The 57671-nt window shown below is 44.6% G+C and carries 55 protein-coding genes (2 of these 55 running past the window's edge); 26 read left to right on the forward strand and 29 right to left on the reverse strand.

Annotated elements, in window-relative coordinates; genetic code table 11:
- Together AC3CID_RS22530 and AC3CID_RS22535 are read left to right on the forward strand one after the other, a co-directional pair.
- Positions 1–883, forward strand: the 3' portion of a protein-coding gene (locus tag AC3CID_RS22530; protein WP_488527510.1) for a sensor domain-containing diguanylate cyclase. 851 nt of this gene lie to the left of the window's left edge; only the last 883 of its 1734 coding nucleotides appear in the window; the start codon falls outside the window, past its left edge; the stop codon is at positions 881–883.
- Between the two features lie 137 nt (positions 884–1020).
- Positions 1021–1743 carry a tRNA (adenine(22)-N(1))-methyltransferase gene (locus AC3CID_RS22535; protein ID WP_237298953.1) on the forward strand — a complete coding sequence of 241 codons (723 nt, stop codon included), beginning with the start codon at positions 1021–1023 and terminating at the stop codon, positions 1741–1743.
- 154 nt (positions 1744–1897) lie between these two features.
- Here the strand turns inward: AC3CID_RS22535 and yihG are convergent, their stop codons facing one another.
- Positions 1898–2824 carry a 1-acylglycerol-3-phosphate O-acyltransferase, YihG family gene (gene yihG / locus AC3CID_RS22540; protein ID WP_474357078.1) on the reverse strand — a complete coding sequence of 309 codons (927 nt, stop codon included), beginning with the start codon at positions 2822–2824 and terminating at the stop codon, positions 1898–1900.
- A 355-nt stretch (positions 2825–3179) separates the two neighbouring features.
- Here yihG and AC3CID_RS22545 point away from each other — a divergent pair, with 355 nt between their 5' ends.
- The 3 genes from AC3CID_RS22545 to AC3CID_RS22555 all read left to right on the forward strand — a co-directional run bounded on the left by AC3CID_RS22545 (position 3180) and on the right by AC3CID_RS22555 (position 5598).
- The gene (locus AC3CID_RS22545; RefSeq protein WP_488527511.1) at positions 3180–3983 is read left to right on the forward strand and encodes a ferredoxin--NADP reductase; all 804 of its coding nucleotides are present in this window, start codon (positions 3180–3182) and stop codon (positions 3981–3983) included.
- Between the two features lie 66 nt (positions 3984–4049).
- On the forward strand, positions 4050–4382 hold the full coding sequence (locus AC3CID_RS22550) for a TehB family protein (protein ID WP_237289567.1): 333 nt from the start codon (positions 4050–4052) through the stop codon (positions 4380–4382).
- A 223-nt stretch (positions 4383–4605) separates the two neighbouring features.
- Positions 4606–5598, forward strand: coding sequence for a 2-hydroxyacid dehydrogenase (locus tag AC3CID_RS22555; RefSeq protein ID WP_237289570.1), 993 nt, complete (start codon positions 4606–4608; stop codon positions 5596–5598).
- 120 nt (positions 5599–5718) lie between these two features.
- Here the strand turns inward: AC3CID_RS22555 and AC3CID_RS22560 are convergent, their stop codons facing one another.
- From AC3CID_RS22560 to ltnD, 8 genes are all read right to left on the reverse strand, one after another.
- The gene (locus AC3CID_RS22560) at positions 5719–6591 is read right to left on the reverse strand and encodes a patatin-like phospholipase family protein (RefSeq protein ID WP_114634607.1); all 873 of its coding nucleotides are present in this window, start codon (positions 6589–6591) and stop codon (positions 5719–5721) included.
- A gap of 242 nt (positions 6592–6833) precedes the next feature.
- Positions 6834–8285, reverse strand: a complete 1452-nt coding sequence (katE2, locus tag AC3CID_RS22565) for a catalase KatE2 (RefSeq protein WP_237298453.1) — start codon at positions 8283–8285, stop codon at positions 6834–6836.
- A 199-nt stretch (positions 8286–8484) separates the two neighbouring features.
- A complete protein-coding gene (locus AC3CID_RS22570; RefSeq protein ID WP_372243405.1) occupies positions 8485–9651 on the reverse strand; it encodes a glycerate kinase in 1167 nt (388 codons plus the stop codon).
- Between the two features lie 112 nt (positions 9652–9763).
- Positions 9764–11218: a GntP family permease gene (locus tag AC3CID_RS22575; protein ID WP_146455010.1), complete on the reverse strand. Its 1455-nt coding sequence runs from the start codon at positions 11216–11218 to the stop codon at positions 9764–9766.
- A 163-nt stretch (positions 11219–11381) separates the two neighbouring features.
- On the reverse strand, positions 11382–12158 hold the full coding sequence (otnI, locus tag AC3CID_RS22580; RefSeq protein ID WP_054545885.1) for a 2-oxo-tetronate isomerase: 777 nt from the start codon (positions 12156–12158) through the stop codon (positions 11382–11384).
- A complete protein-coding gene (otnC, locus tag AC3CID_RS22585; RefSeq protein ID WP_488527512.1) occupies positions 12158–12823 on the reverse strand; it encodes a 3-oxo-tetronate 4-phosphate decarboxylase in 666 nt (221 codons plus the stop codon). The genes otnI and otnC overlap by 1 nt, the downstream gene beginning before the upstream one ends.
- An 11-nt stretch (positions 12824–12834) precedes the next feature.
- The gene (gene otnK, locus AC3CID_RS22590; RefSeq protein ID WP_488527513.1) at positions 12835–14091 is read right to left on the reverse strand and encodes a 3-oxo-tetronate kinase; all 1257 of its coding nucleotides are present in this window, start codon (positions 14089–14091) and stop codon (positions 12835–12837) included.
- A gap of 2 nt (positions 14092–14093) precedes the next feature.
- Positions 14094–15008 (reverse strand): L-threonate dehydrogenase, encoded by a 915-nt coding sequence (gene ltnD / locus AC3CID_RS22595; protein WP_488527514.1) that lies wholly within the window; start codon positions 15006–15008, stop codon positions 14094–14096.
- Positions 15009–15289: 281 nt separating this feature from the next.
- Between ltnD and AC3CID_RS22600 the strand changes: the two genes are divergently transcribed.
- Positions 15290–16054 (forward strand): DeoR/GlpR family DNA-binding transcription regulator, encoded by a 765-nt coding sequence (locus AC3CID_RS22600; protein WP_054545888.1) that lies wholly within the window; start codon positions 15290–15292, stop codon positions 16052–16054.
- A gap of 226 nt (positions 16055–16280) precedes the next feature.
- Positions 16281–17180 carry an AraC family transcriptional regulator gene (locus AC3CID_RS22605; RefSeq protein WP_102387921.1) on the forward strand — a complete coding sequence of 300 codons (900 nt, stop codon included), beginning with the start codon at positions 16281–16283 and terminating at the stop codon, positions 17178–17180.
- A gap of 292 nt (positions 17181–17472) precedes the next feature.
- On the opposite strand, the gene AC3CID_RS22610 is transcribed toward AC3CID_RS22605, so the two are convergent.
- From AC3CID_RS22610 to AC3CID_RS22625, 4 genes are all read right to left on the reverse strand, one after another.
- Positions 17473–17772 carry a hypothetical protein gene (locus AC3CID_RS22610; protein WP_261383211.1) on the reverse strand — a complete coding sequence of 100 codons (300 nt, stop codon included), beginning with the start codon at positions 17770–17772 and terminating at the stop codon, positions 17473–17475.
- 53 nt (positions 17773–17825) lie between these two features.
- Positions 17826–18164 (reverse strand): Fis family transcriptional regulator, encoded by a 339-nt coding sequence (locus AC3CID_RS22615; RefSeq protein WP_488527515.1) that lies wholly within the window; start codon positions 18162–18164, stop codon positions 17826–17828.
- 198 nt (positions 18165–18362) lie between these two features.
- On the reverse strand, positions 18363–19337 hold the full coding sequence (locus AC3CID_RS22620) for a Gfo/Idh/MocA family protein (protein WP_237298469.1): 975 nt from the start codon (positions 19335–19337) through the stop codon (positions 18363–18365).
- A gap of 3 nt (positions 19338–19340) precedes the next feature.
- Positions 19341–19664 (reverse strand): putative quinol monooxygenase, encoded by a 324-nt coding sequence (locus AC3CID_RS22625; RefSeq protein WP_237298471.1) that lies wholly within the window; start codon positions 19662–19664, stop codon positions 19341–19343.
- Positions 19665–19770: 106 nt separating this feature from the next.
- Between AC3CID_RS22625 and AC3CID_RS22630 the strand changes: the two genes are divergently transcribed.
- Positions 19771–20709, forward strand: coding sequence for a LysR family transcriptional regulator (locus tag AC3CID_RS22630; RefSeq protein WP_237298472.1), 939 nt, complete (start codon positions 19771–19773; stop codon positions 20707–20709).
- 65 nt (positions 20710–20774) lie between these two features.
- Here AC3CID_RS22630 and AC3CID_RS22635 read toward each other — a convergent pair whose 3' ends face one another.
- From AC3CID_RS22635 to AC3CID_RS22645, 3 genes are all read right to left on the reverse strand, one after another.
- Positions 20775–21983 carry a winged helix-turn-helix domain-containing protein gene (locus AC3CID_RS22635; protein WP_488527516.1) on the reverse strand — a complete coding sequence of 403 codons (1209 nt, stop codon included), beginning with the start codon at positions 21981–21983 and terminating at the stop codon, positions 20775–20777.
- 34 nt (positions 21984–22017) lie between these two features.
- Positions 22018–22665, reverse strand: a complete 648-nt coding sequence (locus AC3CID_RS22640) for a DsbA family oxidoreductase (protein WP_488527517.1) — start codon at positions 22663–22665, stop codon at positions 22018–22020.
- Between the two features lie 153 nt (positions 22666–22818).
- Positions 22819–23616 carry a Cof-type HAD-IIB family hydrolase gene (locus tag AC3CID_RS22645; RefSeq protein WP_488527518.1) on the reverse strand — a complete coding sequence of 266 codons (798 nt, stop codon included), beginning with the start codon at positions 23614–23616 and terminating at the stop codon, positions 22819–22821.
- A 296-nt stretch (positions 23617–23912) separates the two neighbouring features.
- Between AC3CID_RS22645 and AC3CID_RS22650 the strand changes: the two genes are divergently transcribed.
- Genes AC3CID_RS22650 through AC3CID_RS22660 form a run of 3 tightly spaced genes read left to right on the forward strand, consistent with a single transcriptional unit; the run spans position 23913 to position 27356 of the window.
- Complete coding sequence (locus tag AC3CID_RS22650; RefSeq protein ID WP_488527519.1) at positions 23913–25319, forward strand: CHASE2 domain-containing protein; 1407 nt, start codon at positions 23913–23915, stop codon at positions 25317–25319.
- 31 nt (positions 25320–25350) lie between these two features.
- Positions 25351–25728 (forward strand): hypothetical protein, encoded by a 378-nt coding sequence (locus AC3CID_RS22655; RefSeq protein ID WP_488527520.1) that lies wholly within the window; start codon positions 25351–25353, stop codon positions 25726–25728.
- Complete coding sequence (locus tag AC3CID_RS22660) at positions 25728–27356, forward strand: M48 family metallopeptidase (RefSeq protein ID WP_488527521.1); 1629 nt, start codon at positions 25728–25730, stop codon at positions 27354–27356. Before AC3CID_RS22655 ends, AC3CID_RS22660 begins: the two co-directional genes overlap by 1 nt.
- Before the next feature lie 51 nt (positions 27357–27407).
- Here AC3CID_RS22660 and AC3CID_RS22665 read toward each other — a convergent pair whose 3' ends face one another.
- Positions 27408–27959 carry a TetR/AcrR family transcriptional regulator gene (locus AC3CID_RS22665; RefSeq protein WP_488527522.1) on the reverse strand — a complete coding sequence of 184 codons (552 nt, stop codon included), beginning with the start codon at positions 27957–27959 and terminating at the stop codon, positions 27408–27410.
- Positions 27960–28114: 155 nt separating this feature from the next.
- Between AC3CID_RS22665 and AC3CID_RS22670 the strand changes: the two genes are divergently transcribed.
- The 3 genes from AC3CID_RS22670 (at position 28115) to arsB (ending at position 30249) form a co-directional block, all read left to right on the forward strand.
- Positions 28115–28633 (forward strand): HPP family protein, encoded by a 519-nt coding sequence (locus AC3CID_RS22670; RefSeq protein WP_488527523.1) that lies wholly within the window; start codon positions 28115–28117, stop codon positions 28631–28633.
- A gap of 116 nt (positions 28634–28749) precedes the next feature.
- Positions 28750–29091 carry an ArsR/SmtB family transcription factor gene (locus tag AC3CID_RS22675; RefSeq protein ID WP_488527524.1) on the forward strand — a complete coding sequence of 114 codons (342 nt, stop codon included), beginning with the start codon at positions 28750–28752 and terminating at the stop codon, positions 29089–29091.
- Between the two features lie 102 nt (positions 29092–29193).
- A complete protein-coding gene (gene arsB, locus AC3CID_RS22680) occupies positions 29194–30249 on the forward strand; it encodes an ACR3 family arsenite efflux transporter (RefSeq protein WP_488527525.1) in 1056 nt (351 codons plus the stop codon).
- Positions 30250–30325: 76 nt separating this feature from the next.
- Here arsB and AC3CID_RS22685 read toward each other — a convergent pair whose 3' ends face one another.
- The gene (locus AC3CID_RS22685) at positions 30326–31216 is read right to left on the reverse strand and encodes a LysR family transcriptional regulator (protein ID WP_237298481.1); all 891 of its coding nucleotides are present in this window, start codon (positions 31214–31216) and stop codon (positions 30326–30328) included.
- 131 nt (positions 31217–31347) lie between these two features.
- On the opposite strand from AC3CID_RS22685, the gene AC3CID_RS22690 reads away from it, so the two are divergent.
- The 5 genes from AC3CID_RS22690 to glpD all read left to right on the forward strand — a co-directional run bounded on the left by AC3CID_RS22690 (position 31348) and on the right by glpD (position 37572).
- Positions 31348–31779, forward strand: coding sequence for a PACE efflux transporter (locus AC3CID_RS22690; RefSeq protein WP_237298483.1), 432 nt, complete (start codon positions 31348–31350; stop codon positions 31777–31779).
- Between the two features lie 448 nt (positions 31780–32227).
- A complete protein-coding gene (locus AC3CID_RS22695; RefSeq protein ID WP_004732234.1) occupies positions 32228–33082 on the forward strand; it encodes an MIP/aquaporin family protein in 855 nt (284 codons plus the stop codon).
- A 59-nt stretch (positions 33083–33141) separates the two neighbouring features.
- Positions 33142–34665 carry a glycerol kinase GlpK gene (glpK, locus tag AC3CID_RS22700; RefSeq protein WP_171331211.1) on the forward strand — a complete coding sequence of 508 codons (1524 nt, stop codon included), beginning with the start codon at positions 33142–33144 and terminating at the stop codon, positions 34663–34665.
- A 292-nt stretch (positions 34666–34957) separates the two neighbouring features.
- Positions 34958–35743 carry a DeoR/GlpR family transcriptional regulator gene (locus AC3CID_RS22705; RefSeq protein WP_004732237.1) on the forward strand — a complete coding sequence of 262 codons (786 nt, stop codon included), beginning with the start codon at positions 34958–34960 and terminating at the stop codon, positions 35741–35743.
- A gap of 269 nt (positions 35744–36012) precedes the next feature.
- Complete coding sequence (gene glpD, locus AC3CID_RS22710) at positions 36013–37572, forward strand: glycerol-3-phosphate dehydrogenase (protein ID WP_488527526.1); 1560 nt, start codon at positions 36013–36015, stop codon at positions 37570–37572.
- Between the two features lie 272 nt (positions 37573–37844).
- Here glpD and AC3CID_RS22715 read toward each other — a convergent pair whose 3' ends face one another.
- The gene (locus tag AC3CID_RS22715) at positions 37845–38081 is read right to left on the reverse strand and encodes an HP1242/YdcH family protein (RefSeq protein ID WP_012600119.1); all 237 of its coding nucleotides are present in this window, start codon (positions 38079–38081) and stop codon (positions 37845–37847) included.
- Between the two features lie 702 nt (positions 38082–38783).
- Positions 38784–39221: a MarR family winged helix-turn-helix transcriptional regulator gene (locus AC3CID_RS22720; RefSeq protein ID WP_146455059.1), complete on the reverse strand. Its 438-nt coding sequence runs from the start codon at positions 39219–39221 to the stop codon at positions 38784–38786.
- A 230-nt stretch (positions 39222–39451) separates the two neighbouring features.
- On the opposite strand from AC3CID_RS22720, the gene AC3CID_RS22725 reads away from it, so the two are divergent.
- Entirely contained in the window at positions 39452–41161 is a 1710-nt protein-coding gene (locus AC3CID_RS22725) for an amidohydrolase (RefSeq protein WP_488527527.1), read from the forward strand.
- Positions 41162–41334: 173 nt separating this feature from the next.
- Here the strand turns inward: AC3CID_RS22725 and AC3CID_RS22730 are convergent, their stop codons facing one another.
- From AC3CID_RS22730 to AC3CID_RS22750, 5 genes are all read right to left on the reverse strand, one after another.
- Entirely contained in the window at positions 41335–42579 is a 1245-nt protein-coding gene (locus AC3CID_RS22730; protein ID WP_488527528.1) for an NADH:flavin oxidoreductase/NADH oxidase family protein, read from the reverse strand.
- Between the two features lie 177 nt (positions 42580–42756).
- Positions 42757–44259, reverse strand: a complete 1503-nt coding sequence (locus tag AC3CID_RS22735; RefSeq protein WP_488527529.1) for a DUF1254 domain-containing protein — start codon at positions 44257–44259, stop codon at positions 42757–42759.
- Positions 44260–44329: 70 nt separating this feature from the next.
- Positions 44330–45868 carry a sulfatase-like hydrolase/transferase gene (locus tag AC3CID_RS22740; protein WP_488527530.1) on the reverse strand — a complete coding sequence of 513 codons (1539 nt, stop codon included), beginning with the start codon at positions 45866–45868 and terminating at the stop codon, positions 44330–44332.
- A gap of 185 nt (positions 45869–46053) precedes the next feature.
- Complete coding sequence (locus tag AC3CID_RS22745; RefSeq protein ID WP_488527531.1) at positions 46054–46950, reverse strand: LysR family transcriptional regulator; 897 nt, start codon at positions 46948–46950, stop codon at positions 46054–46056.
- A gap of 17 nt (positions 46951–46967) precedes the next feature.
- Positions 46968–48119, reverse strand: coding sequence for an anaerobic sulfatase maturase (locus tag AC3CID_RS22750; RefSeq protein WP_488527532.1), 1152 nt, complete (start codon positions 48117–48119; stop codon positions 46968–46970).
- A 242-nt stretch (positions 48120–48361) separates the two neighbouring features.
- On the opposite strand from AC3CID_RS22750, the gene AC3CID_RS22755 reads away from it, so the two are divergent.
- The 3 genes from AC3CID_RS22755 to nfsA all read left to right on the forward strand — a co-directional run bounded on the left by AC3CID_RS22755 (position 48362) and on the right by nfsA (position 52020).
- A complete protein-coding gene (locus AC3CID_RS22755) occupies positions 48362–49762 on the forward strand; it encodes a DUF1254 domain-containing protein (protein ID WP_488527533.1) in 1401 nt (466 codons plus the stop codon).
- Between the two features lie 188 nt (positions 49763–49950).
- Positions 49951–51063: an OmpP1/FadL family transporter gene (locus tag AC3CID_RS22760; RefSeq protein ID WP_488527534.1), complete on the forward strand. Its 1113-nt coding sequence runs from the start codon at positions 49951–49953 to the stop codon at positions 51061–51063.
- 234 nt (positions 51064–51297) lie between these two features.
- Positions 51298–52020 carry an oxygen-insensitive NADPH nitroreductase gene (nfsA, locus tag AC3CID_RS22765; protein ID WP_012600115.1) on the forward strand — a complete coding sequence of 241 codons (723 nt, stop codon included), beginning with the start codon at positions 51298–51300 and terminating at the stop codon, positions 52018–52020.
- A 139-nt stretch (positions 52021–52159) separates the two neighbouring features.
- Here the strand turns inward: nfsA and AC3CID_RS22770 are convergent, their stop codons facing one another.
- Positions 52160–53692, reverse strand: coding sequence for a phospholipase D family protein (locus AC3CID_RS22770; protein ID WP_488527535.1), 1533 nt, complete (start codon positions 53690–53692; stop codon positions 52160–52162).
- A gap of 161 nt (positions 53693–53853) precedes the next feature.
- The gene (locus AC3CID_RS22775) at positions 53854–54417 is read right to left on the reverse strand and encodes a TetR/AcrR family transcriptional regulator (RefSeq protein ID WP_146455082.1); all 564 of its coding nucleotides are present in this window, start codon (positions 54415–54417) and stop codon (positions 53854–53856) included.
- A gap of 60 nt (positions 54418–54477) precedes the next feature.
- Here AC3CID_RS22775 and AC3CID_RS22780 point away from each other — a divergent pair, with 60 nt between their 5' ends.
- The 3 genes from AC3CID_RS22780 to AC3CID_RS22790 all read left to right on the forward strand — a co-directional run bounded on the left by AC3CID_RS22780 (position 54478) and on the right by AC3CID_RS22790 (position 56180).
- Positions 54478–55044, forward strand: a complete 567-nt coding sequence (locus AC3CID_RS22780; RefSeq protein ID WP_488527536.1) for a dihydrofolate reductase family protein — start codon at positions 54478–54480, stop codon at positions 55042–55044.
- A gap of 140 nt (positions 55045–55184) precedes the next feature.
- Positions 55185–55682 (forward strand): hypothetical protein, encoded by a 498-nt coding sequence (locus AC3CID_RS22785; RefSeq protein ID WP_488527537.1) that lies wholly within the window; start codon positions 55185–55187, stop codon positions 55680–55682.
- A 207-nt stretch (positions 55683–55889) separates the two neighbouring features.
- Positions 55890–56180: a putative quinol monooxygenase gene (locus AC3CID_RS22790; RefSeq protein ID WP_114634517.1), complete on the forward strand. Its 291-nt coding sequence runs from the start codon at positions 55890–55892 to the stop codon at positions 56178–56180.
- Positions 56181–56291: 111 nt separating this feature from the next.
- Here the strand turns inward: AC3CID_RS22790 and AC3CID_RS22795 are convergent, their stop codons facing one another.
- On the reverse strand, positions 56292–56852 hold the full coding sequence (locus AC3CID_RS22795; RefSeq protein ID WP_428782937.1) for a sugar O-acetyltransferase: 561 nt from the start codon (positions 56850–56852) through the stop codon (positions 56292–56294).
- A gap of 202 nt (positions 56853–57054) precedes the next feature.
- On the reverse strand, positions 57055–57671 hold the 3' portion of the coding sequence (locus tag AC3CID_RS22800) for a LacI family DNA-binding transcriptional regulator (protein WP_488527538.1). The gene runs 382 nt beyond the window's last position; only the last 617 of its 999 coding nucleotides appear in the window; its start codon lies off the right edge, out of view; it ends in the stop codon at positions 57055–57057.

The raw sequence follows: 57671 nt of genomic DNA on the forward strand, positions 1-57671 counted from the left end.
GGTCGATGACCTCGTAAGCTTTAAGCGAGAGTTGAAATCCATACTGGCTAGCTTTACCTACCAAAAAGGGATTCAATTCTGTCTCTATCAGCCTGAAAACGACGCATTCAGTACCATCGACTATCACGGAAACAAATCAACGGTACATTGTGACAAGGCCCTTGCAGAACGATTTACACCAGACACCATGGCTTATCGAAGTGGTAAGTACGCTGATCCGCTGGCATGTAAACTCAAAATACACCAACGTCACTACTGCATTCCTTTGCACTCTCGCAAACAGTTGGTCGCAGTGCTTTATGTGAACGCGAACTTACCGATCAACCAGAGTATTCTGCGTATGATCAGAGATTACACCGAGGTCTCGCTGTCTAACTTACTGCTCCACCATCAATTGAGCAGTAAAGATCTGATGACTCAGTTGGACAACAAAAGCAGTTTCAATATCGCACTGGAAAACTACGCCGACGAGCCAGATACCTATGTTGCTCTGCTCGACATCGATAACTTTGACCACGTTAATCGCGCCTATGGTGAAGCGGTCGGTGACAAGATGATCAAGCTGACTGCAGAAGCGATACGCTCATACTTCCCTAAACCTAAAGGGCTTTGTCTAGCACGTATTGGAGGCAAGGAGTTCGCTGTATTGTTCAAAGCAAATGATGTGAAGGATGCCAAATTCCAGCTGGACCAATGTCGAATTGGAGTTAGTGAGCAAGCCATTGCCACGCCAGATATCACGTTATCATTAGGTGTCAGCATCGGATTCTCGCAAATAGTAGGTGAAACAGATTCGGCTTTAGCGCTTGCAGAACAGGCGAAACTCATCGCTCAGCAGCTAGGAAAGAACCGAGTGGAAGGCCATATAAGAGCTGTCGCGTAAGCTTCATAACACGCCGTAGATTCGTATGTGCACACAAAGCACCTAGGATTCACACCCTAGGTGCTTTTGTTTTTATGGAAAGTCATTACAATGCGCCTTCGACACGACAATATTCCCTTTCTAACGACACGAACCTTATGAAGCTAAGTAACCGACTGCAAACTCTCCACTCCCTTGTCAACAATGACTACCAACATATTTGGGACTGCTGCTGCGATCATGGATTTTTGGGCGTTCAACTGTTGTCGGATAATAGAGCGCCTCAGATTCACTTTGTCGATATTGTCCCGTCTCTGATGAATGAACTGGAAGACAAGCTAACTCGTTACTTTCCCCAAGATAATTTAGACCAACAAACGGTTACCAGCCGATGGCAAGTTTACTGCATGGATGTCGCCGCTATTCCGCTCCAGAAACATACTGGTAAACACCTGGTTATTATCGCGGGCGTCGGTGGCGATCTCACGCAGAAGCTCGTCGATGATATTCATCGCCAACATCCAGACAAAGATATCGATTTTTTGCTTTGCCCAGTCCATCAGCAGTTCGAGCTAAGAAGTCATTTAAAAGCGCTCAAGCTCGGCCTGATTGACGAAGTGTTGATTGAAGAGAACCGTCGTTATTACGAAATTTTATTGATTAGTAATAACCAAGGTGATGCTGAAAAGAGCCAAAACGTTAACGAGATATCAAGCGTCGGCGACAAGATCTGGACACCAAGTTGTGATGAGCAAATGAAGATATCACAGCAATACAAAGCCAAAACATTGCAGCATTATCTGCGCATTCATCAAGGCCAAGAGCAGCAAGGTAAACCCAGCGAAGTGAAGCACATCATTGATGCGTACCAAGCCATTTAGCCCTCACCTGTTCTGCATATAGCATTGATTTTACTACCACTAGATTATAGTAAGTACTAACTTTATCGCTTACCGTTAGTAGAGCCGATTCAATAAAAAAGCCGACAGTTCAATGAACTATCGGCTTTTTTGATGCTATTTGTTTGGTTTGACCTTACTGCTCTTGCTTCTTATGACCCGCATCAATCGTATTAACCGTATCAAGAGCATAAACCGTATCGAGATACTCGTCTTTCTCTTTCCACGTGTTATTCAACCAACTGTGGAAACGGCGCTTAAACGCTTTGTCTTCAAAGTAATTGCCGTTCACGTTCTCATCCATCGGATGCAATTTAATACGCACGACCACCTTCTTCATCTTACCTTTCAGCATGTCTTCAAACGGAGAAGTCTGATTCTCTGGGTAAGCCAAAGTAACATCGACGATACCATCTAGGATTGGGCCCATTGCAGACAGAGCAAACGCCACACCGCCGGTTTTTGGCTTGAGTAGATGTCGATACGGTGTTTTCGCTGTCGCCAGTTTCTCGTGATTGGCACGTGTCCCTTCGACAAAGTTGACCAATGTTGTTGGTGCCCATTTGAACTTAGTGCATGCCTTGTTGATTGCGTCGAAGTCATCATTACGGCGCTCAGGGTTACGAATCAAAAACTCACGCGAGTGGCGTCTCATGAACGGCATATCCAAGCCCCAGCAGGCCAATCCAACAAAGGGAACATACAACAGTTCGTGCTTGAGGAAGAACTTAGTCATTGGCATCTTGTCTTTCAAGATTGAAGACAAAATCACGATATCCGCCCAGCTCAGGTGATTCGACATCATCAGGTACCACTGCTTAGTCGAGATATCTTCCCCTCCTTCGACTTGCCACTCGATATCGTTATTCACATTCAACATCCAAAGGTTAAGCGAAGCCCAACACCAAAACGTGAAATTCGCTAAACGAGTACATGACTTTTGAACAATAGAGATTGGAAGAATCAGTTTGATGAGGCCAAAGAAGCTCACGGTAAACGCAGTCATTGCGGTATTGATAGTCACGAACAATACGTTCAAGACCATACGAAGATTATCAAGCATAAAACACGGCTATATTGAGATCGAAAGCCGACATTATACTCATCTGTAAATTATTCTCTTCAGTTATTGGTGGAATCGTTCAAGGGTCAAACCACTCATTGAGATTGATCAAGCTCAATTCAAAAATTAGCCATAGCAAAGCCACCAAGATCCAACTCCCAATAAGAACAAAAAAGACCATAAGCAGTCATTAAGACTCAATTATAAGTGTGTACTTTTGACTCCATTAAAAGTCATCCCTCTCAACAACTCAGTATTGATAAGCATTCTCATTATTGGCATGGTACATGCAACTCCAAAGTGTAAATAGTTGAGTATCCTTAATGAGATAACTTCTCTAAATAAAGGTGATGATATGACAGATATTCCTCATGGTTTGGTAACTGGCAAAGTCTTACATAAAACACAATGGACAGATCAACTGTTCTCGCTGCAAGTCAGTGCTCCCGTCTCTCCCTATCAGGCAGGTCAATTCACGAAACTTGGCTTGCTTAACAGAGAGGATGAGTTCGTAAGGCGAGCCTATTCAATGGTGAACGCGCCAGAGCACGAACAAGGTCACCAACACCTGGAGTTTTTGATTATTAAGGATCAGAACGGTCAGCTTTCACCTCAACTTCATAAGTTGAAGGTAGGCGATGACATCTTTGTCGGCAAGGACCCAAGCGGCTTTATGACCTTAGATGAGATCCCAGAGATCGCCGACGATCTATGGATGCTTTCAACCGGGACTGCCGTTGGGCCTTTTATCTCAATGCTCGAAAGCATGCAGATACAGCAGCAAAATGGCTCAGATGTCGAAAAAGTAATGTCATTCAAGAACCTTGTACTGGTTCATGCCGTAAGAACAGAACAAGACCTAACTTATCGAGACCGTATCGCTCAACTCGTTAATCACTTCCAAGGGAAACTACAATATGTGCCAATTATTTCTAGAGAATCAGTCACCGGAACTTTGCGCGGACGAATCCCAAGCTTGTTACTTCGAGGCGACCTTGAGCAAACCACGTCTGTCGCTTTCAATCAAACCCGCAGTTTTTTCTACCTTTGTGGCAATCCGCAAATGGTTCGCGACACAAGTGAAGCACTAACCAGCTTAGGTTTCGAGAAGCACTTACGCCGAAAACCCGGCCAATTCAGCAGTGAAAACTACTGGTAATCACAGTCACCAATTCCATCAAAGCTAAAGCTTATATTCAAAATACAGACAGATAAGAGGTTTTATATGAGTCATTTACGTATTCCGTCACACTGGAAAATTCAACGTTCAACGCCATTTTTCACCAAAGACAACATACCGGCTGCATTGCTTAATCACCATAACACCGCAGAAGGCGTATTCGGCCAGATCTGCGTAATGGAAGGGACGGTCACCTTCTATGGTTTTGCCGATGCAGACGCGACAGAACCAGAAAGTGTTATCACGATCCAAGCAGGGCAATTTGCCACCAGCCCACCTCAATATTGGCATCAAGTAGAGCTTAGCGACGACGCACAATTCAACATTAATTTCTGGTCAGAAAAAGAGGCCAAGAAGATGTTCAACACCCGAAAGTAAGATCCATCCAATATTGATGAACTTATAAGCAAGCTACCTCGTAATGTGATTTTTAATGTTCAAGAAGTGAAGATACAAGACCAAGTAACCATAGTAATTACAATGACTAATGGTGATAGACAAGGTTATAAAACTCTAGCACACTGGACAAAGTTATTAGTTTTAATCCCGTTTCAGATAATGAATAAGTGGATTATTTATATTTTAGGTAAGAGAGGAAGCCATGCTCAACATTGCTTTTTTTAGCTCAAAATCATACGACGAAAAATCATTTGAACTTGCAAAAGGCGAACTCAACGCCGAGTTCCATTTTCACGATTTTCGACTCACTACAACAACAGCAAAAATGGCGCACGACAACGAAGTCGTTTGTGCGTTTGTAAACGATGACCTATCGCGAGATGTGCTAGAGATTCTAGCAAAAGGCGGCACTAAGCTGATTGCGATGCGCTGCGCGGGCTTTGATAAAGTCGACTTAGACGCAGCCAAAGAGTTTGGTCTGCAAGTCGTTCGTGTCCCTGCTTATTCTCCCGAGTCTGTAGCAGAACACACCGTCGGTATGATGATGTGTTTGAACCGCAAACTGCACAAGGCATACCAACGTACTCGCGATGCGAACTTCTCCCTTGAGGGTTTGGTTGGCTTTAACTTCCACGGAAAAACCGTCGGTGTGCTCGGCTCTGGAAAAATTGGCTTAGCGACGATGCGTATTCTGAAAGGTTTAGGCATGAACATCTTGTGCTACGACCCATACCCGAACCCATTGGCAAGAGAACTGGGCGCTAAATACGTAGAACTCGACGAGCTTTACCAAGAATCTGACGTGATTTCTCTGCATTGCCCAATGAGTAAAGAGAACTACCACCTGTTGGATGCAACGGCATTTGAGAAAATGAAAGATGGCGTGATGATCGTCAACACCAGCCGTGGTGAACTACTGGATTCAACCGCAGCAATCGAAGCGTTGAAACAGAGCAAGATTGGTGCGCTTGGCCTTGATGTTTACGACAACGAGAAAGAGCTGTTCTTCCAAGACAAATCTAACGATGTGATTGTGGATGACGTATTCCGTCGCCTATCCGCTTGTCACAACGTGTTGTTCACCGGTCATCAAGCCTTCTTAACTAAAGATGCTCTGTTCAACATTGCTAATACAACGCTAACCAGCGTCGATGCCTTCTTTACAGGCAACACCAGCGGCAATGAACTCGTTTAATAGAAGATTGAGTTAATAGCAGACTGAGTTAAAAACAAACGAGATCTACAAATACAAAGCCACGCTATTCTGAAGTGAACAGCGTGGCTTTTTCGTTTATCTAGTATTCAAAAATAGTTCTTAGACGCAGAAGTGACAATCTTCGGTGTCTAAACCATAAATGCCTTTTCGAATAGCAAGGTGCTCTTCCCCTGCTTTAACCCCCATCTCATAACCGGCATCAAGCGTTGATTGATCCATAGTTAAACGCTTCACCGCGAATGCTTCAGGTGGCGCAATCACCTTGATGGTCGCATCTTTTGGTGGATTACGAATGAACTCCAAAGATTGGTTGTAGTTTTCAGCACGCACTGCCATTGATTCTGCAATGTGAGGGAATTTCTTTAATAGTTTTTTCAGCATCCATTGGTGCTTTTGAGGCTTCATTCGGTAACTCAAAGGATGAGAAAGAATCACGGTAATGTCTCGTGCGCCGCGACGATAGGCTTCACGAACCGGAATTGAATCGGCCACACCACCATCGGTATAACAACCACCCGAGAAGCACGGCGTTTCGCGGTAAGCAATAGGTAGAGCGGTGGTCGCTTCCACCACGTTAGAAAGGTTTTCTGGCTTGATATGATAGTAGTCTGCACTGCCCGTATCGACATTTGTTACAGCAGCAATGAGTGGGATACTTGAAAACAGTTCACCACAATCTAGGGGATAACGTTGATTTGATTCATCCCACAACCACTTAACGTCCACCAAGTTACCCCCTTTGGCAAAGCGAGCAGGGTTAAAAAACGTCTTGTCAGTCGCCATCGTGGTAATCACGTGATAGCTGCGTTTCGGCGCTTGAGATAAGTAACCCACCAAATTCGACACACCCGCAGATACACCAATGGCAAAATCATAAGGACGGAAATCGTCTTGCATAAAGGCGTCCAACACTCCAGCTGCGAAGATGCCTCTCATAGCCCCACCTTCAACGATTAATGCGCTTTTACTCATCTAAAACTCTATTACTTTATAAACTGATAGCCGTAGGATAATCCCGCCCATCTTATAAAGATAATGGGATATGTTTATCAATTCGATAGGTAAAAGCTATCAATAGAAATGGTGCTGAACCTCAGGGAATTCGCACTACTCACATGGATCGCGAATAGAGGCCAACTAATACTCGCATGATCAATAAAGGCCGCTGAGTGATTAACTCAGCGGCCTTCTGACTATTTAAGCGAGTTTATTGATTACGACTTAAATTCGCTCACATCGATTTGAAGCAATTTACCAATGCCTTCACCGTATGCAGGGTCAGCTTTGTAACAGTGTCTTAGGTGACGCAGTTGAATCTCTTTTGGCACGCCGCCTAGGTTACGAGCAGTGTTATCAAACAGAATAGCTTGCTTCTCTGGTGTCATTAGACGGAACAAGTCACCTGGTTGCGAGAAGTAATCTTCATCTTCGCGGTGATCCCAGTGTGCCGCTGCGCCATCTAAGTTCAATGCTGGTTCAGCGAAATCTGGTTGCTCAGCCCATTGACCTTCGTTGTTTGGCTCATAACCCAATGTGCTACCAAAGTTACCATCAACACGCATCGCACCATCACGGTGATAGCTGTGAACTGGGCAACGAGGTGCGTTCACTGGGATATGCTGATGGTTAACACCCAAACGGTAGCGCTGTGCATCACCATAAGCAAACAAACGACCTTGTAGCATCTTGTCTGGTGAGAAGCTGATACCCGGAACCACGTTCGCCGGGTTGAATGCCGACTGCTCAACTTCAGCGAAGAAGTTTTGTGGGTTACGGTTCAATTCAAACTCACCCACTTCAATTAATGGGTAATCTGCGTGTGGCCAGATCTTAGTCAAATCGAACGGGTTATAAGACACTTTCGCTGCATCCGCTTCTGGCATCACTTGCACTTTCAGTGTCCATTTCGGGAAGTCTTGATTATCGATGCTGTCTAGCAAATCGCGTTGATGGCTTTCGCGATCATTACCGATCAACTGTCCTGCTTCTGCATCAGACAAGTTCTTAATGCCTTGCTGAGATTTGAAGTGGAATTTCACCCAGAAACGCTCGTTGTCTGCGTTAATAAAGCTGAACGTGTGGCTACCAAAACCGTGCATGTGGCGGTACGTAGCAGGAATACCACGGTCACTCATTACGATGGTGATTTGGTGAAGCGCTTCAGGAAGAGAGGTCCAGAAATCCCAGTTGTTTTTTGCGCTGCGCATGTTGGTGCGCGGGTCACGTTTAACCGCGTGGTTTAAGTCTGGGAACTTAAGAGGATCACGAAGGAAGAATACTGGCGTGTTGTTACCCACCATATCCCAGTTACCTTCTTCGGTATAAAACTTCAATGCAAAACCACGGATATCACGCTCCGCGTCCGCTGCACCACGCTCTCCCGCTACCGTTGTAAAACGTGCAAACAGGTCGGTCTTTTTGCCTATTTCAGAAAACAGTTTTGCCTTGGTGTATTTTGTGATGTCGTGTGTAACGGTAAATGTGCCATAAGCACCTGAACCTTTCGCGTGCATACGACGCTCTGGAATGACTTCGCGGTCAAAATGCGCCATTTTTTCTAAAAACCAAACATCTTGAAGCAGTTGAGGACCGCGTTTACCCGCAGTTTGAACATTCTGGTTATGAGCCACAGGACAACCCGCAGCTGTAGTTAGTTTTTTACTCATGATCTATTCCTTAAGGTCCAAAGATGCAGCAATAGCAATGCACCTTGATATTTATACTGGCTCCCTTTCAAAAGCCCCTAAAATACTATGGATATAGAATAGACCTCTAATGGCATAAAATATAATCGTTTGTATTTATCGTTATAATCTATAAAACCTATTAATCGGCCAACTTAGAAACAACGATGTGATGCACTGATTAGCTAAGTATCTTTCTTCCTAGCTTGAGCGTCGCTGCTATATTTCTTGCCGTTCTGGTTAGATTCATTTCGGCCTCTTGCAGTACCTGATTGAGTGGTTGAGGAGAACGTACCGTTCCAAACAAGCTGCTCATTTCACCATATAAGGCTTCGACTTCAGTACCTAAAGATCCTGCAATTCCTATGGTTGGAATACCTTGTAAGCTCGCACGTTTAGCAATGCCATAAGGTGTTTTTCCTTGCAGAGTTTGGTTGTCCATTTGCCCTTCGCCAGTGATCACAAGGTCGGCACCTTTCAACACGTCATCGGCTTGTAAAACATCCAGTACCATCTCGATACCAGGTTTGATCTGCATATTGAACAGCAAACCAAGCCCCATCGGTGTGCCACCAGCTGCGCCATAACCGGCACGCTCTTGTACGGGTTCACCACCAACACAACCTTGCGATTCAGCAACTTGAGCAAAATTCGCAAGCGCCTTATCAAGCATTAAGACTTGTTCAGGCGTCGCCCCTTTTTGTGGACCGAATATATGGCTGGCGCCGTTATCACCACACAATGGATTATCAACATCGCACGCCACAATCAATTCGACATCTGTGTAGCGCGAATCTAAGTCGGTAAGATCTATTGATGCGAGTTCTGCAAGTGCAGCACCACCTCGGCCAAGCTCTTGTCCATTCCTATCGAGTAAGCGCCCACCTAGAGCTTGAACAATGCCTGCACCACCGTCGTTGGTCGCACTGCCACCCAATCCAAGAATGATGGTTTGAGCACCCTGCTCTATCGCTTCCAAAATCAACTGCCCTGTGCCGAATGAAGAAGCAATCAAAGGATCGCGCTGCTCTGGCGTCAGCAAGTCCAAACCAGACGCGGCAGCTATCTCAATCAAAGCCGTTTGATTTGGGTTCTGAGCAGACGGTTCTAACATCGCCCATTCAGCACTAACCAACTCACCCAATGGCCCTTCAACTTGATGTGTTCGCTTTTGTCCGGCTAAACCTTGTAGCAATACATCGACCGTACCTTCGCCACCATCGGCCAGAGGTAAGGTCACATAGTCAGCGTCTGGGAAGATTTCACGAAAGCCCTTTTCAATGCACGCCGCCACCGATACAGCAGATAGAGATTCTTTAAACGAGTCTGGTGCAATAACAATTTTCATACTGAGAGATCCAAAGAATATTAGTTTTGATGAGTGCCCGATCCAAAAATGCCCCTATAGAAGATCAGCAAGCTAATCACTTAATAGAGGCAGTATATAAAGGTCAGCAGTATTAGTTAGTAACGGCTGTCTTTACTTGTGATTTCTCTTTGCTTTTTAGCCACACAAATACAGCACCTAGAACAGCAATTGGAATCAGTGGGTCGATCAGCGTACCGCCTTTACCAAACACCAGGTTAAGAATCATTATGATGCTTGCACCAATTGCCCATGCTACGGTTGAAGATACAGACCAGATTTTGATTTGGTCAGCAAGTTCAGTAATACCTAAGGTACGGTTGATAATATGGAAGTAAGAGTCGTTCAAATGAGAGAAGCCAACCGGGCCTACCGCACAAGCTAGTGCAACGAACACAGGGTCTAGACCTAACGTTTCAACTAGAGGCAGTGTCATCGTTGCTGCCACCATCATTGATGCCGTTGCTGAACCTTGGATTAAGCGAAGCATTGATGCGATGGCTAGCGGAACTAATAATGGAGGAATACCGCTGCTTGCAATCGCTTCTGCTACTTGAGGACCAGCACCTGATGCTTTAAGTACGGCCCCCATTGCGCCACCACAACCAGTCACTACAAGAATTAGCCCCGTAGTAGACAGAGCATCATCCATAGAGCTAACCATGTCTTTACGCTCAATATGGCGAGTAAGACCGTATAGCGCCATAAGAACACCAATACCCACAGCCACCACTGGGTTACCAATCAACGAAATAACGTTGTGCATTGCAGTGTCACCTTGACCAACAAGTGTGTTGATTAGGATAAAGGCGATTGGAAGAAGGATTGGACCAAATGATAAGAAGTTACTTGGCAGCTCTTTGTCATCCGTCTCTTTTACTTTTTCTAGGTTTGCCCAATCAGCTTGGTTAGTAATCCATGTTTCACCGTTTGGTACACGATAGTATTCATTGCCCACGCGGCGAATGTAAATCATAGAAAGCAACATCATAGGGATAGATACCATCAAACCCCACATCATGTACTCACCTAGATCAACGCCTAGAATACCCGCAACAGCAACTGGCCCCGGTGTTGGTGGAACAAGTGCGTGGGTGATCAGTAGGCCAAGTGCCAGTGTCACCCCTAAACCTACCGCTGACTTACCTGTATCACGTGAAATTGCGCGAACAAGCGAGTGTAAAATAATGTACGCAGAGTCACAGAATACTGGGATAGCGACAAGTACACCTGTGAAACCAAGTGCCAAGTCTTCACGACCTTTACCACATAGCTTTACAAACGTTTTTGCCATTCTTACAGCAGCGCCAGAACGCTCAAAACATGCACCCATAATCACGCCAAACGCGATAATTAAACCAATACCACCAAGAACGCCACCAAAGCCCGCTTTGATTGCATTAATAAGTTCAGTGGGTGCCATCCCAGCAAACAGACCCATGATGATGCTTGCGATAATCATAGCAAGCGCCACTGGGATTCTTGTTTTTATGATCATGCCCATCATGGCTAAAATGCCAATTACAATGCCTATCAGTGCTCCATCCATTGTGTATTCCTTTTTGTGTCTATTTTTGTTGTGTAGGGTTTTGCAAACGAGAGACATAGGTGTGCCTCCCGCTGCACTTTGTTGTACAGCGACTTTTTGTTTTGGCCGCTTTATCTTATTTTTACGAGTTCAAATCTGCCTTAAAGGCTCGTGCTGCCTGCGTCTATAAATACGGTTTAACCCATTCCAAACCAGCTTCAGTTGTATTTTTGGGGTTGTATTCACAACCAATCCATCCTTGGTAACCTGAATCATCTAGAACATTAAATAAATGTGGATAATTCAGCTCGCCTTCCGATGGTTCGTGTCTTTCTGGTACAGAAGCGATTTGAATATGACCGGTATAAGCAGCAACTTCGCGAATCAAAGTACTTAAGTCGCCATCCATGATTTGTGCGTGGTACAGGTCGAGTTGCAGCTTCACATTTGACCTATCGACCAACTTAATAAGTTCGACAGCATCACGTTGGTGAGCAACAAAGTAATTAGGAACATCACGGCTATTCAGCGGTTCAATCATCAATTCAATGTCTTGCTCAGCAAACTTATCTGCGGCAAAACGAATGTTTGAGATGAAGGTTTCAACGTGTTGCTGTCTCGTGAAATTCGCATCATGTAGACCCGACATCGCATGGACTTTTTTGCAGTTCAGCGTTTTAGCGTACATAAGTGCGGTATCAACACTGACTTTAAACTCATCTTCACGGCCAGGAATCGCTGCGAAGCCTCGTTCGCCTGCGTCCCAATCACCTGGAGGCATATTAAAAAGTGCTTGTTCAAAACCAAATTTCTGCATTTTTGCTGCAAGATCTTCGGCCTCAAATGCATAAGGGAATAGGTATTCAACTGCTTTGAAACCCGCTTGGTATGCTTTCTCAAAACGCTCTAGAAATGGCACTTCTGTGAATAACATCGTTAAGTTTGCTGCGAACTTAGCCATTATTTGCCTCTCCCTTTTAAATCCATCACTTCTTCGTTCGTTAAGTAACGGATATCATTTCCTTTCAATAAGAATGCTAATTTGGCGGTCTCTTCTAGCTCTTCAGCGTTATCAACGGCATCAACAAAGTCAGTACCTGTTACTACTGGGCCGTGATTAGCCAACAAAAATGCTCGGTAGTCGCCCGCTCGCTTTGCCAATTCTTCAGCGATTTGTGGGTCGCCCGGACGCAAGTAAGGAATCACTGGTAACTCACCAATACGCATCACGAAATAGGGAGTGAACGCTTTAATTGCATTGTTGCGATCCAACCCTTCAAGGCAAGACAGTGCAGTTAGGTATGTAGAGTGCAGGTGCACAATCGCATTGCACTCTACATTATTTCTATAAATCGCTAAGTGGAACGCGGCTTCTTTTGACGGCTTCTTTCCTGATATATGATTGCCATCGATATCGACAACCGACAACTCCTCAGCCACAAGACGGCCAAATGAAGAACCAGTTGGTGTTGCTAGAAAATGTCCATTTGGCAATTTGATAGATAGGTTACCTGCGCCACCTGTGGCGTAACCTCGTTCGAACATTGAACGAGCGAGCGTGACCATTTGTTCGCGCAACTGCTGTTCGCTCGATAGTGGCTGCTCGTTTATTAAATCATTACTCATCGAATCACCACCTATAGAAAAAATGACTGTGCTTTAGCAAAGAAGTTTTCGTCACCAAAATTGCCTGACTTAAGAGCCAGAGAAAGCTCACCTTCAACCGATTTAACCCAAGGCACACCTGGTGCGATTTGAGGGCCAATATGAAAACCTTTCACAGCTAGGCTTTGCGTCACTACGCCTGATGTTTCACCACCAGCAACGATGAAGTTTTTCACGCCATGTTGTTGCAGTTTGATAGCGAGTTGACTAAAAAACTGTTCAACGGCATGGCTTGAAGCGTGTGCACCGTATTCTTCTTGAATAGCTTTAAGCTCAGCAGCGTCTGCCGTTGCATAAACCAAAGGAGCAAAATCTCCTTGGCTGTTGGTCATTACCCAATCGAACACTTCGTTTGCGTATTGATCATTGGTCAAGCAAGCCTTCACATCGATAGCAAAGTGAGGAGCAAGCTGCTTGTATACAGCAACTTGTTGGTTAGTCATCACAGAACAAGAACCAGAGAACACAACGGTTGGTCCTTTTACTGGGCTGCCTGCATGTTTTGCATCACTTTGGTCAACAAGATGTTCTGTCCAATTTTTAGCGATACCCGCAGCTAGTCCGGAGCCACCTGTGATTAGTTTCATAGATTTAGCCGCTTGACCTAACGTCACCAAGTGCTCGGCATTAAATGCGTCTACCACGGCGTAGCGACTACCTTGAGCTTTGAGTTCGTTAAAACGAACGGTAACCGCATCAGAGCCCTGTTCAATCGTTTGAAAGTTCACTAAACCGGAAACGCCTTCTGATTGTGCGTCCATCATTCGAACCACACTTGAATCCGTCATTGGTGTAACAGGGTGATTACGCATACCTGAATCACTTAACAACTCACCAAAGACAAACAAGTGACCGTTGTAAACCGTGCGACCATTTACTGGTAATGCAGGGCAAACGATAGTGAAAGATTCTCCAAGCTCAGCCAAAAGCGCATCTGTCACGGGACCAATGTTGCCCTCAGCGGTACTGTCGAACGTTGAGCAATATTTAAAATAAAACTGTTGGCAACCTTGAGATTGAAGCCATTTAAGCGCAATAACCGAATCCGTCACCGCTTCGTCAACTAGGCAAGAGCGAGATTTAAGGCTGATCACCACAGCATCTGCTGATGTGTCAAACTCTCCCGTTGGAATCCCATTCAATTGAACAGTACGCATACCGTTTTCAACCAAGAAACCAGCAATGTCTGTTGCACCTGTAAAGTCGTCTGCAATAACACCTAATAACATGATTATTTCTCCACCTTTGACGTATTTACACCCGGTAGAACAATACCTTGGAAGACTTTAATCACCGCGCTGTCATCTTCTTGACCAAAGCCAGCATTACTCGCGCTAACGAACATGTTCAGTGCAGCACTTGATAGTGGGAGTGGGAATTTCAGGTCTTGAGCGGTATCTGATACCAAGTTCAAATCCTTCACAAAGATATCAACCATAGAATTTGGAGAGTAATCACCATCGACTACATGCTTCATGCGGTTCTCGAACATCCAAGAGTTGCCCGCTGCATTCGTAACAACGTCGTACATCAAATCAAGCGGAATGTTTGCGCGTGCGGCTAGTGCCATCGCTTCAGCGCCCGCAGCAATATGAACACCTGCAAGCAATTGGTGGATAATCTTCACTGTCGCACCAAGACCAATCGCTTCACCGATATTGTAAACCTTAGCAGCTGTTGCATTAAGAACAGGAGCAAGCGTGTCGAATGTGCCTTGAGCACCCGATGCCATTATCGTCATCTCACCAGCTTCCGCTTTCACCGCACCGCCAGATACCGGAGCATCAAGCATTACAAGTTTATGCTCAGCGAGCTGGGCTTCAATTTGTTTTGCATCTTCAGCAGAGATAGTTGCGGACACCATCACTGGAGTATTTGGCTTTAGTGCCGCAGCAAGGCCAGTCTTAAACAAAACTGTGTTCACTTGTTGTGCGTTCACAACCAACACCAATACCGAATCAAGTTGATCTGCAAACTCGACAGCATTCGTCGACACCGCTTTTGCACCAAACGAACCCAGTTCTTCTAGTGCTTGTGCATTTAGGTCAAAACCATAGACATCAAGGCCAGCACGTACACATGATTTCGCAGCGCCCATTCCCATTGAACCTAAACCGATCACTCCGACAGATTGAACTTCACTCATAATATCAATGCCTTCTTGGTAATTTCGTACATTTTAAGTTTGTTAATTCTTGTTTATGTTTGTGATTATATGTGAAGTAGCTACCAGTGACTTAGTGATAAGTCACGTTCTTAACAAAACTTAACACCACCACTCAATTTAGCCCTTTAGAGGCAGCACAAATTCACTTAAAAGGCGGCTATCACACTTTAAAGTCCAAACAGGGAACATAAGTTCACAGATCTTCACAAATAAGATAAAGGTTGTTAGGATGATGAAAAACAAGAACATAGAAGAAAACCATGATTCCAGCAGAGCGTCAGAGAACCATTTTGTCACTGTTATCACACCAAGAAGTGATTAGTATTTCTGAGTTAGTCGAACAGCTCGACGTGTCACACATGACCATTCGTCGAGACATAGTAAAGCTGGAAGCTTCTGGAAAAGTCGTTTCAGTATCTGGAGGGGTCCAATTAGCTCAAGCCTTGCATCGCGAGCTGTCTCATGATGCTAAAGTAGAACAGCAAGCAAACGAAAAGGTCCAAATCGGTAAGCTTGCTGCCCAACTTATCGAAAAAAATGCCACTGTCTATTTAGATGCTGGAACGACCTCATTGGAAATCGCCCATCAGTTAGCAACACGTGAAGATCTGTTAATCATCACCAATGACTTCTCAATCGCGGCTTATTTAATGAACCACTCACCATGCGAGATTTATCATACGGGTGGTAAAGTCGATCGAGAGAACCAATCGAGTATTGGGGGCAAAGTAGCTGAGTTCTTGGCAGGGATGAATATTGATATTGCGTTTATTTCCTCTTCTTCTTGGAGCTTAAAAGGCTTATCGACACCAAACGAAAATAAAGTATTAGTGAAAAAGGCGATTGTAAAATCAGCCCAAACCAATTACTTGATCTCGGATTCCACCAAATATGGTCGAGTAGCAAGCTTTCACGCACTTGATATGGAGTCACTTGATGGTGTCATTACCGATACCAATCTCCCAAGCAGCGTAATTGAAGAGTTAAATGACAAAGGTATTGAAGTAATTAACGCTTCGGCATAATGGTCATCAAATAATTGGATGTGAGAGCCTTTAATGGCTCGGTTATCTACCCAACCAGTTTTCCTTTTCTTCTGTAGAACACCTAAACGATCTGGGGCCCTTCATAAACATACTGTGATTTCCGGTACCTAATCTCACCTTTACACTGTGAATATTGAAACTCTGTTTGGATAGGTTAGGCTCTCTGTCTAATACCAATAACAAGCCAAGACAGGCGAGCAAAGCAATGAAAGTTGACTATCAAAAACGGCTGATTCCCGTTATCCGTTATCTAGAAAAACGCTTTAATGAGCCATTAAACCTGCCAGAAGTAGCGGCGTTAGCCAACTTTTCACCCTACCATTTTCATCGTACTTTTAAGGCCGTTCAAGGCGAGACGCTTGCTGATTTCATCAGGCGATTGAGGCTTGAAGCGGCAGCCAATGATCTCTTCAAATCCAAACAACCTATTATTAACGTCGCATTGGATTATGGCTTTTCATCGTCTCAGAGCTTTGCTAAGGCATTCAAGCAACACTTTGGTGTTACGCCTAGTGCCTTTCGTGATTGCGAAGATTACCAAGCGTTCAGCGAGTTAACTCGAAATAGCAAGATTGGACACTCATTGCGCAAGAATGGAAACGATGCAACTGACGGCAATTCATATACTAACTCCGAACTTTCAACATGGAGTATGACAATGAAAACACAACAATTTGAAGCATCGAAACTGGCGTATGTACGAGTGACTGGCCCCTATGGACAAGGTTATGAAGAGCCAAGCGGTCGTCTTTATCAATGGGCAGAAATGAAAGGACTAGCGAGTAATAGTTGCATCTTTATCTATCATGACAATCCAGAAATCACTCCAACAGATAAGTGCCGAACAGACATCTGCTTGATGGTTTCAGACGACACTGAAGTGCCAAGTGGGATCGAATTAAAAGATTTTCCCGGTGGGCAATATGCGGTGATGAGACAAACGATCACCGAAGTCGGTCAATATGCAAAAGCATGGGATGATTTAATGAGTAACGTCATTGAATCCGGCATTGAAACCGAAGACCGACCTTGTTTTGAGCTCTACCACAGCTACGATCCGCAAACTCACCATTCAGACGTCAGCTTCTGTACTGCAATTAAGTAACAAGAGTAAATACAATAACAAAGCCTACTTCGCGTAGGCTTTCGTCTCTTTAGAGCGCTTTCCAACAGCTTTGTTACGTAATTAGGTTGGAGATAGAGCCGGCCTGTTTCAAAGCTTTTTAGTCAATAAATGAGAATAAATACTAATAGACACCAGTAATGTCATAGCCCAAACGGATTTGGACCATGACAATCAAAATGAGTGGGATACAAACTGGAGGTAAGCTAAATTTTGCCTTACCATTTCCATCTAACAGTTAAGACAGTTCAAAGCGAAACCCTTACTGATTTCATCAATCGCTTGAGGCTCGAAGTACTTTCCTAACGCGTACAATAAAAAACATCACCACACACGCGATATAGAGCTTACCTACCCATAGGCCGATATTGATCAGCTGAGTTTCTTGCTCAATTAGACGTTGATACTCAGTATCAGAGAGGTAAGGATCGTCAAAGGGGACAACGTTAATCCCCCACACAAACCAAACAAACCAAACGACACTTCCTGCGAGCAGCCATAAGGCTAATATTGAAAATTGCTCGAACACACCTAGTAGTGTGTTCTTGTTAAGCGATATTTGAGCTTTTCTCATTTCACGACCTTTTTATCACAACACAGGAGGGGATCTCTAAAGAAGTAAGAGTACTAAAGCCTTTTATTCCACTTACCTTGATGGTCACGGTCGCAATTCTCTTGTGTATCGAAGCTCACGTGCTTATCGATATTCTTCAGTTGAATTCCAACCTGATTGAACGCTTGTTGGATAGCGCCAGAGGCACTCTGTTGACCTTCGTCATTTAAGAATTTCGTTCTATCTTGGTTGGTATCGAATACGCAGACGATTTTTAGGCTCTGTGGAAAAGAAGAGAAATTGACCGTATGAGTCACCCATAGAAAACCATCGTAGCTTTTCAACGTGCCTTCACAAACGTCAGTTAGCACGTCTCTGATCTGGTTTTCGGTCTTCTTATCTGATTTACGCATGAAGTAAGCATCCTATTTAACACCTTAAAAAATAAGGTTTTTCGGTCAATATTGTCTTAACCGACATTGGACACTGTGGCGGTTTCAAATGCAAAGTATTTATTGGGAGAGTCGACTGGAAGATATAGAGGAAACGCCTCCTGCTTGATCACTGACGAGACAATCAAACATGAGGCGAATATAGAATTTACGAAGATGTTAGCTCGCCGCTTGTTCCCAATCGGTCAATAGCTTCATTATTACGCGCGAGTCTTGATGAGTAGCCATCGGTGCAGCAAGTTGTGTATCACCTCGCTCAACTGCTTGGCGAATATTACGCACTTGATAGTGGAAACCATCGCCTTGCGCTTCGACTTTCACTTCGCGTGTCGATGTTTCATAGATCTCAACCGTGAATGTATTCTCTTCAGTCGGTAACCACGGATTGGTGTCGAGAGTGATGCAGCCTTTGCTGCCTAGAATCGTGAAGCCATGCTTTAAACCGTGGTCTTCTGCGGTATGGATTTGCGCGGTAAAACGGTTATTGAAGCGCATCATCGCCGACGATTCACAGATATTGCCACCTTGGCCTCGTCGACCGATTGCTGAGATCTGCACATCATCGAATACACTCTCACCAAACTGTTGTTGTGCGACAGAGTGAATCAGCGACATTGGATAACAGCCCAAGTTGTACAGTGCACCCTTGCTCGCAGGGTTAACGAACTGATCAATCGCCGCAACGTATGAACCTTGAATAGAGCGCACTTCACCAATCTCACCAGTAGCCAACTCTTGATGAAGCTTGGCGATAAGCGGATGGTTTAGATACATCAGACCTTCAGCGAAGAACACACCAGATACTTTCACCGCTTGCAGAGCTTGCTCGGTTTTATCCATATCAACCGATAACGACTTTTCACACAAAATCGCTTTGCCTTTTTGAGCGGCTTTAATTACGTATTCGTGGTGAACGTGGTTTGGTAGAGCAATGTAGATGATGTCGACTGAATCATCTTCAATCAGAGCTTCATAGCTGTTGAAGGTCAATGTTGGCTGATATTGCGCGGCAAACTCATTGAGTGTTTTCTCTGTGCGCCCAGCGACGGCATACAGTTCACTTTGTGCATCACCTTTGATCGCATCAGCCATTACGCCTGAAATAAAGCTTGTTCCTAATATTCCCCACTTCATGGCTTAGCTCTCCTGCTCTTGTGTTTTGATAGGTCCATGTTGCGTTTCAAATGCTTGCACTAATTCAGTTATATCACGCTCAATAAACGCTTGGGTATGAGGCATAACAAAATGCTGGTTAATTGCTTCACGGTTTGAGTATTGCTCCAGCAAGATCACGCGATCGCTTTGGTTTTGGTCATAGGTTGCTATTGCTTGTAGGCAGCCCGATTCGCTCTGCATGTCTAAGCAAAACTGTTCGATGGCTTCAACTGCAGTATCACGTTCAATGTTCGCTTTAATCTTAAGTTCGGCAGTGACAAAGATGGTTTCGTTCATTTGAGGCATTTCACGCTCTTATTTTAGTTAATTATCGGTTTGCCATTAATATAATTAACCCCTAATAATTGATAAACTCACCTTTTGTTTATTATTTATCAACCGAGAGTGTTTAATGGATAAGTTAACCAGCATGAAGGTCTTCGTTTACGTGGTCGAGCAAGGCAGCTTTCGCAGCGCCGCAAACCACTTCAACCTGTCGGCGACCATGATCAGTAAACATGTTCACTATCTTGAAACAAGCCTCAACTCTCAATTGATTCATCGCACCACACGTAAGCAATCATTAACCGATTCTGGTCAGCTTTACTATCGGGAATGTAAGCGAATTATCGAAGACATCAACAATGCTGAAAACCTGATTCAAGCCTTAGAAAATCAGCCCCAAGGCACGGTAAAAATAAACTGCCCTGTCACCTATGGAAACAAGGTACTTGCCCCGATAGTGGCGAAGTTTCTCGCGAATCACCCAACAATCAACGTCGAACTCGTGCTGAACAACGACCTTGTCGATCCTTATTCTTCCGACATTGATTTGATTGTGCGAATTGGCGACCTGTCTGACTCTAGCTTGGTCGCAAGATACTTAGGGGATTATGAGATGTGTTATTGCGCAGCTCCTGAATACCTTAACCAACATGCTGAGATCAGCATGTTGGAAGACCTTGCACAACACCCGTCGCTAGGGTTCAGCTATAGCAGTCGTCGTGATGTGATTGGACGTGATACTCACATCCGCCATATCCAAAATAGTGAACCTCAACCCGGAGAACCTCAGAATCACCAAGCAACTCAAACCGCACCGAATAAAGGGTGTGCGCGTTTGATGTCAAATAATGGGGATGTATTGCGATATGCCGCCCTACAAGGCGTGGGCGTTTTGTTGCAACCAACTATCTTAGTCGCAGAAGAAATTGAGCGTGGAATGCTATTGGAGATCTTACCCGGCATGGCACCGTTACCAAAACCGATTCACTTACTGTACAAGACCAAGCAACTGTCATTGAAGAACAGAACCTTTGTCGAGTTTTTGCTAGCCACTCTTTCTGAGTAACTAAGCGCTGACGAATTAGCAAAGAGGCTTCTACGTAACGAAGCGTTTTCTAAACAACAAAACTGCTAAACCGTTTGCCAATGACTCATCAAGCGCTTACCAAGCTCAGAAGGCGTGGTGTTGTGAACGATCATTTCATCACATTGGTTAAACACCATGAAGTGTTTTAGCTCACCGCATAAGGCATGAACTAATGATTCATGGTTTTTGATTCGATCTTCCACAACCAAGTTACGAATATTGAGTAAGCCACTCTTCCTGTCGACCTTGCAATCCATTCGTGCCACCAGCTCACCTTGCCACAAAATCGGCAAACTAAAATAACCAAACTGGCGCTTGGCTTCTGGAACATAGCACTCAAGAAGGTAGTCAAAGTTGAACAATGATTGCATTCGCTTTCGTTGAATCAACAAGTTATCAAACGGAGACAGTATCTTTAACTTGGTTCTAGAAAGAGGTTGATTCAACAGCTCAAAAGCATCCGGCAACACATAATAATCCGAGCCTTGAATATCTACTTTCATCAACTGCTTATCTTCAAGCATCTGCTGGAGTGTTGTCTGAATCAGAGGTTTCGTGTTCTTGAGGAGATAGCTCATTTCCGTCGCAATCCCTACTCCATTGGCTTCGAGATAACGTATGATCAGGTGCTCGATGTACTCTTGTTCCGTTGGTTCAGAGGTATCAATGCCACTCGGCAAAACTCGTTCGGTTAGGTCATACACCTTATGGAAGTTCACTCGACTCGGCACCATTAAGTCACCTTGCATAAACAAAGTCTCTAGTGCCTGTTTGGCAGGTTTACCGCCCCATCCTCCGGGGTTTGGTCTATCCCCTTCAAAGTCTTTCGCCATTAATGGCCCTTCGTTCTCAATACGTTTGAGAACATACGCCATCAGTGCATCATCCTTTTTATACCAATGCTTAAGCTTACCGCTCGCAAACCCGTTCTTTCGATGCAAGCTGAAACGGTAGTCACGCATGGGTAAATACGCGGCGGCGTGCGACCAATACTCAAACACTTCTCGACGCTCTAGCAGCTTATCAAGATGATTGAGTTGGTAGTCTTGATTGCGATTCCACAGCGTATGATGGTGAGCTCGCTGAATCACAGAGATGGTATCAATTTGCACATAGCCAAGGTTTTCAATCGCAGACAGCGTGTTCGCCAAAGCGCCCCCATTACGTTGTTTTTTAGGTGGCAACTTCTTAGGCGGCAGCTTTTGCGAAAGCAATACCAGTTTTTGCGCTTGAGCGAGTGACAATGATTCCATGTAATTCAGACTCTAATGAATACCAATAATCGGCTTATGATTCAGCAATAAGTTCTTGAAGAATTTGCTTGTACGTTTCGACCGTCTGCGCGCCTGTGACTGCACTCTTACGGTTGAATACCACAGTAGGAACCGCAGAGATCCCCATGCGTTGCCATTCAAACTCTTGCGCTTCAATTTGCTTCAAGTTATCGATGTTCTTTAGGCGTTTCAATGCCTTCGTCGAATCTAGCCCAACGGCTTCAAGCTCTTGTGCGATAACCTCAAGATCGGACAGATCTTTCTGCTCTGAAAAATGAGCAGTAAAGAAGCGTAGCTTTAACTCAGTCTGTTTGCCATGCGCCAACGCGAAATCGAGCAGCACATGCAGATGACGGGAATTAACCATTCTCATGCTGTCGTAGAAATTGAAATCGAACCCTACCGCTTGGCCACGCGCCGCAAGCTGTTCACGTGAACTTTGACTCTCTTCTGCGCTAGAGCCGTATTTTCTCATGATATGGTCACGCAGGTTTTCACCTTCTTGCGGCATATCGGGATTCAGCTCAAACGGCTGCCATTCAAGTTCAATTTGCTCCGCTAAGCCAAGTTCCGTAATGGCTTGCTCTAAGTTTTTGTAGCCGACCACGCACCATGGGCACATTACGTCAGAAATAATATCGAGTTGAAGTTTGTTGCTCATCGTCATTCCAAATATCGTTGATTAGGCGTATCCAATACAAGTTACACCATTTTGAACAATCGTTCAAACCAGCTAAATACGCCAGCAGCCAACAAAAAAGCCAACTCATGTTCACGAGTTGGCTTTGATAAAAATCTGTGGAGCTTAAGAGCGTTACGCTAGCAACTTCTCAAGCACTTGGAACACACCCGCATCAACGTTACTTGGCGCAGCAAAACGTGCGATCTCTTTTAACTTTGGATGTGCGTTTTCCATCGCGTAAGAGTGGTAGCTCTCTTTAAGCATTTCCAAGTCATTGAGGTAGTCACCAAAACTCATGGTCTGCTCGTAAGTGAAACCTAATGTGTTCTGTAGATGCTTAATCGCTGCACCTTTTGACGCTTCAGCGTTCATCACATCCAACCAAATTTTTGCACTCACAACCACTTGGTAGTTCTCACCGAATTTTGCATCAATAGTTGGGTTCACTTTCTCTTGTGAACCGTCGAAGTGACAGATAGCCACCTTGATGAAATCGTCTTCTACCGCCAGTAAGTCTTCTACTTGCTCTCGGCGATGGTAGTACTTAGAGATCTCCGCTAAAGCACGCTCACCTTTGGTTTCGATGTACGCTGATTTCTTACCACAAAGCACCACATGTGCACCTTCAATGGCACGCGCTTCTTTGATGATGTCTTTGATGGCATCAGTATCAAGTAAGCAGCTGTAGAGCTCTTGGCCTCTGTGCATCACTAATGTGCCGTTTTCAGCAACGAACATCATGCGATCTTTTAGCGGGGAAAAGGTTTCCATCAAGCTGTAGTACTGGCGGCCCGATGCCGCAGCAAAAATGATGTCTTGAGCTTCTAGTCGCTCATAAAGATTGAAGAATTCTGGGTCTAACTTTCCGTGTTCATTAAGCAGAGTGCCGTCCATATCAGCAGCGATAAATTTGATGTTCTGTTGTGGCATTTCAGGGCTTACCTTAAATTATTGTTTTATACCTGCCTCCGCAGATTAAGATCAAAAGTATATCTTAATACCTAACTCGATTTCTTGTCCCGAACGCATATTTAAATTGATGAATAAATCAATACCCACCTTGAAAAGTGAGACTTATCGCTAACTTACTGTTTCATTTATAAATACCAATTTCATTTGTGATATTGCTCCCATAAAACACAACTCTACAGTGCTATTTTTTTAAACAAATTTGCAACCAGTTGTTTACCAACAAATCACCTATGGATTATCGACGGCCAACATTCATGTCCTTTAGTTTAGAAATTTTTTGTAAAGCGTTAGTCACCACAGCTCTCATACTTCTCGTTTTTATCGTTGACCCGTTGGGCATCCGAAATTCAGCAGAAGACCATTACGAAGATCATATACTTAGACTCTGGTCACCGTTTTTTAGCCAAACCGTTTCTGATGAAATTGTAGTAGTGTTGATTGATGATCAATACATAGACGCAACCAAGACCTACCCGGTGAGCTATCGAAATCTTGCACGACTACTCAAAACCATTTCTCGTTTCGAACCCGATTCAATGTTCTACGACATTCTTCAACACCACGAGCACTCAGATAACCTAAACCGTTGGTTACAAACACTCGATAACCAAAAATTTCCCATTTTTATGGCCAGTAATACCACTTATGACACTGAACAAAGACTTAATGATCCGGAATCATTGAGACACAAAATAGCAAATGTCGCACAACTGGCAGCGGTATCTTGGAGTGGTGAAGGACGCTACTACCCGTTGTCTGTCCCATGGAATGATAAGACAATGAACACCGTTGCAGCTGCGATGTACCAAGACTGGTGTACACGAGATAAACAGTGCGATACCACATCTATCGGCAATATGGATGACGCTGTCATTGTTCAATGGAGTAACAAACACGCTAGTAAGCAGGAGTCATTTTTTCCACTTGGGTTTGACTGTGGGGAACATGCCAACCAGTTACAACAGTTAAAAGAGTTACTTGTCGTAAGCCTTACTCAAGGCATACAAGATCAAAATGATGTCGATGCTACACTCAGAAAACGCTGTCCGCCTTTTCTCACCATAGCGGCATCGAAGCTCAGTGCTCCTGGATCTGCAGGTTCTCGTGAACTAAAACAAGCGATTCAAGGGAAAATGGTATTGGTTGGCTATCATGTTACTGGTGGGGTTGACCTCGTAGTTTCGCCGGTCCATGGCACGCTTCCAGGCGTCTATTTTCATGCTATGGCACTCGATAACTTAGTAACGCTCAATGGCGAGTACTGGCGATCACCCGCCGATACAGGTCTATTCAATTTGAGCATTGCTGACATGGTCGAGATATCGGTGCAAACCATAGTTCTGTTTCTTGTTATTTGGTTTCGTTTCAATTTTTTAGAGCAACAAGAAAACCAGCATTTCAATGAACAACAAAAACTATGGGGCGCTTTCGTGCCCATACTTATTATCATCGCGGTCATCGGCATTTCAGTGGCGGTCTCCCATTTCGTGCTCAATGTGGGAGCTCCAAACTGGTACGGGTTAATCCTAATTATTTTTATCGATCTACCCATCTTTTTCTTCTTCATTTTTGAAGCTTTCAGACCAAAACTCCAAACTTATAAGGAAAGGGTCTGTCTATTCGCAAAAAACACAAAACATAAATTAAGAAAGACACAATAAACAACAAACATTCAGTAAATAAGGAACATTTATGAAATCGTTATCAACGTTAGTTTTAGGCTTAGGTATTGGTCTCGTACCATCAGTTGTGATGGCGCAAGAACAAATCAAGGTTATCGATTTTTTAGTCGACAACGTTTGGGTTTGTGATAAAAACAATGACTGTGCAGATGTACCAAAGAACACTCTGCCCGACCCAAAGAAAAACGGCTTAGTGGTTGAAAAATATGACCAAGAAAAGCAAATGATCATGGTAAAAATCAATGGCCAAGAAAAGTGGTTTGACCAAATTGAAGTGCAATTGAATAAGACAGCTGTGGCAAGTGTAGTATGTAGTACCCAAAAGATCAGTGCAAAAAGCGACAGTGGCACATATGCAACACTGGGGCTTGGTGAGGGCTGTAACTAATGAAAAAACTACTTTGGATCGCCGCACCTTTTTTGATCTCAGGTTGTGCTGTTGACAGCATCAACAATTTAATGAGCAGTAAATATGAGTCCTTCGATGGCAGATTTATTGACCAACATCTTGCTGAAACTAACGCACCAGAAAAGAGCACATCAGCAAGCAATACGGCTACTAGCAAAGAATTTCAAAACATCGTCAATACTCGAGCTGCCGCTGATAAGGACCTGATTGCTAACCCATACGTCAATAAATATTTGGAAGGCATTTTAGCCAAGATCGTCAAGGAGTGGGGCAAGCCTATCGATAAAGACATAACGATATTGGTCTCGTCCGATCGCAACTACTCTGCATATGCAACACCTAATACAATTGTGATTACCCAAGGCGTATTAGCAGACGCTGATTCTGAAGATGAGCTCGCGTTTATTATTGCCCATGAACTCTCCCACATCTTGTTAGAACACAATGAGACCAATGAGTATTTTGCTAAACAAAGCGCCTTAGTTAGTAAAACTGCCAATATAGCCATGAGCACAGCGCTCATCACGGATATGAAGGCAGAGAAAACCGTCAACGGCTATAAGGTTGCAAGCCAGAATAAGAGTTCGACCAAGAACCTGATTCAAGACTCTTATCGAGCGGGGTTAACCATCAATCGATTAAGCCGTGATGTAATAAGCTCTTCGATGAGCCGCAGCGACGAAGATGAGGCCGACCTACTTGGTATGGATCTACTGGTTAAGGCAGGATACAGCCCAAGAGCATTTTCACCTGTACTCGAGCGGCTGGATAGCAGCCAAAACCACACTGCTGCGCAACTGAAAGAGAAGAAGAAAGAATTCCAAAGCTTCGTTACCCTTGCCAGTGATGCGGGAAAACACTTATCCAGTGACAATAAATGGAGCAACCTGGGTTACTTAGCAGCAAACGAAGCTGGTACACAACTGCTACAAAGCTTCTCAGCCCGACATGCCTCTCCGATGGATCGTAAGAAAGACATGTCAGCGTACGTAAAACGTGAATATCGCACAGAGCGGAAAAAGCACCTTTCAACTGTCGAATTCGAAAAAGTTGTGAAAACGGGTAAGGGGAAACAGATTCAAGAGAACTATTGGTATGCATCGGAAGCATTCAAAGCATTGGAGTTTGGCGATATAAAAACCGCTGAGAAACTCGCGAGAAAATCCGTAGCTGGCCCAACCAAGCACCATGCTTACCCAAGACTTGCATTCTATGGTGTCCGAAAAATGCAGAATTTAGATTCCAAAGCATTACAAAACTTGGCGCTTATTAAAAACTGGGATTACGCCTCTATCCAAACCTTTACCCTCGCGGCACAATCTTATCGAGATCAGAAAAAACCACAGAGCTCACTCAAGCTTCTTGCGAAAGGCGAGCAAGTCATCGGTACCCAAGTACCATTCTTGCCTGAATACATCGCAGCTCATAAAGCATTAGGCAACAACACACAGGTAGCCGAGCTTCTTACCCAATGCCAAACGCTAAGTGAAAGTAATATCGTTGCGCAATGTCATAGTAATGCGGGTATTCCACTTCCAAAATCTAGTGAATCAAATAACGGTATAATGGACTCGTTCAGCTCACTGACCAATTTGGTTGAGCTGTAATTCACGTCGGCACCAGTAAGGACGCTTCTTACTGGTGTCATTTTAATGGAATCACTTGCAAAAGCCCGATAACTCAAACCAAGTTCGGTGATAATAAGACTTATCCGATTCTAAACTTTGGAACTCAGACCTTACAATCAGCCCTTCTAAAAATACCATCATCATTTCCGAGCGAACTAGATAGTCCTCGACTCCTGTTGATTCAATCGTACGTATTAATAGCTGCTTCAGCCAATATTTATGTTTTTTAGCTAGAGCAGAAATATCTCTGTCGGATTCTTTAAATTCGGCCAAGGCATGCATGAACATGCAGCCTTTGAAGTCAGGTTGCTCAAACCAAGCAAAGTGCCAATCCAGTAATGCATTTAGCTGACTCTGTGAGCCAGAAACCGATGCCAGTGCCACTTCTAAACTCGATTCAAAACGCTGGTGACGCCTTTCCAACACAGCTTCAATCAACTTAGTTTTTGACCCAAAGTGACGGTACATCGATGTCTTAGAAACCGCGGCCTCATCTCGGATCCTGTCTACACCAACGGCGGTATACCCAAATTGGTTAAACAAAGATTCAGCTACATCCAAGATCAGTTCTTTCTTACTCATGCCTATTACTCTTTCAAATCGGGAAAAATTTGATGCTGCTAAATTTACAGCTACTAAATTACCTGTTGCCAATAGTGTACAGATCTGTATCGTTTAACTCAATAGGTACATATCTGTACACTTTGTATTTTTAATCCTGAAAGAGGTCAATCACGATGATGAAAAAACTAATCGGCGGAGGTGAACTTCCACCACGGGCAACGCTCAGTCAGTTAATAAGGGGATTTGTTGGTGGCACGGTAGGCATTTTGTTTTTATGTTTACTCGCAGAGCAATCTAAAGTTCCTTGGTTGATGGCACCTTTTGGCGCGACTTGTGTTCTCTTGTTTGCCGTCCCAACATCGCCTCTCGCTCAACCAAGGAACATCATCGCTGGTCATTTTATCTCTGCCGCGGTTGGGTTGATCGCACTGTATGGGTTTGGTGATTCTTATTTAGTAATGGCGATGGCGGTAGGCTCGGCAATCATGTTGATGCAATATTTCCGCGCTGTTCACCCGCCAGCAGGAGCTAACCCAATCGTCATCGCGTTAGCTGGCACATCGGCTGTGGATTGGACTTTCCTATTTACCCCAGTTTTAATTGGTAGCATTGCATTGGTTTGTGTTGGGGCCATGCTCAATAACACATCAGCACACCAGAAGTGGCCGCTTTACTGGGTAGGTAAATCTTAAATCGACCTTAAGGTTGCCCATTCTTGTCAGGCATTAAATAAATTAGCGTTGACCACTAAAAGAAATGGGCTTACTATCAATCGTCTTTTAACGATTATAGAAAGCGAAACATCAATATGAACGAAACTTGCCTTACAACTGATGGCTGTGCTCTACCAATCGGACATGGTGATGTCGAAGCTGAAAAGCAAATGGCAACTCTAGCGAAAGCGCTCGCTCACCCGGCAAGAGTTCGTATATTGAGTATCCTTTCAACGTTAGAAAAATCGGGCGGCTGTTTGAACAGTGACTTGGTGAGTGAATTAGGTTTGGCTCAATCAACAGTATCAGAGCACCTAAGAATCTTGAAAACCTCAGGCTTCATCACTGCCGAATCGATACCACCGAAGATGTGCTATCGCATTAACCGAGATAATATTCAGCAATTTGAATCGCTTATCGACACCATTTTAAAATAGATTAACCACGCTTAGTTTGTCGAACACAATAAACTAAGCGTATTTTTTGCCTTTAAATATCGTTTTTCGACGATTAACGATAACAACCAAAGAGATAATATAATGAAACCAAAATTAGGTTTTCTCGATCGCTACTTAACGCTGTGGATCTTTATTGCCATGGGCCTTGGTGTATTGCTTGGCACCGTATTCCCACAAATCGAACAGTGGAACGAATCTATGTCTGTTGGCACAACCAACATTCCACTGGCGATTGGCCTTATCTTAATGATGTACCCGCCTTTGGCTAAGGTTAACTACAGCCTATTGGGCACTGTGGTAAAAGATAAGAAAGCCATCAAACTGTCTCTGATCATGAACTGGTTGGTAGGCCCTATCCTAATGTTCGTATTAGCGCTGACGTTCTTGGGTGATCACCCAGGTTACATGGTCGGCGTGATTCTAATTGGTCTTGCTCGTTGTGTGGCAATGGTTCTGGTTTGGAACGATATCGGCGGCGGTAACAAAGAGTACGGCGCGGCATTGGTTGCTCTAAATAGTGCGTTCCAAGTGGTGAGCTACAGCTTTATGGCGTGGCTATTCATCAGTGTTCTTCCACCAGTATTTGGTTACGAAGGCATGATGGTTGATATCTCGATGATCGATATTGCACACAGTGTACTTATCTACCTTGGTATCCCATTCCTAGCGGGCTTCTTAAGCCGTAAGATCCTTGTTTCGATGAAAGGCGAGCAGTGGTACAACGATGTGTTTATCCCACGCATCTCTCCAATCACATTGATTGCACTACTGGCCACTATCATTCTGATGTTCAGCCTAAAAGGCGAGATGATTGTAGAACTGCCAATGGACGTATTGCTGATTGCGGTTCCACTGACTATCTACTTCACAGCGATGTTCTTCATCAGCTTCTTCATTGGTAAGAAGATGGGTGTTGAATACGACAAGAACGCATCAATTGCATTCACAGCGACAGGTAACAACTTCGAGCTAGCAATCGCAGTGGCAATCTCAGTATTCGGTATCAACTCAGACCAAGCGTTTGCCGGTGTTATCGGTCCACTGATTGAAGTACCTGTGTTGATTTACCTAGTGAACGTGGCGCTTAAGATGAAAGACAAGTACTACAACGGTCAGACGGTTAAACCTAGCGTCTAGCGTCTACATCTAGCAAGCAAGCAAGCAGTATCACTTTAAACAGAAAGGCTCACACGCTAAGCGGTGAGCCTTTTCTTTATTCAGTTTCGTCTAATAAGCCTTTCAATGCTTGTTCAAGCCAAAGTAATGCAGGACCTTTTGAGCGTGTTTTAGACAGAACAAGATCAACGGGCGGCGACCATGTTTTGTGATCGAATGAGACATTAATCTCCATTAAACGCTGCTTATTCAACTCCTCTTCGACGAGGTGCTTAGGTAAGTATGCCCAGCCAATATCACTGCCGAGTACCATCTCTTTGATCACAATAAAGCTGTTTGACCACCATACCTTTCCGGCAATCAGCGGAAACTGATCCATCACCTTACCTTTGTCTCCCCTCAACATTAACTGACGATGCGGGAGTAAATCAGTGAGTTTCGCCACACCTTTTTTTGCGAGCGCATGCCTTGGATGACACACAGCAATAAACGGTAAGTGACCGATAAAGCATGGCTCAGAACCGACATCAAAAGCCAAGTTGGTAAACATCAATCCAATGTCGGCTCTCTCTTCGATAATTAACGGATTGACCTCTGTTGTGGTACACGCAACCAGTTCAACTTCAGTCGCCGGGAATTGATAACTGAACTGACTAAGGATCTTAGATAGATTCGGAACCAGTAATGAATCATCTAATGCAATTTTGATGAGCCCCTCTTCACCGCTGCCCATCGCGTTAACCGTCACATTCAGATCTTCAACCTGAAGCACGATTGCTTTGACCTGTTTAAACAGCTGCTCGCCCGCTTTGGTTAGTGAAGGCTTTCGAGTCGAACGATCAAAAAGCTCAACATTAAAATCTATTTCAAGATTACTGATGCCTTGGCTCACCGCCGACTGCACCTTACCCAAATGACGAGCACTGGCAGAAAACGACCCTAATTCAACGGCATACACAAACATTTTCAGTTGTTCAATGTTGTACATTTGGCTTCTCCCAAAAACTTATTATCACTATATGTGATACTAACTATCTTTATATTATCACTTAAGTAGATATTATCTAGCCAAGTCACTAGCCCATCGGCGGCTATTTAATCGTAAAGAGAGTTAGAAAAATGTCACATAAAGAACGCATGTTGCACATGGTGCTATTTGAATTGGTTGCTTTGGTTTTGATGGCAGGGCTTGCAACCTATGTTACAGGAAATGGCGCAGGTGAAATGGCAGGCTTAGCGCTCGCAATATCATTGATAGCGATGGCGTGGAACTACGTTTACAACTATGGATACGACAAAGTTTACGGAACAGACCGAAGCAAAAGAACCACGAAAACACGTGTCCTGCACGGATTAGGTTTTGAGCTTGGCTTAATGACAGTGACTCTACCTGTCTTGATGTGGGTTCTACAACTCGACTTCCTAACCGTACTGATCATGGACATCGGCCTAGTTATTTTCTTCGTACTTTACGCGATAGCGTTCAACTGGGCGTATGACTCAATCCGAGATCAATTGGTAGCGAAAGGAAAAGTGGCAGCTCTGGTTTAGAGCGGTAAGTTCGTATCATATAACAAGAACATACACCCAAATTAAAACTGCCAAACTACAACATAGTTGGCAGTTTATTCATTTATGCATATAAGCTCATTTATTAACTCCCTTCTAACATAGCAAGAACATCACATAGCCCCTCTCAAGCAAGTCTAATAATCCACCACTCACGAAGTAGCATCACAAATCCAAACATAAACTCCTCGTACCAGTTGCGCATTCATTTACATATAGGTAGTTTGAGCGACTTCGCAACCTATCAATTCGAGCAATGACGTTCATGCGAGCATCTTTTTCGAGCAAAAGTGTTCGGATTAACATTTCAAGTGACTTTAATTAACAATTTTATGCTCAAACGCTCACTTTTGATGTTCGTTTATTTTCGAGTTCGCAAATATATGCACAATACACGTGCTAGATAAGCAAAACTAAAAAGGACTCGAACATGACAACAAACAAACACCCTTCTTTATTTGGGCAATGCTTGGCTGAATTTATCGGTACAGGATTACTCATATTCTTTGGCGTTGGCTGTGTGGCCGCTCTGGTATTAACTGGTGCGACATTCGGACAATGGGAAATCAGCATCATCTGGGGCTTCGGTGTTGCGATTGCAATTTACTGTACTGCCGGCGTTTCAGGCGCACACATCAACCCAGCCGTAACGATTGCACTGGCCATGTTCCATGGCTTTGATAAAGCGAAAGTGGTGCCTTACATCATTTCGCAACTGCTTGGCGCTTTCTGCTCTGCAGCATTGGTTTACAGCCTGTACAGCAACCTATTTACTGACTACGAAATCGCACATAACTTTGTTCGTAGCAGCCAAGACGCACTATCAACTGCTGGTATCTTCTCGACTTACCCACATGCTTCACTTTCTTTCTTCGGCGCTTTTGCTGTGGAATTCGTGATTACTGCAGTGTTGATGTTTGCCATTTTAGCGTTAGGTGATGAGAACAACGGCGCATCTCGCGGTGCAATGAACCCTCTACTGATCGGTATTCTTATCGCGGTTATCGGTGGTTCTTTAGGTCCACTGACTGGCTTTGCAATGAACCCTGCTCGTGACTTCGGGCCAAAACTTTTTGCTTACTTTGCAGGTTGGGATTTCGCACTAAGCGGTGCTCGTGATATTCCTTACTTCATCGTTCCAATTCTTGCTCCAATTGCTGGTGCGTGTTTTGGTGGTTGGTTGTACCCACGTGTTATCGGTGCTTACCTACCAGTAGAAGGCCAAGGCTGCACAATTCCAAACCAATGTGAAACAGAAGAAGAAGCTGAACAAGCTCAAGCTTAATTCCTAAGCGACCCTACATTTACTAAAATATAAATAACAAAAGAAAAAGGATTCTTACCATGACCGAGCAAAAATACATTGTTGCCCTAGACCAAGGCACCACAAGTTCTCGCGCTGTAATCCTCGATCACGATGCAAACATCGTTAGTTCTTCTCAACGAGAATTCACTCAGATTTACCCGAAAGCGGGTTGGGTTGAGCACGATCCAATGGAAATCTGGGCGACTCAAAGCTCTACATTGGTTGAAGCGCTTGCTAAAGCAGGCATTCGCAGCGACGAACTCGCGGGTATCGGTATCACTAACCAACGTGAAACCACCATTGTTTGGAACAAAGAAACGGGCAAACCGGTTTACAACGCAATCGTATGGCAGTGTCGCCGTACTGCAGACATCTGTGAAGACCTTAAAGCACGTGGCCTAGAAGACTACGTACGTGACAATACTGGCTTAGTCCTTGACCCGTATTTCTCAGGTACCAAAGTAAAATGGATTCTAGACAACGTTGAAGGCGCTCGTGAAGACGCTGAAGCAGGCAAACTGTTGTTCGGTACGGTTGATACTTGGTTGGTTTGGAAAATGACTCAAGGACGTGTACACGTTACGGATTACACTAACGCATCACGTACTATGTTGTTCAATATCAATGACCTATGCTGGGATCAGAAGCTACTTGATGAGATGGGTATTCCTTCAATCATGATGCCTGAAGTAAAACGCTCTTCTGAGGTATACGGTCAAACGAACCTTGGTGGTAAAGGCGGTACTCGTATCCCAATCGCGGGTATTGCGGGTGACCAACAAGCTGCACTTTACGGTCAAATGTGTGTAGAAGCAGGCCAAGCGAAGAATACTTACGGCACGGGTTGTTTCCTTCTAATGAACACAGGCCAAGAGAAAGTAACCTCGAAAAACGGTCTACTAACAACGCTAGCATGTGGCCCTAAAGGCGAACCAGCATACGCACTAGAAGGTGCGGTATTCATGGGCGGTGCATCAATCCAATGGCTACGTGATGAAATGAAGCTGCTGGCTGGCGCAGAAGACTCTGAGTACTTTGCAACGAAAGTGGATTCTTCAAACGGCGTTTACGTAGTTCCTGCGTTTACTGGCCTAGGCGCGCCATACTGGGATGCTTATGCTCGTGGTACGATTGTTGGTCTGACTCGTGGTGTAAACTCTAACCACATCATCCGTGCAACGTTGGAAGGTATTGCTTACCAAACGCGTGACGTACTAGACGCGATGCAAGCTGACTCGGGCATCAAGCTAGCAAACCTACGTGTTGATGGCGGCGCAGTAGCGAATAACTTCCTAATGCAATTCCAATCTGACGTGCTAGATACTGAAGTTCATCGCCCTGAAGTAACGGAAGTAACCGCTCTGGGTGCCGCTTACCTTGCAGGCCTAGCGGTTGGTTTCTGGGACAGTATTGATGAGCTTCAAGACAAAGCCGTTCTTGACCGCACATTCATGCCGCACCACGACGAAGAGAAGCGTAACCGCCGTTACAAAGGTTGGAAACGTGCTATCAAGTGTGCACAGGTTTGGTCTGAGCTACACGATGACGATGACAACGAGTAATACTAAGTACTCAGCTAATCGTTAATCATTAGCCGCTGATCTAGGAACTCGAGTAATCTAATCGACTAGATTGTTCGAACCTCAGCAAACGAAACTAAAAAGAGCACTATTTTGTGCTCTTTTTTGCGTTTCAGGCTCAAATTCCGCGTTTTGCGCAGCGTTTTTGCGGTTTAGACATGATTCCTTACCATCATTACTTCTCTCTTTTCATCAATTCGAGCACAATAGCGTGAGTTTATATTTTCGATTTTGACGCGCTAGAGCCCTTTGCGCGCAGGGAGTGGTAAGTTAAGTGAAGCAGATACCAAGACACCAGCAGATTGTAGATCTGGTAAAAACACAAGGATATGTGAGTACCGAAGAGCTCGTTGAAAAGTTCGATGTCAGCCCACAAACCATCAGACGAGACCTCAATGAACTTGCCGATAGCAACAAAATTCGTCGCTATCATGGTGGTGCAACCATTCCTTTAAGCTCGGAAAACACCTCGTATAACACGCGTAAAGCGCTTAACTTCAACGAAAAAGACGTGATCGCCGACGAACTGGTTAAGCACATCCCAGATGGTGCAACCCTATTCGTTGATATCGGTACCACGCCAGAATCGGTAGCACGCGCACTCAACAAAAACCACAAACAACTAAGAGTCGTCACCAACAACATTAACGTTGCCAGCATCCTTCTACCGAACCCAGAGATCAAGGTTATCTTGGCGGGTGGCGAAGTGAGAAACCGTGATGGCGGTATAGTTGGCGAAGCGACACTCGATTTCGTGAAGCAGTTCCGCCTCGATTTCGGCATCTTAGGTATCAGCGGCATCGACTTTGATGGCTCACTGCTCGATTTTGATTACCACGAAGTTCGTGTGAAACAAGCCATCATCGAAAACAGCCGCAGTATCTTCTTAGCCGTAGACCACACTAAGTTTGGTCGTAACGCGATGGTTAAGCTCGGCAATATCTCTCAAGCGCACATGGTGTTTACTAATAAGCAGCCACCGGAAGAGATTCTGAACATCCTTAAAGATTCAGCAATACCATTAGAAGTGATCGATACCGCTCGTCCTGTGAGCGAATAACTCAACATAAGTGCTCAGTGACGCCATTTTCTTAAATGAATCACGATTCTTTATAGAAAAGTTAAAAAAGTAAAACTTGCTCGCTGTCACTGTCGCTTCTATGCTCGAATTAGACTTATTTGAACCTCTGCTTTCATAAGCAGAGGTTTTTTTATGCCCAAATCACATAAAACGCGCATAAACGAAAATAATAAATGACCGCAAACGAAAGTTCATATAGGATTCAATTATGTTCTAAAATGCTCGTTCGCTCAGAAGAGGTCAAAACCATGAGTGCTCAACAAAATAATTCAAACAACAGTACATCTTCCACTTTAGACTTGATCGTGATTGGCGGCGGCATCAATGGTGCAGGCATCGCGGCAGATGCAGCAGGTCGCGGTCTAAACGTTGGCTTATACGAAGAAAATGATTTCGCGTCTGCGACGTCTTCTGCTAGCTCAAAGCTTATCCACGGTGGCCTACGCTACCTTGAACATTACGAATTTCGTTTGGTTTCGGAAGCACTCGCTGAACGTGAAGTCTTGTTAAGAAAAGCGCCTCACGTTGCTCAGCCAATGCGTTTCCGTTTACCTCATCGACCATTTTTACGCCCAGCTTGGATGATTCGCTGTGGCCTATTCCTTTACGATAACTTGGGTAAGCGCACCACTCTTCCTGGAAGTAAGACAGTCAACCTAGCAAAATCAGGGCTACTGAAACCAGAAATGAAGACAGGCTTCGAATACTCAGATTGCTGGGTTGATGATGCTCGTATGGTATTGCTCAACGTGTTGGCAGCAAAAGAAAACAACGCAGAAGTACGTAACTACTGCCGTGTTGAAAAAGCACACCGCGAAGGTGGTATTTGGCATGTGACGATCCTTGATGTCATGACAAACCAACGCTTTGAACGCAAAGCAAAAGCGCTTGTTAACGCTGCTGGTCCTTGGGTTAAACAGTTCTTTGATGATGGATTAGAGCAGGCTTCGCCTCGTAACATTCGTCTTATCAAAGGCTCACACATTGTTGTGCCACGCATTCATGACGAACCACAAGCGTACATTCTGCAAAACAAAGACAATCGCATTGTGTTCATGATCCCTTACCTAGATAAGTTCTCGATCATCGGTACCACCGACCTTGAATACAAAGGCGACCCACGTGAAGTTGCCATTGATGATGTCGAAGTGGATTACTTGATTGATATTGTTAACCAGCACTTTGTTAAACAGCTCGGTCGTGAAGACGTAGTTTGGACATACAGTGGCGTAAGACCGCTTTGTGACGATGAATCTGATTCACCACAAGCAATCACTCGTGACTACACTCTGGAATTAGACGCAGAGCTAGATCAAGCACCACTGCTTTCGATCTTCGGTGGCAAGTTAACCACTTATCGTAAGCTCGGCGAAGCGGCACTTAAGAAGCTTGAGCCACACCTAACCAACATGGGCGCACCATGGACAGCTAACGACACGCTTCCAGGTGGTAACTTTAGTTGCAGCAGAGAGCAGCTTGCGAAGATGATCCACACTAAATACCCTTGGGCATCTGAAGCGCTATTGCTTCGCTACGTGACTCAATTTGGTACTTACACGTGGAAGCTACTGGAAGGTGCGAATAGCGAAGCTGACCTTGGCAGCCAATTCTCAAGCGAAGCTCATGGCGTTTATCAAGTTGAAATCGATTACTTGATCAATGAAGAGATGGCGATGACTGACGAAGACATCTTGTGGCGCAGAACCAAGCTTGGTCTGTACATGAATGAATCAGAGCAGCAAGCAGTAACGGATTACCTGAAAGAGAAGCTACAAAGCAAAGTAGTGAGCTTTTCTCAAGTAGGCTAATCCCACCAGCCTAAACATGGTTCAAGAACATACTTAACAACCAAGCTTAGCGTCCCCCGCGCTAAGCTTTTTTATATCCGCCCTATTTACAAAACCTTAGTGCTAATTGAGTTTGCCTATATCTACAGTTTCTTGTATCCAAACATTCTTATGCGTTCAGATAGGGACTGGAATGCAGAAACAAAAAAACTCCCGAAGGAGTTTTTATTGTCTCAATCTGCAATTCGCTAACTAACTATTTAATTTAGCTATTCAGCAAAATAACCCGCTAGCTAGGCAATTAAGCGAGCATGCAGTGAATCTTTAAGCTCAGAACGATCATGTTTTAGTTGGTGCATCGAGCCGTCATCAATGGGTGAATCTTTCAGCTCTAGTTTACGAATCTCTTTATCAAGGTTGTCGTATGTCTTCATATCTGCTGCAAAGCCATCGTCAGTTTTAGCAAGCTCAGCAATTTTGTCTTTCATTTCAGGAAATTCGTGAACAAGAGAGTGATTTTCACCTAGCATAGAAACCTCTTAAGTTGAGTAAAGTGATTAGTATTAAGCACATTTCATTATTAACCTTAGCAAGTGCTTCAAATAACAAATGAGATCCAGTACACAGCCTAGAATATAGACAATTCAGATTCACAAATTTACAACATCAGTCGGTGGGATACGCTGTTTTACATAGAAGAAAGCCTCGTGTAATCACAAGGCTTTTTAGGGGGGGGCTCTTTATAAGAACAGTGACAAAAATGATAATAACAGTAGCTAAAAAGGTGTTTCTGAAAAAGAGATTAACTACTACACCCACTCGTATCCACTTTATTCATTTGATCATGTGAAGATGTGTCAGAGCCTGTCGATTGGCATCCTGCCACAAACAATAGCGTTACAGATAAGATAAGCCATTTCATAATTAGTCCTCTTTTAGTCATGACTAAAGCATAGTGCTTAAAAACGCAGATACCTCAGCCATTAACTAAAGCCTTACCTCCCGATAAAGCCTTGGTTAATGAACAAAGCATCGCTTCATTAATTAACGACCGTTGAAAACCATAAAAACTTTCAAAAGCGAACAATAAACAACCATAACCCTATCGTTCTTCGCAAAAAACAAGCAAGTAGCAAAATCGGCAAACGCAGATTAAAGTGGACTCCGCTGGTTTACTAACTACTTAATTAAGTTTTGACCGACATGCTATATAGCAGTCTGGGTATAAAAACTTACTTAGCGAATGTCTCTTTCACATTATTAATCATTTGGCGATTAACTCGCTTCACTATCTCTAACTCTTCCTCGCTAATTCCGGCACTCAGAATATCATTCCAGTCGCCAATGATTTTGATCAGTTTTGGCTTAAGCTCTAATGCCTTTTCTGTTGGATAAACCAACTTAGAACGAGCGTCGTTTGGGTTACGCTTACGAGTAATCATCCCTTTGTCGACAAGCTGTTTCAATACTCGAGTCGCCATGGCTTTATCCACCTGCACCTTCGAAACCAGCACTTCCTGAGACACCCCTTGAGCAGTGTATAACTCCATAACGAATGGCAACTGAGAAAATGAAATATCATGCTGCTCTAACAAGTGGCTTACGATACTTAGCTCTTGTCGATAAAGAATAGAAACTTGTCTGCTTATTGGATCTTTTCTTGGGCTCACTTAATTGTCCTCAATAATAATTAGTTGACACATCAACTAATTGAGTGCGAGAATGTTGACATATCAACTAATTATCTTACAAATACAGTCCGCTTAACAGTAATAAAACACTAAATACCAGTAATTAAATACTGAGTAACAAGGCGCTGGGGCTATTTGTGACTTATTAGAAGCTACCGACAATTACTATTTTCGCCATCCATAACGTTCACACATAACAGGGGATACGCATGAAGACGACTTACCCACCTTTGCTGCTTTCGGCACTTATCGCGACACTTTCCTACTCGGTTAACGCTACAAGTAGCGCTACAACCACCATTGCGTACGTCAATGGCAATGTCTATACGGGAGTAGCGCCAGATCACTATGCAAAATCCCTGATCATTAAGGATGGTATTTTCACCTATGTGGGTGACAATGCACTACAAAGCCTTAAAGATCCTAGTCAAGCTACGGTCATCGACCTAAAGGGCAGCACCGTTGTTCCCGGCCTATACGATAGTCATATTCATCCTATTGGAGCGGGTGAGAAACTGCTGTTTGAATGCAACTTCCCACAATCGGCCTCTCTTGATGAGATCTTTAAGACCGTTGAAGGATGTGCTCAAAGTATTCCAGAAGGGAACTGGATAATCGGCGGTAGTTGGAGTGCAGAGACACTACAACACGCGAATGCCGAAACTTTAAAAAAATTGGATAAGGCATCTCAAGGACGACCGGTATTGCTCACTGATTTCAGTCACCACAATGTGTGGGCGAACACTGCAGCAATGGACAAGGCCGGTGTCACTGCAGGCTATGCGGATACCTATGGTAACCTTGTAATTACAGACAACAACAAAGCATTAACTGGATTCTTTCTTGAGCAAGCAGGTAAGCCACTGCAAGCCGTTGTGCCACCTCGCACCGACACTGACTATAAAATGGCCGCTCAAAAGGCAATCTCTGAGTTAAACAAAGTTGGTATTATTGGCGTTAAAGATTCATATGTTTTTGACAAGGAATACAAGGCCTGGAAAGCTCTAGATGACGAAGGCTCGCTCACAGCAAACGTCGCACTCTCTTGGGGTTGGCCGAGTGACAACAACCTCACCCAAGAGCAAAAACAGCAAGCGTTTAAAAAGATGGCGAAACCTAGCTCTGGCCACCTCAATACTATGTTTGCCAAGATGACGCTCGATGGCATCCCACCGACCAAAACAGCAGCGATGTTGGCACCCTACAACCCTGTAGAACAAAAAATTCTCGGCACACTCAACTACTCAGAAACATTACTGGCCACCAACCTGATGTGGCTAGACAGTAACGGCTACACAACCCAAGTACACGCAGTCGGTGACCGAGCAAGCAGAACGATGCTCAATGCCGTAGAAAAAGTGCGTGAGGTACAAGGGAGTTCTGGTCTAAGACATGAAATTGCTCATGCGTGTATTGTCGATCCAAGCGATATAGCTCGATTTTCAGAGCTCAATGTGGTGCCCAACTTCTCGCCAATTTTCTGGTATCCAAGCCCAATTCAAACCGGCTTAGAGAAGATATTAGGCAAAGAACGCGCAACACGAAACTGTGAAATGAAGACACTCTCTGATAACGGCTCTTTGCCAACCGGAGGCTCTGACTGGCCTGTCTCACCAGACGTAAACCCTTGGAAAGCAATGGAATCTATGGTGACTCGTCAGGACCCAAATGGTTTAAGCCCTGATGAAACGCTTTGGCCAGAACAACGTGTCACTATCGAGCAGGCTATTGAAATGTATACCGTAAATGGGGCAATGGCTCAGCGCATTGATAAACAAAGTGGCTCAATTGAAGTCGGAAAGTCAGCAGATATGCTGGTGTTAAGCCAAAATGTGTTTGAGGCAGAGCCTTCTGAGATTGGAGAAACCGAAGTCATAACAACAGTATTCGAAGGCAAAACGATATACAACGCTCAATAGCAGCGACTCCCCTAACAAGAAAAAGTATCAAGAGCCACTCAATGCAGTGGCTTTTTTAATTCATAGCGGCTTTCCACGTAACTCGATTCAACAGCCTACGTTAGGAACATGATAATACGTTCTTTACAAAAATGTTCGTTCCCAAAAAGTTCGAGTTGAAATTCCGTTGTTGTTTACGCTCTGCGCTTCTTGAAAGTGTGCCAGCCGGCGCTGAGAATTGTTTTTGCCACCACACCTAATGCGCTTAATTTAGGGTCGGCGTTCTTGCCAGAAGCGATGCGCCACATCTGATGTTCATACCAAACGAGTCCTACCATCGCCATTTTGTCTAAAGCGGGCTTTCCTGTGGTCGGCACCGTTAACGGCATGCCGTGGCTAGGGTTTTTAATTAACTTGTTAGGGAAATCTGGATCAACCGCCATCGTACGCGCAATACCAATAAAATCGGTCGCCGAGGTGTTTAATGCTTCATTCATTGCTTGCGCGGTTCGAAAACCTCCCGTGACCACCAGCGGCGTGCTCACGAGCTTTCTCGCCTTAACCATGTAATCCATAAAATACGCTTCACGTTTTACTGTGCTGGACTTCAATGGCTCGGCTTTGTTTTTCGACCCCATCATTGATGGGCTTTCATAGGTGCCGCCGGAGATCTCAATCAGGTCGATACCGTTATCACTCAGTGTTTGCACAACCTGCATCGACTCTTCTTCAGTGAAGCCACCTTTCATGAAGTCGGCGCTGTTAAGCTTAATCCCGACAGGGAAATCGTCACCGACCTCTTTTCGAATCGCGCGATAAACCTCAAGTACAAAACGAAGTCTGTTTTCAAGTGACCCACCCCATTTGTCTTGACGTTGATTGTGTCTCGAAGATAAAAACTGACTGACAAGATAACCATGAGCACCGTGGATCTGCACACCAGTAAAACCCGCTTGTTTTGAAAGCTTTGCACTCAGCGCGAATTTATCAATGATTGCGATTATTTCCGTCTCAGTCAGAGCTCGTGGCCTATTGAAGCCTTTTTCTAATCCACGCTCTAAAGAGATAGCCGAAGGAGCAACCGGGCTATCGCATAAGAACTTAGGAATTTGCTTACCAGGATGATTCAGTTGCATCCATATCTGAGAACCACTCTGTGTTCCAGCCTTCGCCCACTCACGAAATACAGTTAAGTCACTGTGTTCATCCAACACAACGTTTTTAGGTTCACCAAGTGCGCCTCTATCGACCATCACGTTGCCCGTCATGGATAGGCCAATTCCTCCTTGAGCCCAACGCTGGTAAAGCGTGACTAAACCTTGCTTAGGGTTATGGTGTTTATCACCTAGCTGTTCACTCATTGCTGATTTGAACAGGCGATTTTTGATCACTTGGCCATTAGGAAGAGAAAAAGAGTCGTTGAGGCAGATCGGATTCATGCGCGTGGTTACTTTCTTTGGTCTATATATTGCATCCAGTATGCCCTATTTTATCCGACAGTTCTGAGCATTTAGTGCCTATTTCGAAGCAAGTTTCACTCAATAATAAAATGCCAGCGGCATAGCAGCTGGCATTAATCGATGATAAACAAAACCTTAAACAGGCAGTTTAAGTCATCACTTTATCGTAGATTTTTTGACCTTGGTTAATGGGGTCGATTTCCATTTATCTGTTCTTACCTCTTCACCGGGCGTGTACATGCGTAACACTGAATACCATTGGTGATCGGGGATAGGTAAGAAGTTAGGATCATCTTCATGCCCTTTTACATCGCTACTCATGTAAATGGTGTAACTGCCATCAGCATTAGACGTTAGCGTTCTGTCTCCACGGGAATGACGGTTTAACTCGTTTTTCTCCATCAATCGGGTTTCACCACTGTAAGCCGTGTATGACCAAAAACCACCCTCTTCTAGCGGTGGCGCATCGAAGGTCACCGTGTAATCATACTTACTACCGTCGAGCGCACCACCTTCACTATCGAAGAAGTCACCGCTATACATAGTGTGCTTTGCAGGCAGCCCCCATTGACCCATTAAGGTGCCGTAGGCGTGCTGAAAGCTTGGAACCTTAGTCATTTCATCGCGAGTGCCCAATACGTCACGTGAGTCATCAAAGCCCGCATTAATAATTCGCTCCAGTCCATCTTTTTGACCAGACTCGATCATACGAAGCTGCTCTGTCGTAAATGGATGATTGGCTTTGCCTAATTCAAAATCTCCCAAGCCAATGTACTCGAACAGTTCAAGCAGCTTTTGATCATGCGCCTTCATTGTTCCTTCAGACAAAATGAAATTGGTTCGCTCGACCCAATTAGAGTCTTCAGGATCGGGATACTCGCGCTCAACAGGAACTGGCCCTTTCTGACCTAAGTATTCCGACAACGTCCTAATATTCCATTGATCCATTAACTTTTGAGCAGTTGCAGAATCGTCACCACCAAGGTCCATGACTCGACCCATCATCTTGACCAGCGGATGCTCGACATAGATGACTTGGTCGACACTCGCAGGCACTTCACCTTTCCATCCTTCAACTGCATACATGAAACTGCCGCCTTTTGTGCCTCGCTGTGGAGAGCCAAAAGCCGAGTCAGTAAAATGCTGCATATTCATGGTATGGAACAACCAGTATCGATTGTCATCATGGTCTGGAATCGTGACGATGACAGGCTCTGCAGCTAGGTCCATCCACCCCATCAAGTGTAACGTGTCATTGTTAATCGTCGGGTGCGCAGTGTAAGTGTCGTCAGCAAGTATTCGAATATTTTGGAATCGATTCAAAGGGTAATCTTGCTCAACGACGGTTTTGTAAAAGTATTTGTAGGCTTCATCTATTGAGTACGCGTACTCGTAGGCAAATTGTGCCAATAACTGATTATCCTTTTTGAGCGACGCTAAGTTCGCCATCTCAACGGGTAGAGTTTCCGTCTTTATCTCCATTGCTGTTTTTGTTACTAAAGCTGCGTTTGTCGTCATGGTTGTTTTTGTTGCCATAGCTGTTTTTTTCATCAAAGCAGCGCTCGTCGCGTCCACGGATTGGCTCGCGAGTACCGTAGGCGGAAGTGCAACCATGAAAGCACAAGCCAGTGCTGTCGCAAGTATGTTCTTTTTCATCATTTAATGTCCCAACTAAAAGCAATATGTAAGGTGTGCTTGTTACAGCACACCTGAATTCACTGTATTGGCGTTAGTCAGCAACCACTGATTTGTCTGCCATACCAATACCACCGGCTTTCTGTCTTGGTGGAAACGCTTTGAGTGACTTCTGATATTCCGCGGCTGATTTTTGCAGCTTTGGTAATACCCAAGACTTCTCTTTCATCCATAAGAACCAACCTCGAGTATCAGGGCTACGCTCGTAAGGATCGGCCTTGATGTTAATCAGCATCCCTAGTGGCCACTCTTCAGGCGGCGCAATCCACTCCGTTTTGGTTTTTAGGTGCACTTTCCAATCATCAACTCGGAAGGCATTCAAATCTTGCTCGTTGTAGAAGAAGAACTCATGACGTTGACTCGGCTCGCCTTTGGTCAACATATCCAGTTGGTTATAACCATCCAAGTGAACTTGATAACGCTCGCCGTTTAACTCTTTTCCATCAAGCAATTCTTGTTTAATGTCGCCTTCACCCACTGCAGCCATAATGGTTGGCACCCAGTCTTCAGAAGTCATGAAGCCATCTGTGTATTCACCTTGAGGAATTTTATCCGGCCAGCTGACCAGCATAGGCACACGGAAACCGCCATCCCATGTCGTGCCTTTTTGTCCTCTGAATGAGGCAGAACCGGAATCAGGCCAGTGATCTAGGTTTACGCCATTGTCAGATGTGAAGAGAATGATGGTGTTGTCGATTTCACCCAAGTCTTCAAGCTTATCGAGCAGCACACCGATCTGGTCATCAAGTTCGATCAAGCCATCGTAGTAGGTGTTAATTTGGCTCGCGCCTTGGTACTCAGGACGCACGTGTGTTTTTTGATGCATACGAGTCGGGTTGTACCACATGAAGTAAGGTTGTTCATCTTTCTCTGCTTCATGTCTATCAAGCCAATTCGTAGCAAACTCCAAAAATTCGCCATCAACGGTTTGCATGCGTTTAGCGCCTAAAAGACCTTTATCTTCAATCGTTTGCTTTCCAACCACACCAAACCTTGGGTCTTCTTGCATGTCCACACTCTCGGTAGCTATGGTGTGGAGAACATTACGAGGGCGACCTCTGAAATTAGGGTCTGTTGGGAATTCCGGCTGTTCAGGCATCTCCATAACATTAAGGTGGTAAAGGAAACCGAAAAATTCATCAAAGCCGTGCACCGTTGGCAAGTGACTATTGTTATCGCCTAAGTGACTTTTACCGACATGCACGGTCGCATAGCCTTTGTCTTTCAACATTTCGGCTAGGGTTGGATCTTCTTTTTGAAGGCCAAGTGAAGAACCCGGCTGACCGACAGACGTTAAACCTGTTCGGAAAGGATATTGACCCGTGATAAAGGCAGAGCGCCCCGCGGTAGAGCTGCCTTGTGCGTAGTAATCGCTGACCATCATGCCGCGTTCGGCAATTCGATCAATGTTGGGCGTATCCACCGCGCCTAAACCACGGTGGTAGGCAGACAGATCTGTTGGGCTCACATCATCGAGCATGATGGCAACCACATTGGGTTGGCTCGCTGCATGTACATTGACGCTCGCCAGTACCGAAAGCGCCAGAGCGGATTTAACAAAAGACTTATACATTTATAACCCTCATTCACTATGAGTAAATCGCTGAAGTCACAACGAAAATTGTGCATGTCTCAGCGAACCATTGTTGAGGTAAATGGTATAAGAAAGACGCCAAAAATGGCTTGATAGCCACTATTACGATTCTTAATAGTGGCTGCGAGAAGTAGGCGTTATTTAGATGGAAGAGTAGCGTGACACTAGGATTGAATAATCGACGTAATTTCTTTTTGAAGCCAATCAGTGAACGGGTTATTGCGGTTTGCTTGATGAGTAAACAATGCCAACTCTCGACGATAGGTGTCTTTCAACAGTTCCGGCGGTAGATCGATACAGCGATAAGAGTGATCAAGCAAATAGCGGCATTTCGACGATGTCACATAGATGAAGTTGCTGTCCTTAACGACTTCTAGCATCAAATTCATATTGTTGCTTCTGAGCGCGATGTGTTTATCTAAGTCATACTTTTTGATCAACATTTCCGTCTTGGACGGCTGAATGTAACCAGGGATCATATTGATACAGAGTGGGTATTTCAGAATGTCCTCAAGGGAATTACCTTGAATTGGGTGGTCAGCTCTTAGCACCAACATGAACTTATCAAAGCCAACTGGGCGCTCAGTCAGGGTTTTATTGACGTCCATAGGAAGATAGCTCACTCCCCAACACATTCGGTTGGTCTCTAGAGACTGGACGCCGTTATCTAACCAAGGTGAACATTGAAACGTCACTTGCGGCGCTTCTTTGGTCAGCTTTTTGATTAATGGCACACCCACTGGGATCAACAACGGGGAAGGCAACATGATTTGAACCTCCCCTCTTAAATCTTCCAAGCCCCACTCATCATTAGGTATGTAAAGGTTGTCTAGCTGCTCTAATAGCAGAGGCAAGGTTTCGATGAGCTTCAGGCATTTTGGGGTGGGTTCAAGCCTTGCTTTATCTCTAACAAACAATTCATCATCAAATTGTTCTCTGAGTTTACGAAGCATGACACTGATCGTCGGCTGACTTACGTTCAAGGCTTTGGCTGCACTCACCGTTTGACGAGTTTCATTAAGCACCAAAATGAGCCGCAGTAAGTTTAGATCTCTGGTCATGCCCGACTCCAAGTTATTTAGAAAAGTGGGAAGTACGCTGGCGAATACCCTTTTTTCATCGCTTCTACCATTGGCAATAATTTGGGCAATGCGTGACGAAAAAACATCTCATACCCTTGGCACAAATGATTCATCGCGCTGCCATCTTCGGTTGTTGCTATTCTATTCTTAGGGCAGCCACCTTGGCAAAGCTCAACAAAGTCACAACCTCGACAAGTGCTGTTCAGTTCATGATATTTGTTGGTGCCAAACGCTATTTGTTCTGGTGAGCTCGCCATGGTTGCAAGCTTATCACTATTCACAGTACCCAGTTGATGATCTTGGTACCCATAATGGTCACAACTGTAAACATTGCCGTCATGCTCAACCATTAATTGCTGTCCACAAGTCGCGCTGTGATGGCACATTTGGCTTTGGTAACCCATCAACACCATTAGACAGTTTTCAAAAAACTGGATATACACTTTACCGACATCATTGGCGCTCCATGCATCAAACAAGTCGCAAAGAAATTGCCCCCATTGCTCTCCCGTTAACGACCAATCATACCCTGTTCGCCTGTCCAACTCATGATCGATACAAGGCTGAAACTGCATATAACCACTGCCATTTTCAACCAAAAACTGATAGATCGTTTTACCGTGTTTGTAGGTTTTATTGTTCACGACCGTTAACGTATTAAAATCAACATTGTGCTTCTTTAGATAAGACATCCCACGCATTGTGCGTTCAAAAGACGACTCGCCATTTTTGTCGATCCGAGCTATGTCATTCAGAATATTGGGGCCATCGATACTGATGCCCATCATAAAATTGTGTGTAGCAAAGAAGCTCGCCCAGCGATCGTTAATCATGGTTCCATTGGTCTGCATCGTATTCACGACGCGCTTTTTCGTCGCTTTGCTTGCCTGTGCTTTCATCGCCGTTTCATAGAAATCAAGCCCTCTTAACATAGGCTCGCCACCGTGCCAGATAAAATCCACTTGCTGATCTTTCATTGGCTGCGCGTCGATATGAGCACCGACAATTTGCTCCATCATGTCCAAAGACATTGAAGACCTCTTATCGACATCTTGTCTATTGAGATAATAGCAGTAGCTACAATCCAGATTGCACTGAGCCCCTTCTGCTTTAATGAATAAGCTAAAAGGATAAGTGGATGTGTTCATATCGATTCCCGTACTTTTTTGCCAACATATCAACCGAAAATCAATCAAACAATAGCGTCTCAGGCACCCTACCTGCACACGTCGTCGAGTCGCTTCATCACTCCAAATCAATGTTAATTAAAACAACCACTTGAAGGGTTAAAAGAGACTATTAACATCCTTAATATCGGCTATTACACTCCTTAATCTCACTTGCTCATATGATAAATGCCTAATTCTGTTCCTACGATCTAAGGTGTTCCATGAGAAAGCTGCTCTATAAGAAAAGTGTACTGACCAGTTTAGTGTGTTCTTTGTCCAGTATTATCGCGATGCCATCCCTTGCCCAACAATCTAATAATCCTGAAGAAGAGCTCGCTTACAACTTAGGTGTTCAAGCATTTATCTACGGTACGGGTCCATTAACTGTGGCGGCGGTTAGGCAAACGACCACATCGGTAGACGCGCCAATGGACAACGCCATGGCACCGTTAAATGAGATGGGTAAGACACGCGTTCTATCTGGGCCTCAGGATAGAATTGTACCGACCGTCAACAACGATACGCTCTACTCACAAGCTCATTACGATCTGGATTTATCAGGTCCAATGGTGATTGATATTCCTCGCACCGATAACCGTTACTACATTGTTCAGTTATTGGATGCTTACTCAGATTCGATTGAAGATCTGCACGTGAAGAATGTCGGCGACCAAGGTTCAAAAGTGCTTTTGGTCAACAAAGGATGGGCTGGCGAAGTGCCAGAGGGAATTGATCGCGTCGTAGAGTCTCGCACTCCTATGGTTTGGTTGATTCAACGAACGGGCGTGTTTGGCGAGCAAGATCTCGATGACGCACTGGTTACTCACGATAAATTCCTCAGCTACCCACTCGATCAACTCGGCGCAGAGCATGACATCGTAGAACTCAAAGCTTCGACAGGTCGCATCCCACCCATGGCGAGGCCTGAAGGGTTAGAGTGGTATTCATTGATTGACCGTGAGCTACGTAAAAACCCGATTCCAGAAGATGCTGCCATCGTTGATCAATTCCAACAAATTGGTATTGGAGGATCGACCCCCTTTAACCCGAAAGCGCTATCTTCAGCACAGAAAAAAGGGCTAATGCGCGCGATTGAGTCTTCACAACAGATCATTCAATACGCAGGTCGAAGCATTGGCGATGTCAATAATGGCTGGTCGATGATGTACGAGGGAGGCCGCTACGGAAATGATTACCTGAGCCGAGCGAGCATCAATATGCGTGCGGCTGGTTTGAATGTGCCAGAGCGAGCACTCTACCCAAATAGATACACGGACTCGAATGGCGAGCAGCTGTCGGGAGACAATCAATATCGAATGACCATGCCTGCCGATGCACCCGCTGACGCCTTTTGGTCGTTGACCATGTACGACGCTAAAAACCTGTTCATGGTTGAGAACTTCATTCAACGCTATTCCATCTCAACCAATCGTAAGGATGAGCTGAAATACGCAGAAGACGGCACCTTGCCAATATGCATTCAATATGTAAAACCGTCCGACCCCACGTGTAACTGGCTGCCTGCACCTCAAGATGACTTCTATCTTCACATGCGTCTGTATGAGCCGACTCAAGCCGTTCTCGACAATGAATATCCGCTTCCACAAGTTGAAAAACTCTAGCCTCAATTTGGTTAATTACGTCGATTAATCCAACTAAGGCAATTAAGTCGATCAAGTCAATTGCCACGCTGCTCTTAGTGTTCGCTCGAGGCAATGACTTCTCTCTCTAAGAGCATGGCTCGAACTGCTAGAAACATCACCCAAATTACTGGAAACATGACTCATACACTGAAAATGAGGTTCTATTCTTGAAAACACCTTTCATCACACTGTCTCTTTTAGTAACAGCGATAGTCAGCTCTCTTGCTCACGCAGGAGGATTAAACCTATCTCAGATTGCGACTACCAAAAGCGTTGGCACAGCAGGCGCAGGAAACGTAACCGCGAACGATGCATCCGCAGTGATCACCAACGCTGCGGGGTTATCGGCCATTGAAGAAAGCGCTTGGATTCTCGGCGTTCAATACCTCGATGTTGAAACCACTTTTGTCCGTGACGATAACTCGGCTTCGACCACAGGAAGCAGCGCGGATGTTCTCCCTCACCTGTCTTACGCATCAAGGCTCAATGACCAATGGGTCGTTGGCGCAGCATTGCACGCAGCTGGCGGCACTGGCGTTGAATACTCACACGGCGTTGGCGCGCACCCTGCTTTATTGATCAAAGAAAATAGCATTTCAGCACTCAACTTAACGTCGTCATTGTCATATCAAGTTAGCGAACAACTGTCTCTTGGTGGTTCTTTGATATTGCAGCACGCAGCACTTGAAACTCAAGCATTGAATGGTCGAGCGCTTCAAGGAGATAGCCTCGACCTAGGGTTCGGCTTGAGTCTCAATCACCACATCAGTGACAACACACAATTGGGTGTCAGTTATCAGGGCCAATTTGATCACGACCTTTCCCTTGATAACGCCAACGCTTTTGGAATTAGCTCTGAACTGACGTGGGTTCGAAGCTTAAACTTAGGGTTGAAGCATTCATTAAATGAAGACTTAAACCTTCTACTCAACTCCAACATCGAAACATGGCAAGATTATGATGACAAATACTCAACTACCTATTCTCTTGGGGTTGGTGTGGAATACGCTTATGAGGATTGGTTGCTGTACAGCGGACTGAGCGGTGACACGAGCCCTTTAAGCAGTCAAAACCGAGATGTGTTACTCCCACTCGATAAACAGTGGCGTATCGGATTTGGCGCTGAGAAGAAGATATCCAATGACTTACATCTAGGATTGAGCTACCAATACCAAGATCTAGGCCATGGTGAAATTAATGCTGACTCAGGACTATTTCAGCCTTCTGGCAGCTATTCGACCAACAGAGTTCACTTCATCACTTTGTCTCTTCGCCATTAAAGCGAACTCTTGAGCGTTCCATTCTAACTTCTAGCTTCTAGCTTCTAGCTTCTAGCTTCTAGCTTCTAGCTTCTAGCAGGAAACGGTACAAAAAAGGATTGGCTGTGAGAGCAATCCTTTTGAATTCATGAATATCATTCCGCCAACCAGAAAGACTCAAACACCCTTTACGCTCATGGTAATTGTCGTTATTGTGAATCTCTACGTCATCATCACAAGGACTGTCTGAGAGTTATGAACAGCACGATTGAAACTATTCTGGGGCACCGCTCCATTCGTCAATATACAAATCAACCGATTGAAAAAGCACAACTTGATGTGATTATTCAGGCTGGTCTTGCGGCTTCATCATCCAGCTTACTGCAGGCTGTTTCTATCGTGAGAGTGACAGACAAAGAGAAGCGCAAACTGTTAGCCGAATACGCAGGCAACCAAGCTTACGTTGAGAACGCGGCTGAGTTTTTGGTGTTCTGTATCGACTATCAACGCCACGCTCAAATCAACCCTGAAGTGAAAACCGACTTCACTGAACTGACCCTGATTGGCGCGGTAGACTCTGGCATCATGGCACAAAACTGTATGCTGGCTGCTGAGTCTCTTGGTTTAGGTGGCGTGTACATTGGCGGGCTGCGTAATAGCGCACAACAAGTCGATGAACTGTTAGAACTGCCACAACACACCGCCGTATTGTTCGGGATGTGCTTAGGTCACCCGGCACAGCAACCAGAGGTTAAGCCTCGCCTTCCTGCTCATGTAGTGATGCACGAAAACCAATACCAACCGCTGAGCCTAGATGAAATTGCCAGCTACGATGATTCAATGCAGAGCTACTACGCAAGCCGTTCAAGCAACCAAAAGCAGAGCAGTTGGTCACAACAGATCACTCAAAAGCTGTCTGGCGAATCTCGCCCGCATATCCTGCCTTACTTGAACAGCAAGCAGCTGACCAAACGTTAAGCCGTTAAGCCGTTAAGCCGTTAAGCCGTTAAGCCGTTAAGCCGTTAAGAGCTTGCGACAAACCACAGCAAACAGCAGCACAAATAAAAATGTCAGCGTACAATACGCTGACATTTTTATTTTTCCAGAGGCGGCTAGCTTACAGATATTTCTCAATCGGTAACAACTGTAGGAAGCCTGACTGCATTCGTTCCCACTTACCCGTTTCTGGTTCGCTGTCCCAGCTTTGATCGCCTGAATACCAATACACATCACCGTCTTCCAGTTCCAAACGCCAGCTATTGTCGTCACTCATTGCTTGCTTAATAGTTTCTGCTAACGTTTCAGCAATCTCTTTATTCTCGATGATCAAAACCGATTCAGTATTGAGATAGGTAGAGCGCAAGTTGAAGTTAAATGAGCCGATACTTGCGATACTGCGGTCGAATACAACTGATTTTGCGTGCAAGCCATAGGCCGTCTGAGGCGCACATTTGGACACATCTTGAGTCGATGCTTCACATAGCTTTGATTCTGGTTTTAGCTCGAACAGGTCGATGCCATGTTCTAACATGTCGTAGCGTCGACCCGCGTAAGCTGAGTGATTAGTCACCAGATCATTAGACGCCATAGAGTTAGTTAGCGCTTGTATTTCAACGCCCTTATTGTTCAATACCTGCCACCCTTCAAGCTGACCGTCATCGAATACAAGGTAAGCCGATTCCAACAAGATCTCTTGTTTCGATTCACTTGCAAGCTGTCCTAAAAGAACCGCCGTTGCTTTCGGTTGATCAGTATTATCGGAATCGACGGGCACAGGACGATCGTAAGCAAAACGAGCATTAACCCAAGTCATCTCGTCAAGAACCTCTTTCAACAGGCTATCTGCCGCTTCACGATTTAGTGGTAACTCTGGATAGTTTTTGTATTGTGGAACGGTTATATCATCAATCGTCGAGAGATCCGGTTGTTCGTCATCACCCAACATATCGACAGGGTAAGACCAACGACTGTCCCAATACTCAATAAAGCTGGTTTGTATCGTGGTAACCACTGTGCCCATCACCAATACATCACGATCTCGGAAGTTGATCTCGTCAGAAAGATCGAAGTATTCATCACCAATATTACGTCCACCTACCACAGACAAAGTACCATCGACGGTAAACGACTTATTGTGCATACGGCGATTTAAACGAGAAAAGTCACCGACAAAGCTCAACCATTTACTGAAACCACGGCGTGTTGGCGTTGGGTTGAAGATACGAATCTCGACGTTCGGGTGCGCATCCAGTGCCGACAGCAAACCTTCACGTTCGTTGAGGTTGATATCATCCAACATTACGCGCACCTTAACACCACGCTCAGCCGCGGCTAATAAACGGCTAGCGAGATAGCGGCCCGATTCGTCAGAGTTCCAGATGTAGTATTGAATATCGATAGTGTGCTCAGCACTTTCGACCAGTGCTAATCGCTGTGCCAAAGCATCCCAACCCGACTCTTGCAGACGAACCGCGGTAGTCGCCTGCTCTAGTGCTTGAGGTTGATATTCATCCGCTAAAACCGACAAAGTGCTTGGTCCATAAGAGGTGTACGGTTCTGCAGGGTGGTCGATGCCTTCAGGAAGTGAAGAACACCCACCTAAAACGGCGATTAAGATTAACGTTAAACTGATGCGTTGGAGCACAGGCATGTATCTGACTTCCTTTTCACGATGGCGTCTTTAGAAACTTTCCGTACAGCTTTTCAATGAACAAGCTATTCCGATCTATTCATTGATTATTACTGCTAAAGCCTGAAATTTATAGGTAATTATCCAGTATAAATTTAAAGGTCGGTAAATTGGCCTACAGATCACTTAAGTTGAGTGAGCGCCAAACAGTATAAACTCAGCGGCTTTTCGACCATTTCAATAGTGAGTTCAGTTCGGTCTGGGTTGCAGTTCAACGCCAAAGCGTAGCCGTGTAAATAATCAACCAGCAAATCCAACGCGTTTTTGGTTTGCTCTTCGGTTAACGATAACGGGCTCAACACTGCTGTAAAACGTTCACTAAATACTTCTATTGGCCCGAGGGATTTCATGGTCAATAAGGTCTCTAACAAGCCTCTATATTCGTTGAGCATCGACAAGTAACTCACACTGAGCCGATAAAGATTACCTCGCCAGTCTTGATTCAGCTCTGGCTGCGCGACTTCTTCAATCAAAGAAACTGTGATTGCCTCAAGCAGCTCGTTTTTGTTTTTGAAGTAATGGTATATGGCCATCGCATCGACCCCGAGTTCTGTCGCCAACCCTCGAATGCTTGGCACTTTGCCACTATCTCGCATCATGCTTTTGGCAATGGTGAGAATTCTCTCGGCGCTGAGTTGGCTTGACCCACTCTTTGGTCTACCTCGTTTCTGATCCTTGACAGTCATACCGTCACCTCTTAAACTTTATTTCTACACTGTAGAATATTTTAATTTATTATCGTGTAGATGCCAAGTTTCTCATCGATATCGGAGTTAAAAATGTCAAATATTGTATTTATCGCAACCAGCCTTGACGGTTACATTGCAGACAAGCAAGGCGGCTTAGATTGGCTGCAAGCAATTCCAAATCCAGACGGTGACGACATGGGTTACAACGCTCATACCGATCGTATCGATGCGCTGGTCATGGGACGTAATACAATGGATATGGTGTTGAGCTTTGGTATCGATTGGCCTTACAGCAAGTCAGTCTATGTACTTAGCAATACTTTGAATGAAGTACCTCAAGAACTTGAAGGTAAGGTATTTTTGATGAAGGGCGAGCTTAAACAGATTGTCGCGGATTTGAATAACAACGGCCTAAAGAACTTGTACATCGATGGCGGCATCACCATTCAAAACTTCCTGAAAGAAGACATGATTGACGAGCTGATCATCTCGACCATTCCTGTCTTGCTTGGTGGTGGGTCTCCGCTATTTGGTGACTTAGTGTCCCCTGTCGATTTTACGTTGAAAGGCGTCACGACGTACCTTGATGAGATAGTGCAAACGCATTACTTACGTAAGCGCTAGAGCTGTTGTTCATCAAAGGGGCATGTAAGGATCAACACCGGAAACATTGTTCACGCTACATAACGTTTATCGTCCCTACACAAGCTTCCCCTATAGTAGTACCCTTTATCGTCTCTCATTCTTGATGGTATCTGGATCTTATGAAGCTTTTGGTCGATCGCACTGGTGAACAGTTTTTAGAAATCCTGCAAGAATCGGGAGACACGCTGACGGTTCAATTCATTACCAATGAAGGCAATCGAAAGGGTAAGCCGTTCCAAGATAACTTAAGTGGATTATTCCTCACGGGGTGGAAGCCGCGCACCACTTCAACCGCCATCGGATTAAAACGCTTTAAGCAAGGCAAGCTTGAAGATCCCAAAGTGAGTTTCGCATTGCACCAACTCTATCCACTGGGTCGAGACGTAAAATTACCTTCCGGTGATATCGCTACAGTCGCAAGTTACGCCAATACTCATAGCGATGGTTACTATATGTTTGTGCGCCTCAACGATGAGTTAACACGACTCAAGATTACGCCCGATTGGGAACTGCAACCTTCCGCTCAAAGATTGGCTCTGCCATATTACCCAGCCCCAAGAACCAAGGAAGAGCTCGACAACATTGATGACTTTGATGCGTGGGCGGGCGGTTTTTAAACACTCTTTACCTACGCCTGGTAGCACATAACCCCCAGGTTATTATCAATTTATTTTTGAAAATAATTCAAATGTGGCGCTGTTTATCGTTTCAAATATTCCTACTATTATTTATCCATCGATACAGACTGTAGCTCAATGAACAAAGAGTGGCGCTGTAAACACAGACAACTCACCATTTCGGTGAAAAGTAATATAGGTACGAACATGACTCAACTAACTATCGTCGCAAACATCGTCGCTAACGAAGACAAAATCGAATTGGTTAAAGCAGAGCTGCTAAAGCTGATTGATATTACTCGCGCTGAAGAAGGCTGCATCAACTACGACCTTCACCAAGACAATGAAAATCCAGCACATTTCACTTTCTATGAAAACTGGACGTCTCGTGAACTTTGGCAAGTACACATGGGCAATACTCACCTTGCTGAATACATGGCAGCAACGGAAGGCAGTGTTACGTCGTTTACACTTAACGAGATGACTAAGATCGCTTAAGTACAGTTCCAGTAGTCTGTTACTAGAAAGCACACTGACCAGCTATCGAATTCGATTTAAAAGCCCCGCGGCACGCCTAGGTTCGCGGGCTTTATCTATTCAATCTGATTATTACTCGTTATCGATCGCTTTCAGCACTTTGCATGGGTTACCCACCGCAACCACATTCGCTGGAATGTCTTTAGTCACCACACTTCCGGCGCCAATCACACTGTTTTCACCGATCGTAACACCTGGGCAGATAATCACACCACCACCAAGCCAAACATTGTCGCCAACGTTAATCGGTGTGCCAAACTCGACGCCTTCTTCAACACGCCCTTTCACATCTAATGGGTGACCAGCTGTTAGAATCTGTACATTGGGCCCGAGCAACACATTGTCGCCAATGGTCACTTCTGCTACATCCAGGATCACGCAATTGAAGTTAGCGTAAAAATTCTTGCCCAACTTGATGTTCGAGCCGTAATCACAACGAAATGGTGGCTCCAAATGCGCATTTTCACAGCCAGGAATAAGCTCTTGAGTTGCCGCCTTCCATTCAGACGTATCAGGAATACTGTTGTTGAGTCTTTGGAGTACCTTACGACACTCAATTCGAGCTGAATAAAGCTCTTCATCCCAAGCCTGATATGGTTCACCTGCTAGCATTTTTTGTTTTTCTGTTTTCACGTTACTTACCTGTTCTCACATTACTTAGCTATTTTTACATTACTAAACTGATCTCACACAACTTAACTAATGATGGTCAATTCATCGACCAAAAACGCAATATCGCACATCCAAATAACAGTGAATAAAGAGTGTTTGCGCTTGATTTAAGAGATGCGCAGCTCGTCACTTTTTGTAGGTGAAATATGAAATTCAATCAGTACTAATTTAGCTTCGCTATCGAATCACGTAACACCAAACTGCCAGTGGTATTGATAGTGGTCGCTTGCTCTGTTTCACCGACAATTTGCAGGATTGCCTTTTGAATCATTTGTTCCAATGGCACACTCACAGACGTGAGGCTTGGCGTTAAAAACGCACCCACCTTACTATTATCAAAACCAACGATAGAAACATCTTTAGGTAATGAGTAACCAAGTTCAGTTAGCGCTTTAATCGCACCAATCGCCATATCATCGTTTTCAGATAAGATAGCAGTGAACGTTGCTTTGCTTTTTACCAAGGCTTGAACGGCATGATAACCGCTCTCCATCGTCCAATCACCTTGAACGACTTTAGATTCATCCAATGCAATATCGTGCTTGGTTAGCACATCTTGATAGGCTTTATAACGCTGTTCATCGGTCGAAGACCCGGCTTTACCACGAATCGCCGCAATGTCTGTATGGCCTTGCTCGATGATGTATTCAACCATCAAACAAGCACTCTGATAATGGTCGGTGGTAATGGCATGAGTGGGCTTCGACGGCATTTCTCGGTTGAGTACCAGAATCGGTGTGTCAGTGCTTTCGATGACCTTTTCAATCTCACTTTCGGTTA

The organism is Vibrio sp. QJM3NY_21 (genome assembly GCF_057785975.1).

What these genes read in the sequence shown, in the direction of transcription:
- AC3CID_RS22535 (WP_237298953.1), top strand. Translation starts at nt 1,021, where the DNA reads ATGAAGCTAAGTAACCGACTGCAAACTCTCCACTCCCTTGTCAACAAT.
- yihG (WP_474357078.1), bottom strand. Translation starts at nt 2,824, where the DNA reads ATGCTTGATAATCTTCGTATGGTCTTGAACGTATTGTTCGTGACTATC.
- AC3CID_RS22545 (WP_488527511.1), top strand. Translation starts at nt 3,180, where the DNA reads ATGACAGATATTCCTCATGGTTTGGTAACTGGCAAAGTCTTACATAAA.
- AC3CID_RS22550 (WP_237289567.1), top strand. Translation starts at nt 4,050, where the DNA reads ATGAGTCATTTACGTATTCCGTCACACTGGAAAATTCAACGTTCAACG.
- AC3CID_RS22555 (WP_237289570.1), top strand. Translation starts at nt 4,606, where the DNA reads ATGCTCAACATTGCTTTTTTTAGCTCAAAATCATACGACGAAAAATCA.
- AC3CID_RS22560 (WP_114634607.1), bottom strand. Translation starts at nt 6,591, where the DNA reads ATGAGTAAAAGCGCATTAATCGTTGAAGGTGGGGCTATGAGAGGCATC.
- katE2 (WP_237298453.1), bottom strand. Translation starts at nt 8,285, where the DNA reads ATGAGTAAAAAACTAACTACAGCTGCGGGTTGTCCTGTGGCTCATAAC.
- AC3CID_RS22570 (WP_372243405.1), bottom strand. Translation starts at nt 9,651, where the DNA reads ATGAAAATTGTTATTGCACCAGACTCGTTTAAAGAATCTCTATCTGCT.
- AC3CID_RS22575 (WP_146455010.1), bottom strand. Translation starts at nt 11,218, where the DNA reads ATGGATGGAGCACTGATAGGCATTGTAATTGGCATTTTAGCCATGATG.
- otnI (WP_054545885.1), bottom strand. Translation starts at nt 12,158, where the DNA reads ATGGCTAAGTTCGCAGCAAACTTAACGATGTTATTCACAGAAGTGCCA.
- otnC (WP_488527512.1), bottom strand. Translation starts at nt 12,823, where the DNA reads ATGAGTAATGATTTAATAAACGAGCAGCCACTATCGAGCGAACAGCAG.
- otnK (WP_488527513.1), bottom strand. Translation starts at nt 14,091, where the DNA reads ATGTTATTAGGTGTTATTGCAGACGACTTTACAGGTGCAACAGACATT.
- ltnD (WP_488527514.1), bottom strand. Translation starts at nt 15,008, where the DNA reads ATGAGTGAAGTTCAATCTGTCGGAGTGATCGGTTTAGGTTCAATGGGA.
- AC3CID_RS22600 (WP_054545888.1), top strand. Translation starts at nt 15,290, where the DNA reads ATGATTCCAGCAGAGCGTCAGAGAACCATTTTGTCACTGTTATCACAC.
- AC3CID_RS22605 (WP_102387921.1), top strand. Translation starts at nt 16,281, where the DNA reads ATGAAAGTTGACTATCAAAAACGGCTGATTCCCGTTATCCGTTATCTA.
- AC3CID_RS22610 (WP_261383211.1), bottom strand. Translation starts at nt 17,772, where the DNA reads ATGAGAAAAGCTCAAATATCGCTTAACAAGAACACACTACTAGGTGTG.
- AC3CID_RS22615 (WP_488527515.1), bottom strand. Translation starts at nt 18,164, where the DNA reads ATGCGTAAATCAGATAAGAAGACCGAAAACCAGATCAGAGACGTGCTA.
- AC3CID_RS22620 (WP_237298469.1), bottom strand. Translation starts at nt 19,337, where the DNA reads ATGAAGTGGGGAATATTAGGAACAAGCTTTATTTCAGGCGTAATGGCT.
- AC3CID_RS22625 (WP_237298471.1), bottom strand. Translation starts at nt 19,664, where the DNA reads ATGCCTCAAATGAACGAAACCATCTTTGTCACTGCCGAACTTAAGATT.
- AC3CID_RS22630 (WP_237298472.1), top strand. Translation starts at nt 19,771, where the DNA reads ATGGATAAGTTAACCAGCATGAAGGTCTTCGTTTACGTGGTCGAGCAA.
- AC3CID_RS22635 (WP_488527516.1), bottom strand. Translation starts at nt 21,983, where the DNA reads ATGGAATCATTGTCACTCGCTCAAGCGCAAAAACTGGTATTGCTTTCG.
- AC3CID_RS22640 (WP_488527517.1), bottom strand. Translation starts at nt 22,665, where the DNA reads ATGAGCAACAAACTTCAACTCGATATTATTTCTGACGTAATGTGCCCA.
- AC3CID_RS22645 (WP_488527518.1), bottom strand. Translation starts at nt 23,616, where the DNA reads ATGCCACAACAGAACATCAAATTTATCGCTGCTGATATGGACGGCACT.
- AC3CID_RS22650 (WP_488527519.1), top strand. Translation starts at nt 23,913, where the DNA reads ATGTCCTTTAGTTTAGAAATTTTTTGTAAAGCGTTAGTCACCACAGCT.
- AC3CID_RS22655 (WP_488527520.1), top strand. Translation starts at nt 25,351, where the DNA reads ATGAAATCGTTATCAACGTTAGTTTTAGGCTTAGGTATTGGTCTCGTA.
- AC3CID_RS22660 (WP_488527521.1), top strand. Translation starts at nt 25,728, where the DNA reads ATGAAAAAACTACTTTGGATCGCCGCACCTTTTTTGATCTCAGGTTGT.
- AC3CID_RS22665 (WP_488527522.1), bottom strand. Translation starts at nt 27,959, where the DNA reads ATGAGTAAGAAAGAACTGATCTTGGATGTAGCTGAATCTTTGTTTAAC.
- AC3CID_RS22670 (WP_488527523.1), top strand. Translation starts at nt 28,115, where the DNA reads ATGATGAAAAAACTAATCGGCGGAGGTGAACTTCCACCACGGGCAACG.
- AC3CID_RS22675 (WP_488527524.1), top strand. Translation starts at nt 28,750, where the DNA reads ATGAACGAAACTTGCCTTACAACTGATGGCTGTGCTCTACCAATCGGA.
- arsB (WP_488527525.1), top strand. Translation starts at nt 29,194, where the DNA reads ATGAAACCAAAATTAGGTTTTCTCGATCGCTACTTAACGCTGTGGATC.
- AC3CID_RS22685 (WP_237298481.1), bottom strand. Translation starts at nt 31,216, where the DNA reads ATGTACAACATTGAACAACTGAAAATGTTTGTGTATGCCGTTGAATTA.
- AC3CID_RS22690 (WP_237298483.1), top strand. Translation starts at nt 31,348, where the DNA reads ATGTCACATAAAGAACGCATGTTGCACATGGTGCTATTTGAATTGGTT.
- AC3CID_RS22695 (WP_004732234.1), top strand. Translation starts at nt 32,228, where the DNA reads ATGACAACAAACAAACACCCTTCTTTATTTGGGCAATGCTTGGCTGAA.
- glpK (WP_171331211.1), top strand. Translation starts at nt 33,142, where the DNA reads ATGACCGAGCAAAAATACATTGTTGCCCTAGACCAAGGCACCACAAGT.
- glpD (WP_488527526.1), top strand. Translation starts at nt 36,013, where the DNA reads ATGAGTGCTCAACAAAATAATTCAAACAACAGTACATCTTCCACTTTA.
- AC3CID_RS22715 (WP_012600119.1), bottom strand. Translation starts at nt 38,081, where the DNA reads ATGCTAGGTGAAAATCACTCTCTTGTTCACGAATTTCCTGAAATGAAA.
- AC3CID_RS22725 (WP_488527527.1), top strand. Translation starts at nt 39,452, where the DNA reads ATGAAGACGACTTACCCACCTTTGCTGCTTTCGGCACTTATCGCGACA.
- AC3CID_RS22730 (WP_488527528.1), bottom strand. Translation starts at nt 42,579, where the DNA reads ATGAATCCGATCTGCCTCAACGACTCTTTTTCTCTTCCTAATGGCCAA.
- AC3CID_RS22735 (WP_488527529.1), bottom strand. Translation starts at nt 44,259, where the DNA reads ATGATGAAAAAGAACATACTTGCGACAGCACTGGCTTGTGCTTTCATG.
- AC3CID_RS22740 (WP_488527530.1), bottom strand. Translation starts at nt 45,868, where the DNA reads ATGTATAAGTCTTTTGTTAAATCCGCTCTGGCGCTTTCGGTACTGGCG.
- AC3CID_RS22745 (WP_488527531.1), bottom strand. Translation starts at nt 46,950, where the DNA reads ATGACCAGAGATCTAAACTTACTGCGGCTCATTTTGGTGCTTAATGAA.
- AC3CID_RS22750 (WP_488527532.1), bottom strand. Translation starts at nt 48,119, where the DNA reads ATGAACACATCCACTTATCCTTTTAGCTTATTCATTAAAGCAGAAGGG.
- AC3CID_RS22755 (WP_488527533.1), top strand. Translation starts at nt 48,362, where the DNA reads ATGAGAAAGCTGCTCTATAAGAAAAGTGTACTGACCAGTTTAGTGTGT.
- nfsA (WP_012600115.1), top strand. Translation starts at nt 51,298, where the DNA reads ATGAACAGCACGATTGAAACTATTCTGGGGCACCGCTCCATTCGTCAA.
- AC3CID_RS22770 (WP_488527535.1), bottom strand. Translation starts at nt 53,692, where the DNA reads ATGCCTGTGCTCCAACGCATCAGTTTAACGTTAATCTTAATCGCCGTT.
- AC3CID_RS22775 (WP_146455082.1), bottom strand. Translation starts at nt 54,417, where the DNA reads ATGACTGTCAAGGATCAGAAACGAGGTAGACCAAAGAGTGGGTCAAGC.
- AC3CID_RS22780 (WP_488527536.1), top strand. Translation starts at nt 54,478, where the DNA reads ATGCCAAGTTTCTCATCGATATCGGAGTTAAAAATGTCAAATATTGTA.
- AC3CID_RS22785 (WP_488527537.1), top strand. Translation starts at nt 55,185, where the DNA reads ATGAAGCTTTTGGTCGATCGCACTGGTGAACAGTTTTTAGAAATCCTG.
- AC3CID_RS22790 (WP_114634517.1), top strand. Translation starts at nt 55,890, where the DNA reads ATGACTCAACTAACTATCGTCGCAAACATCGTCGCTAACGAAGACAAA.